Raw genomic sequence first — 55,306 nt, 5'->3', positions numbered from 1 at the left:
AGCGGGCGACGGGAGCCGACGCCGAGCAGGCGGCGGGCGGCCTCCTCATCGGCCAACAGCTCGGCGGTGTCGCCCCGGTGGGCGGTACGGCCGTCGGCCAGGACGGCGCAGGTGCCGGCCAGCCGTCGGACGAGGGCGAGGTTCTGCTCGACCAGGAGAACGGGCACGGCCTCGGCCGCTCGCGCCAGTACCTCGGCCACCTCCGCGACGATCTTCGGCGCCAGACCCTTGGTGGGCTCGTCGGCGATGATCAACCGGTTGCGGTTGAGCAGCGTCCGGCCTATCGCCACCATCTGCTGCTGGCCGCCGGAGAGCGTCCCGGCCAACTGGCCGGCCCGCTGCTTGAGTTCGGGGAAGAGCTCGTGGACGAGCGGATAGTTCGGCTCGTCCGCCTCGCCCCCGCCCCGGACGGCGCGCTCGGCGAGGCGGAGGTTCTCGGCGACCGTCAGGCCAGCGAAGATCCCCCGGTCCTCGGGCGCGTAGCCGATGCCATGACGGACCACCAGGTGCGTGGGAAGGGAGGCGAGTTCGACACCGGAGAAGCGGACGCTTCCGGTGCGCGGCACCAGGCCCATCACGGCCTTGACGGTGGTGGTCTTGCCAGCGCCGTTGCGGCCGAGGAGTGCGGTGACCCCGGCGGGGGCCACGTCGAGGTCGACACCGTGCAGGATGTGCAGCCCGCCGACGACCACCCGCAGATCGCGTACGGAGAGGAGAGGGACGGCAGGAGGCGTAGGCACGGCCGCAGAGGCAGAGGCAGAGGTGGAGGTGGAGACGGGCGAGGGGAGCGGAGAGGAGGTCACAGCGCCTCGCCCAGGTAGGCCTGTTGCACGGTCGGGTCGGCCATCACGGCCTCGGGGGTGTCCAGCGCGAGCAGCGTGCCGTGGTGCATCACCGCGAGGCGGTCGGCCAGCCCGAGCAGGACGTCCATGTGGTGCTCGACCATCAGGACGGTCCGGCCCAGGTCGCGGTGCACGGACCGGATCAGCTCGGTGAGGGCCGGTACCTCCTCGGCGCTGACCCCGGCCATCGGCTCGTCCAGCAGGATCAGCCGCGGATCGGAGACGAGGAGGACGGCCAGTTCCAGTTTGCGCTTCTCGCCGTGCGAGAGCGCGCCCGCCAAGGTGTCCGCACGGTGGGTGAGTTCGGTGCGGTGGAGGGTCTCGGCCAGCTGCTCCTGGTACCGGTCGGCACGGCGCCAGAGCCGGTACGAGGCGCGCGGTCCCGCCGCCGCCTGGGCGGCCAGTCGGACGTGGTCGGCGACCGTCATCCCCGGCCAGAGGGAGGAGGTCTGGAAGGTGCGGCCGAGGCCGCGGCGCGCCCGGGTGTGCACGGCCTCGACGGTGACGTCCACGCCGTCGAGGTGGAGGCTTCCGTGGCTCGCCGGGTAGATGCCGGAGATCAGGTTGAAGAGGGAGGTCTTGCCGGCGCCGTTGGGGCCGATGAAGGCGATGAACTCGCCTTCGCCGACCGAGAAGGAGACGTCCTCGACGATCGGCACCCCGCGGACGGACCAGCCGAGTCCGTCCAGCCGCAGCACCGGGGCAGGCGAGACCGTGGCCGAGGCCGGGAAACCGGCTGCGGAAGGAGTGGGGGCGGTGGGAGCGGGCATCGGGATCAGCCCGCCATCGGGGTGACCGGGGGCGCCACCTCGTCCGCGGTCAGGGCCTTCTCCACCGAGGGCTTGGCGGCGGCCCCGGTGCCGGTCAGCCGGGCCTGGAACATCGGCTGGAGGAGGGCGTGGTCCTCGGCACGCACCGTGGTACGCCCCTTCACCCCGTCGAAGCTCCAGCCCTCCAGCGCCTTGACCAGGGCCGACGTGTCGTCGGCGGAGCCGTGGTTGGCCTCGACGGCGTGCACGATCAGCTGGGCGGCGGTGAAGCCGTCGGGCGTGAAGATGTCGGTCTTCCCGCCGGCGGCGGTGACGGCTTCGTCCATGGCCTTCTCCACCGGGGTGCCGGCGGCTCCGTCGAAGTAGTGGTTCAGGAAGGAGATCTTCTCGGCCGCCGGGCCGAACAGCGGGTAGGAGGCGGCCAGGTCCAGGCCGGTGACGACCTTGGTGTCGGCGAACACGTCCTGCTGGTTGAGCGCCGTCCACAGGGCCGAGGAGGTGTCGCCGGCCCAGGCGACGAACAGCAGGTCGGGCTTGGCGGTCTTGGCCTGGGTGGCGAACGGGGTGAGGTCGGTGGCGCTCGGCGGGGCGAGCACCTGGTCGACCGTCGCACCCTGGGCTCCGAGCACGGCCTTGACGGCAGCCACGTTGGCCTGCCCGAAGGCGTTGTCCTGAGCGAGCACGGTGACCTTCTTGCCCTTGGCGTCACCGATGAACGAGGCCGCGGTGCGGATGTCCTGGAAGGACTGGCGGCCGGAACGGAAGGTGTACTTGTTCAAGCCGGTGACCTTGTCGGCGGCGGCCGGGCCGCTGATGAAGAGCACCTTGTTCTGGGCGGCGATCGGGCCGACCTGGAGGGCGACGCCCGAAGCGGTGGAACCGGCCAGGACCTTGTAGCCCTTGCCGATCAGGTCCTTGGCAGCCGACACCGCCTTGGCCGGGTCGCCCGCGTCGTCCTGCTCCTCGAACTCGACCTTGTGTCCGTCGACCGCGCCGGTGCCCTTGGTCGCGTAGTTCAGCCCCGCCTTGAAGCCCTCCAGGTACTGCTTGCCGTAGGCGGCCAGCGGTCCGGTCTTGGAGTACACCAGGCCGACCTTGACCGGGCTCTTCGCGCCACCGCCGTCCGCCGAGACCGTCCCGGCGGTGCCGGCCTTGGCGCAGCCCGCGGCGAGCAGGACGCACGCCGCGACGGCGGCGAGCTTCCGGGCCGGGCCGCCGGTCAGGGTCTCGCCCGGGCGGGCGCCGGAGGCGGGCCGAGTGGGGGCTGTCGAGCTGCGCATGGTGACCGACTCCTGAGGGTGCGGCGGGGTGGATGCCGGAACCGTAGGTGTGCGGTGGGACTGGCGACATGTGCCCGGGCGACGCATCGGCCCACCGTGATGTGGCTCCGGCCGACATACCACCCGGGCGGCGCCGTTCCCCGGACGTTCGGGTGTGGCCAGCCGACACGAGCTCGTACCCGCCCATGGCGGGAGCCGCCGTGGCTGCGGCGGCCCGCGTCCGGTGACGGTGGAGGGGCTCGGCAGCCGTCCGGCGGCGGCCGCCGGGTCTTCCCGCCGAGCCATCCCGCCGGGTCTTCCCACCGGGCCCGGCCCGGGCGTGCCCTCTCCCGTATCCCACTCCTCACGAGGTGATCCCTTGGACAAGGTCCTGGACTCCCCCGCCGACGCTGTCGGGGACATCCCCGACGGCGCGGTGCTGGCCGTCGGCGGCTTCGGCCTCTGCGGCATCCCGAGCACCCTGATCGGCGCCCTGGCGGACACCGGCACCACCGGCCTCCAGGTGGTCTCGAACAACTGCGGGGTGGACGACTGGGGGCTCGGCCTGCTGCTGCGCGCGGGCCGGATCGCCCGGATGACGTCCTCGTACGTCGGCGAGAACAAGGAGTTCGCCCGGCAGTACCTCTCCGGCGAGCTGGAGGTGGAACTCACCCCGCAGGGCACGCTGGCCGAGCGGCTGCGGGCCGGCGGCGCCGGCGTCCCCGCGTTCTACACCCCGGCCGGGGTCGGCACCCAGGTCGAGGAGGGCGGGCTGCCCTGGCGCTACGCGGCGGACGGCTCGGTGGCGCTGGCCTCACCGGCCAAGGAGGTCCGGGAGTTCGGCGGCCGCCGGTACCTGCTGGAGGAAGCCATCACGGCGGACTTCGCGCTGGTCCGGGCCGAGGTGGCGGACCGGCACGGGAACTGCGTGTTCCACGCCGCCGCCCGCAATTTCAACCCGCTCTGCGCGACGGCGGGCCGGATCACCCTGGTCGAGGCGGACCGGATCGTCGAGGCGGGCGAGCTCGCCCCGGACGCCGTGCACCTGCCCGGCGTGTACGTGGACCGGGTGGTGGCCGCCGATCCCACGGACCGCCGCATCGAGCGCCGGACCGTCCGCCCCGCACTCCAGGAGGCCTGAACCGATGCCCACCCCGACCAGCACCCCGGCCCCCGCGCCCACCTCGCAGACCGCCCACCGACCGCAGGCCTTCCACCACCCGCACCCCGTCCGCCGTCCGCAGCCCGACCTCGACCCGCGCAACGCCCTGGCCGCCCGGGCCGCCCGCGAACTGCGCGACGGCCAGTACGTGAACCTGGGCATCGGCCTGCCCACCCTGATTCCCGGTCATCTCCCGCCGGGCGTCGAGGTGGTGCTGCACTCGGAGAACGGCATCCTGGGCGTGGGCCCGTACCCGGTCGAGGGCACGGAGCACGCCGATCTGATCAACGCCGGGAAGGAGACGGTGACGGTCGCCCCCGGCGCCTCGTACTTCGACTCGGCCTTCTCCTTCGGCATGATCCGGGCCGGCCGGATCGACGTCTCGGTGCTCGGCGCCATGCAGGTCTCGGCGGACGGCGACCTCGCCAACTGGATGATCCCCGGCAAGATGGTCAAGGGCATGGGCGGCGCGATGGACCTCGTGCACGGGGCCCGCCGACTGATCGTGGTCATGGAGCACACCGCCCGGGACGGCTCCCCGAAGATCGTCGATGAGCTCTCACTTCCCGCCACCGGACGCGGAGTTGTCAACCGGATCGTGACCGATCTGGCCGTGATCGACGTGACGCCGGACGGGCTGCGGGTGGTGGAGACGGCCCCGGGCACGGGGTTCGCGGACGTCCAGGCCGCGACGGGCGCCGCCCTCCTTCCACGGCTCTGACCGGACCGGGTCGACCGGACCGGCCAGCACCAGCCGGAACGGACGCACCGGCCCCGCCCCGCGGCAGCGGCCGGACCTCCCGTCGGGGAGGTCCGGCCGTTCGCTTTGCCTCCGTGGCGCCACTACCGCCGCCCTGCCCGCCGAATTCGCCGCATTAGCACCACCGCGGTGCGGATTGGCCGGGAACCGTGGGATCTTCACGCTTGCGCGGTGATCATTTCCCAGACAGGTTGCGATCACGGTTGCCCTCCGGGAGAGTTGGGGGCGCCGTGGATCCCGCGTGCCCGGAGGGGAAGCCGGGAGCGCACCGGGATCCGCATTCGAAGTCCCCGGCAGGCGCGCAATGAATTCCGCTCGCAAACGCCCACCGGCGCGAGCAGGCGCATGACGCGAATGACGGCCCGAAAACCGCTTGGAAACAACGGCGGTCCACCGGGCGGTGTTTCACGGGGGCGGCTTTCGAGGCAAGAGGCAAGGCGAAGCAAGGCTCCGGGGGGAGCGGACCAGCCCCGCCGAACGCGGCCGGCCAGGCGCGCCGCGGAACGGCGGATCGCATACCCCCGGTCTGAACACGCACCAACGGGCCCGCCGCCACGGCCGGGCCCCGGCCGGGGGGAGCAGACGATGACCATGCCGTTCGCGCGACAGAAGGACGCCGGGACGGCCCGCGGGCGAGGCGCCGGACGGCGGCTCGACGACGACCTGGCCGCCGTTCCCGTACCCGAAGCCCCGTACGACTACGGTCACTTCAGCCGGCTGGCCGGCCCGGCACACGACCCGGACGAGGAGGACGACCTCGGCGGCGGCGTCTACCGGCCCGAGCCCGCCCACCACGGAGCCCCGCCGACACCGTGGCACGCGCACCAGGCCGCACAGGAAACCATGCACCAGGCCGCGCAAGAGGCCGCGCAAGAGGTCGACCCCACCGCCTCCTACCGCGTCCAGTACCGCAGCCTGCTGCGCCGCGAGCCGCACCGGATCCGCGCCGCCCTGCTGATGGTCGCGGCCCCACTGGTGGAGGTGGTGCTGCTGGTCTGGCTGCTGCTGCCGGAGCACTGGCCGGAGCGCCCCGGCGAGACGCACGCCCTGGTACTGCTGGGCGACAAGGTGATGATCGGGATCATCGCCGTGGTCGAGGTGTTCCGGCTGGTCAACGTCGTGTCCAACACCCACGCCACGCTCGTCGCCCGCGATCCGATACCGGTGACGCCGGAGTCCGGCACCCGGGTCGCGTTCGTCACCGCCTGCGTGCCGGGCAAGGAGCCGGCGGAGATGGTGCGGGCCACGCTGGTCGCGGCACGCGCCGTCCGGCACGACGGCCCGTACGACGTCTGGCTGTTGGACGAGGGAAACGATCCTGCGATGCGGGCGCTCTGCACCGAGCTGGGCGTCCGCCACTTCAGCCGCTTCGGCCGCCCGTACTGGAACCAGCCCAAGGGCCGGTTCCGCACCGGCACCAAGCACGGCAACTACAACGCCTGGTTGCAGGCGCACGGCGACGACTACGACTTCTGGGTCTCGGTGGACACCGACCACGTCCCGCTACCGGACTTCTGCGAGCGGATGCTCGGCTACTTCCGCGACCCCGACGTGGCATTCGTGGTCGGACCCCAGGTGTACGGGAACTACCGCAGCTCGGGATCGGCCGTCACCAAATTCTCCGAGAGCCAGCAGTACCTCTTCCACGCACTCATCCAGCGCGCCGGAAACCGTTACGGCGCGCCCATGTTCGTCGGCACCAACAACGCCGTCAGAATCCGTGCGCTCCAGTCGATCGGCGGGTTGTACGACTCCATCACGGAGGATATGGCGACCGGCCTGGAGTTCCACCGGAGCCGGAACGCCGAGACCGGTGAACGCTGGAAATCCGTGTACACCCCGGACGTGCTCGCGGTCGGCGAGGGCCCGTCCTCCTGGACCGACTTCTTCTCCCAGCAGCTGCGCTGGAGCCGCGGCACCTACGAGACCCTGCTCACCCAGTACTGGCGGGTGCTCTGGCGGCTGTCGCCCGGGCGGCTGCTCAACTACTCGCTGATGGTGGGCTTCTACCCGATGGCGGCGCTCACCTGGCTGCTCGGCGGCCTGTCCAGCGTGCTCTACCTGGTGTTCGGTGCCTCGGGGGTCCACGTGTCCTCCGAGATCTGGATGATGCTGTACAGCGACGCCGCCGCGCTCCAACTGCTGCTCTACACCTGGAACCGCAAGCACAACGTCAGCCCGCACGAGCCGGCCGGCTCCTCCGGGGTCGCGGGCATGCTGATGTCCGCGCTCTGCGGCCCGGTCTACGCGGCCTCGCTGGTGCAGGCGCTGCTGCGGCGGCGCAGCCGCTTCGTGGTGACGCCGAAGGGCCGTTCGGCCAGCGCGGACCGGGTGAGCACCTTCCGCTTCCACCTGTTCTGGACGCTGGTGTTCGGCGGCGCGATAGCGGCCTCCTTCTTCACCGGCTACGACCACGTCGCGATGCGCACCTGGGCCTGGATCGCCCTGGTCCTGACCGTGCTGCCGATCCTGGTGCTGGCCGGCGACGCTATCCGCCGCCGACGCGCCCGGCCCACGGCCACGCTCACCGTCACCGGCGGTCCGGCGGCGACCCCGAGGGTCGTCCTGGAGAAGCGCCGCCCCCGACACGCCCGCGATCCCCGGCGCGGCGCGGCCGCACCGACCGCGCCGCCGGGCGCCCCCGCAGTGCCCGACCGGGCGGAGCACACCACCACCCGCTGAAGCCGCCCGACCCGCCAGCACCCCCGAACCTCACGAGCTCCCGAACCTCACGAGGGGACCAACCACCGTGAAGATCCACAAGACCGGCCGGACCAAGCGCTTCGCCCTCGGCAGCACCGTCGCGCTGACCGTCGCCGGGATGAACGCGCCCGCCGTCCTCGGCTTCGCCGGCCAGCAGTACCACCAGTACGTGATCAACCGCCCCGACTACAAGGCGGAGTACGGCCACTGGCAGACCCTCACGCTCCCCGCCGAGTTCCGGGTCAACGCCGTCCACGCCACGCTGCTGCGCACCGGCAAGGTCCTCATCGTGGCCGGCTCCGGCAACGACGAGAAGCGCTTCGACGCGGGCAGCTTCCGCAGCCTGCTCTGGGACCCGGCCGCGAACACCTACAAGCTGATACCCACCCCGGCCGACATGTTCTGCGGCGGCCACGCCTCGCTGCCGGACGGCCGCGTCCTGGTGGCCGGCGGCACCCAGCGGTACGAGAAGCTGGCGGGCGTGGTGAAGAGGGCGGCCGGCGTCATGCGGGTGCGCAACGAGAGCCCCGAGCGCGCCAGGACGTTCCCCAAGGGCACCGTCTTCGTCGGCCCGAACGGGCGCGAGTACGCCTCCACCGTGCCGGTGACCGTCCCGGCCGCGGTGAAGACGGGCACCGGCAAGCAGACCGTCGTCACCGCCGGCGAGCAGCACGTGTTCGTCGAGGCGGTCGGCGAGGGCGCCGGCTACGTCACCGACTCCCCCGCCCAGTACCGGATCAAGGGCCTGGCCGGGGCCGACGCCCACAACCTGTACGGGCAGAGCGCGAAGCTGACCCTGGACAAGCAGGAGTACCAGGGCATCCGCTCCGCGTTCGAGTTCAACCCGGACACCGAGCTGTACGAGCAGGTCACCGACATGGCGTACGCCCGCTGGTACCCGACGCTCACCGGGCTGGGGGACGGACGGGTGGTCACCGTCTCGGGCCTGGACGACACCGGGGAGATCCTCAACGGCAACGACAACGAGATCTACGACCCGAAGAACAAGACCTGGTCCAAGGGCCCGGACCGCTACTTCCCGACCTACCCGTCGATCTTCCTGACCGCCTCCGGCAAGCTCTTCTACTCGGGCTCGAACGCCGGCTACGGCCCGGCCGACAAGGGCCGCGACCCCGGGGTGTGGGACCTGTCGAACAACGGCTTCCAGCCCGTCCCCGGCCTGCGCGACCCCGCCCTCACCGAGACCTCGTCCTCGGTGCTGCTGCCGCCCGCGCAGGCGCAGAAGGTGATGGTGCTCGGCGGCGGGGGCGTCGGCGAGTCGCCGCTGTCCACCGCCCGCACCGACATCGTCGACCTCTCCGCCGCCAAGCCCGCCTTCACCCCGGGCCCGGACCTGCCGGCCGGCGGCACCCGCTACCTGAACAGCGTGATCCTCCCGGACGACACCGTGTTCACCACCGGCGGCTCCAGCGGCTACCGGGGCCGGGGCGCCAGCGACCTGCTCAAGGCGCAGGTGTACCACCCGGACACCAACAGCTTCAGCACCGCCGCCGAGCCCGCCGTCGGCCGCAACTACCACTCCGAGGCGCTGCTGCTGCCGGACGGCCGGGTGGCCGTGCTCGGTTCCAACCCGCTGTTCGCGGACAAGGCCGAGACCACACCGGGCGGCTTCGAGCAGCGCATCGAGATCTACACCCCGCCGTACCTGTTCCACGGCGACCGCCCGCAGGTGGCCGCCGCGCCGGGGGCCGCGAAGCTCGGCACCACCGTGCGGATCGGCACCGCCCGGCCGGACGCGGTCGCCACCGCCAAGCTGATCCGGCCGAGTTCGGTCACCCACGTGACCGACGTCGAACAGCGGTCGGTGGCCCTGGACATCAGCGGTCGCACGGCCGACGGGGTCTCGCTCACGCTCCCCGCCAACCCCAACCTGTTGCCGCCCGGCTGGTACATGCTGTTCCTGACCGACGCCGCCGGCACCCCGTCGGTCGCGCGCTGGATCCAGGTGACCGGCTGAACGGCACCGGGTGCGCCACGGCCTGGTACGGACCCGCACTGGTGCGGACCGGCACTGATGCGGAGCGGCCCTCTCAGCGGGCGGCCTGCGCCAGGCCGAGCGCGTACGGCAGCCAGAACTCGCCCGCCCGGGGCTCGCCGCGCCCGCACTCGCCGTCCGACTCCCCCGGGTTCTTGATCCACAGGTAGGCGTCGACACCGTCCCGGCCGGTGTCGGCGGTCGGCCGCTCGCCGAGCGCACGGCCGGGCGGGTTGCACCAGGCGTCGCCGCCCAGCGGTCCGTTGCCGTTGCGGCTGGTGTCGATGACGAAGTGCTTCCCGCCCAGGGCGGCGGAGAGCTGGCCGCCGTAGGCCGTGTTGCGTCCGGTGTCGTAGAAGTTGGCGACGTTCACCGCGAAGCCGTCCGCCGCCGCGATCCCCGACTTGCGCAGCGCGGTGGAGAGTTCGGCCGGGTCCTGCGACCAGCCGGGATTGCCCGCGTCCAGGTAGACCCGCACCTGCGGACGCTTCTTCAGCTCCTGCACGGCGAAGGCCAGCAGGCCGTACCGCTCGGCGGCCAGGTCGCCCTTGATCCCGCAGTTGTCCAGGGTGTGCGCGACGGCGTCCGGCTCCAGCACCACCCAGGCCTTGCGGTCGCCGAGGGCCTCCGCGACACCGCTGATCCAGGCCCGGTAGGAGGCCGCGTCGGCGGCGCCGCCGGCCGAGTACAGGCCGCAGTCGCGGTGCGGGATGTTGTAGGCGACGAAGACCGCCGTCCGGTCCGCCTCGGCGGCCCGGCGGCTGACCTGTTCGGCGATCTCCTTGGCGCCCTGCTCGCCCAGCCACTGCGAGGAGGGCTGGGCGGCGATCCGCAGCAGCGTGTCGGCCTCCACCGGTCGACCTTGGCCGCGCAGGGCGGTCACCTGCCGGGCGGCGTTGGTCTGGTCGGAGACGTAGAAGGCCTGGCCGGGGAGCTGGGCGAGGCTCGCGGGGCCGGTGCCCGGGTTCGCGGCGGAGGCGGTGGGCGCGGCTGTGGGCGCGGCGGCGGGCCCGCCGGCCGCGGCACCGGCAGAGGCACCGCCGCCCGGGCCGCCGGGTGATCCCTTGGCCGACCCGGCGGTCGAACCGCTACAGCCCGCGGCCCCCGCCAACAGCACGACCAGGGCCGCCCCCACGGCCCGTCGGATTGCCACTACCCGTCCCACCCGGCGCACGTACCGCCCCTCCCCCAGAGCCGGTCCGGCGACCGGTCGGCACCAGCTAAGCACACCGGCCACCGCCCGCCCGCGACGGGCGGTGAACACCGGGTGGCCGTGAGCGGGCGGACGGGCGACCCCGCCCGCCCGGACCACCCCTCACCCAACCCCCGGGCGCTCAGCCCCGGGCGCTCAGCCCTGCTTCAGGTTGGGCACCTGCCAGTCGATCGGCTCGCCGCCGAAACCGTCCAGCGCCGTGTCGATCTGCGAGAACGGGCGGCTGCCGAAGAACAGCTTGGCCGACAGCGGCGACGGGTGCGCGCCCTGCACGACCACGTGCTTGGACGTGTCGATCAGCGGCAGCTTCTTCTTCGCGTAGTTGCCCCACAGCACGAAGACCACCGGCTCCTCGCGCTCGCTCACCGCCTTGATCACGGCGTCGGTGAACTTCTCCCAGCCCTTCGCCTTGTGCGAGTTGGCCTCGTGCGCGCGCACCGTGAGCACCGCGTTGAGCAGCAGGACGCCCTGCTCGGCCCAGTGCATCAGGTAGCCGTTGTCCGGGGCGGGGATGCCGAGGTCGGCGTCCAGCTCCTTGAAGATGTTGCGCAGCGAGGGCGGCGTCCTGGTGCCGGGCAGCACCGAGAAGCTCATGCCGTGGGCCTGGCCGTCGTCGTGGTACGGGTCCTGCCCGAGGACCAGCACCCGGACCTTCTCGTACGGCGTGGCCTCCAGCGCGGCGAACTCCTGGCCGCTCGGCGGGAACACCTGGTGCTGCGCACGCTCGGCCGCCACGAAGGCCGCCAGCTCGGCGAAGTACGGCTTCTCCGTCTCGGCGCCCAGCACCGGGCGCCAGGACTCGGGCAGCTCCAGCCCGCCGCCCTCGCCAGCCTCCACCACGCCCGCCTCGACCGTGTCCGTCACGACATCTACCTCCCACACCGCGGCTGTTGTGCCGCACGCCCTCTTTCACCCCGAACGCTACACAGCCCCACCGACAACTCACTCCGCCGAAGCCGCAGAAGCCGCCGGAGCCGCCGGAGCCGCCGAAGGCAGCGGGGCCCCAGCGGGAAGCGGGGACCCAACAGGCAGCGCGGACCCGGCAGGCGGCACCGGCGCGGGGTCCGCACCGACCGCCCGCACCACCCGGACGTGCTCCACCACGTTGAGCGCCACCAGCAGCACCGCCAGTGCCACCAGCACCGCCAACGCCGGCAGCCGCACCACCGCCGGCGCCAGTCCCAGCACCACCGCCGCCGCACCGACCCGGGTCGTCGCCACCTTGCGGAACATCATCCAGCGGGTGTACCCGAAGGTCAGCAGGTACAGCCCGCACCCGCCGTACAGCAGCGCCACCGACCCCGGGCCCAGCGTCTGCCACGGGTCCGCGACGGTCTCCCCGAAGCCGACCGCCACCCCGATCACCCCGGCGGCCAGCGCCAGGTGCCCGTACTGGAAGATCCGCCGGACGACGTCCCGCCGGGAGTCGGCGACCTCCACGGCGTACCGCATGGCGTCCGCCGCGTACACGAAGTACTGCCACCACAGCCCCGCCGAGATGGTGAACGCGGCGGCCACGGCCGCGAGTTCGGCCACGTCGAGCCGGGCGCCGGCTGCCGTCCCGCCGATCCCGACGATCGACTCGCCGAGCGCCACCAGCAGGAACAGCGCGAACCGCTCCGGCATGTGCGAGGGGTGGTACGCCACCGCCGCCAGCCGCCGCCGGAACACCAGCGGCGCGGCCAGGTCGCAGAGCGCGGCCGCCGTCCACAGGGCCAGCCGCGGCCCGGCCGGCAGCAGCCCGCCCACGACCAGCAGCGGCCCGCTGACCAGCACGCCGACGCCGTACGGGCCGCGCCAGACGCCCGGCAGGCGGATCAGCAGGAGCAGCAGCACCAGCCGGGCCAGCCAGTACGCGGCGCCGAGCAGCACGCCCCGCCCGCCGTACGCGCCCGGGACGGCGAGCGCCATGAACAGGCCGCCCAGCCCGACCGCCAGGATGCCGAGGCGGTCCCGCAGGTTGTCCACGTCCCGGATGTTGGCCTGCACGGTGGTGCCCACCCAGCACCAGTACACCGGCACGAACACCACCAGCGCCCGGACCAGCCCGGTGGCGTCGTGGTGGTGGTGCAGCAGCCCGGAGACCTGGGTGATCGCGAAGACGAAGACCAGGTCGAAGTAGAGCTCGGCCCAGGTGACCCGCTTCTCGTCGGCCTCCCCGCCAACGCCCCCGGCATCCCGCCGCCCCTCCGGCGGCCCCGCATCCCCCGTCGCGCTCATTGCGCCGGTGCCTCCCCACAGGTACGAACCACAGGTACGAAACGGGCCCCGCTCCGGCGACCGGCCGGAACGGGGCCCACGACAGCACCGCAGAGGCTAGACCAGCTCGACCAGGTCCGCGATCGACTTGACCACCCGGGTCGGCCGGTACGGGAAGCGCTCGACGTCGGCGGCGGCGGTCAGGCCGGTGAGCACCAGGATGGTCTCCATGCCGGCCTCCATGCCCGCGACGATGTCGGTGTCCATCCGGTCGCCGATCATCACGGCGGTCTCGGAGTGGGCCCCGGCGGTGTTCAGCGCCTCGCGCATCATCAGCGGGTTGGGCTTGCCGACGAAGTACGGCTCGACGCCGGTCGCCTTGGTGATCAGGGCCGCGACCGAGCCGGTGGCCGGCAGCACGCCCTCGGGGGACGGGCCGGTCTCGTCGGGGTTGGTGCAGATGAACCGGGCGCCCTGGTTGATCAGGCGGATCGCCTTGGTGAGCGCCTCGAAGCTGTAGGTGCGGGTCTCGCCGAGGACGACGTAGTCCGGGTTGTTGTCGGTCAGCACGTAACCGGCCTGGTACAGCGCGGTGGTGAGCCCCGCCTCGCCGATCACGTAGGCGGTGCCGCCCGGGCGCTGGCCCTTGAGGAATTTGGCGGTGGCCAGGGCGGAGGTCCAGATGCACTCCTCCGGCACCTCCAGGCCCATCCCGGCCAGGCGGGCGCTGAGGTCGCGCGGGGTGTAGATGGAGTTGTTGGTGAGGACCAGGAACGGCTTGCCGGACTCCCGCAGCCTGCGCAGGAACTCCTTCGCACCGGGAATCGGCGTGCCCTCGTGGATGAGGACGCCGTCCATGTCGGTCAGCCAGGACTCGATGGGCTTGCGGTCTGCCACGTAGGTGTCTCCTTGGTCTTGCAACGGTTCTGAACGATTTCGCACATCGCTCCGGACCGGACACCCTCGGCCGGCCGGGCGCCACTGGCTGCCCCAACACGCACCAGCCTAGAGCCTGCCTCCTCGGGCCGACCGGGGCGGCCCCGGACGGGAACGGCCACGGCACGCCGGCAGCAACGCATCCGCGTGCACCACTTCCGCCCAGGCACGGCCGCGGTGCGAACGGAGGCAGCCGGCCGGTGGGCGGGTTCCTCCGCGCAAACGCGCTACGCCGATGAGGGGACCACCGAGCAGTTCGTACCAGACCTTCCCGTGCGCTCCTGACCAGCGAAGTCGCACAGGAAGTCGGACAGTTCCGGTCCGGCTGTTCAGCACGTCGGCGCGATGGTCGAAGGGACAGGCGAGCCGCTCGGTGTTCTTGTTCTGGTGGGAGCCGGTTCGGCTCCCGTCACCGTGGCATCCGTGTTCGGCTGTGCTGCCGGGCACGTGAGCCCATCCTTCCCAGGACAGGGACCCATGAAGATCCATCGCATAGCCGTCGCAGCTCTTGCCATCGGCACCTTGCTGGCCGGAGGCACGGCTGCGGCCGGGGCCACCAACATCTCGACGAACACACCGAGTTCGGCGTCGACCGGCCAGGCCCACAGGGACGCCGTGGCCTGCGCGGCCGCCACCGTCTCCTCGTCGGTCGCCGCCGCCAACGCCTCCACCGCGGCAGCCGCGGCGCAGGCCGACGCCGCGTCGGCCGCCGCCGCCCTCAAGACCTTCATCGCGGCGACCCAAGCCGTGCCACCCAACGCCGCCGCCGAGGCCGCAGCCGCCGCCACCGCCAGCACCGCCGCCGTGAAGGCCTGCGCCGTTCCGCCGGTCCCCACCACCTGAGACGGACGCGCGGCATCGCTCGGCCGCCGGGCCAGGCCGTGGCGCGAAGCCTCCACGGCCTGGCCCGGTCTGCTCGCGCGGGCCGAGCCGGGCGCGCCCGCGCCCGCTGCTGCTGCTGCTGCTGCTGGCACGGCACCACGAACACGGGGGTCTCCATCAACCCGAAGGGAGCGTCATGCGACGCATCCGCACCATTCCGGTCCTCGCCGGTTCCGTCGTCCTGACCGCCGTGCTGGCCGCACTGGCCCCCACCTCCGCACAGGCGGCCGTGGCCTGCAACGAGACGGCGCTGGTCGCGGCGATCAACGCCGCCAACAGCGCCGGCGGGGGCAACGTCGTCCTCGCGACCGACTGCGTCTACACCATCGCCTCGTCGCACAGCAGTGACACCGACGGCGCGAACGCGCTGCCGGTCATCACCACCGCCATCACCCTGACCGGTGACAACGACACCATCACGCGCTCGACGACGGCCGGTACGGCCGGCTTCCGCATCGTCAAGGTGGCCGCGGGCGCCAGCCTCACCCTCAAGGGCAACGTCACCCTCAGCAACGGCTCCACCGTCACCGACGGCGGCGGCATCCTCAACTACGGCGCGGTGACCCTCACGGCCAGCGCCCTGACCGGCAACACCGCCCAGGGCAGGGGCGGCGGCCTGGCCAACGAGGACGTCGGCGCCCCCCAGAAGGGGGCGGTGGCGACCTTCACGAACAGCACCGTGGCCGGGAACAGCGCCACCGGCCAGGGCGGCGGGATCTACAACGGCCTACGCGGCTCGCTCACCACCACCAGCAGTTTCATCGACGCGGGCAACAGCTCCGGATCCCAGGGCGGCGGCATCGCCGCCATCGACTCCACCGCCACCACGCTGACCAGCACCCGGATCAGCGCCAACCATGCCGTCATGACGGCCGGCGGCATCTACCGGCAGAACGGCACCATGACACTCACCACGACACCGGTCAGTGGAAACACCCCCGACAACTGCGTCGGCAGCTCCCCCTCGGTACCCGGCTGCGTCGGCTGACCCGTCAACTGCCCTGAGACGCCTCGCCCCCATGCCGTCCGACGAGCGAGGACGCGAACCGACGTCCGCCCCGTCTCCCGGGCCCCGCCCCTGCGAAACCGGGAGCAACCGGGCGCCTCGTGATTGAGTGGGCGCATGAGCGCCTCGACCCCCTCGTCCTCTCCGGACCGCCCGTTCCGCGTCGGCCTGATCGGCTACGGCCTGGCCGGCTCCGCCTTCCACGCCCCGCTCATCGCCACCACGCCGGGGCTGCGGTTGGACGCCGTGGTCACCGCCAACCCCGAGCGCCGCGAGCAGTTGCGGCGCGAACACCCCGGTGCCCGCGCCGTCGACACCCCCGAGCAGTTGCTCGCCGACCCGGACGCGCTCGACCTCGTCGTCGTCGCCTCGCCCAACCGCACCCACGCGCCGCTCGCCCGCGCCGCCCTGCGCGCCGGGCTGGCCACCGTCGTCGACAAGCCGCTGGCCGGCACCGCCGCCGAGGCGCTGCAGCTGTGCCAGCTCGCCGAGGCCGGGGGCACCCTGCTCTCCGTGTTCCAGAACCGGCGCTGGGACGGCGACTTCCTGACCGCCGCCCGGCTGGTCCGGGGCGGCGCGCTCGGCCGGGTGCACCGCTTCGAGTCCCGCTTCGAGCGGTTCCGCCCGAAGCCCAAGCCCGGCTGGCGCGAGCTCGCCGACCCGGCGGAGGTCGGCGGCACGCTGTACGACCTGGGCAGCCACCTGGTGGACCAGGCGCTGACCCTGTTCGGCCCGGTGGAGACGGTGTACGCGGAGGTCGACGTGCGCCGGGACGGCGCGGTCGTCGACGACGACGCCTTCCTCGCCCTCACCCACGCCTCCGGCACCCGCTCGCACCTGTGGACCAGCGCCATCACCCCGCTGATCGGCCCCCGGCTGCGGGTGCTCGGCGACGCCGCCGGGTACGTCAAGCCCGGCATGGACCCGCAGGAGGCGGAGCTGCGGGCCGGGCACCGACCGGACGGCGCCCGCCCGTGGGGTGCCGACCAGCCCTCGCAGTACGGCACCCTCGGCACCGACGAGTCCTCGATCGCGCTGCCCACCGAACCGGGCGACTACCCCGCCTTCTACGCGGGCATCGCCGCCGCCCTGGCCTCCCCGGGCACCCCGCCCCCGGTCGACCCGCGCGACGCGGTGGCCACCCTGGCCGTCCTGGAGGCCGCCCGGGCCTCCGCCGCCACGGGCACCGCGGTCCGCCTGGGCTGAGCGGCTGCCGGGCCTGCCACCCCCTTCCATCCCCCGATTCCACTTCTAAGCTGCTTAGATGACCAGCCAGCGGGGCGGGGGCGGCAGGCCAGCGGCACGAAGAGCGCGAAGAGCACGGCTCCACCGGCGAGCGGCGGCCGTCACACCCCGATGACCTCCACCGCCGAACCCAGGCCCCGGAAGTCCGCGACGTTGCGGGTGTACAGCGGCAGGCCGTGGGCCGAGGCCACGGCCGCGATCATCAGGTCGATCCGGCGCGGGCGCGGCTGCCGCCCGGCGGCGATGGTGAGGGTCACCAGCGTGCCGTAGCGGGCGGCCGCCGCCGCGTCGAACGGCAGCGGGTCGAAGTCGGCCATCGCCGCGCCCAGCACCTCCAGCCGGGCCGCCCGGCTGACCGCGTCGCGGGCCATCGACACGCCTTGTTGCAGCTCCGCGAAGGTGATCGCGGTCAGCTCCGGCACGGCCGGCAGGTTCGCCGGGGAGAGCAGGGCCAGATCGATGTAGACACAGGTGTCGAGCACCCCGGCCGGCCGCCGCCGGACTGCCCGCCTGCGCTCAGCCACGCCGCCGCTCGAACGGGTCGTCGCCCTCGTCGCCCACCAACTCCTCCGGCCCGAAGTACTCCTCGGCCTCCTTGCGCATCTGCTGGTAGTCCACCCGCGGCAGCTTCACGTGCCGCGCCACCAGCTCCTCCGCCGTGAGCCGCCGCCGTCCGGACACCGGTCGCAGCTCCGCGACCTCGACCCCGTTCCTGGTGATGTGGAAGGTCTCCCCGGCCTCCACCGCGTCCATCACCGCGGCGGAGTTGTTCCGGAACTCCCGCTGGGTAATCGTCTTCATCCCTCCACGGTAGCCCCGTGTAGCACCTGCGGCTACGCCCCTGCACCGCCTCGCGAAGCACCTCGGCGCGCCGGGTGCGCCACGGGAATTCCGCGCCGGGCGGGAACTCGGCGGGCTCGGCGATCGTCCTGAACGTCTGAAGTCCGGCCCCGAGTCCGTGGGGCCAGAAGTCCGTGGGCCCGAAGCCCGAGGGCCGCGAAGTCCGTGCAGCCCCAGGTCCGTCACGCCGAAGGAGGAGCAGCGCATGACCGTCGTCGCGATGCTGCTCGGGCTGCTCCGGGTGCTGACCGGGGAGCTGGTGACCGAGGGCGGGACGGTCGCGTCGGTGGCGGCGGTCGCCGCCGTGGCGCTGCTGGCCGGTGCGGTCGCGGGCACGCTGGCGGGGGCGCGGCTGCTGGGGGCGCGGGCGCCGACGGCGGTGCGCAGCGGGGTGTTGCGGCGGCGCGCGTTCCGTACGGCCTTCCTGCCGCAGCGCGATCCCGATGCCCGGGGCAGGCGACGCCCGAGGGCGCCGGGTGCGGCCCCGGCGGCCGCGTAGCTTCGTCGTCTTCCGCCGTTCCACGCGGCCGTCCTCCGTCGACCACTCGTTTTCCGAGACCCCCGGAGGGCTCGCTCCACCATGTCCGTTCTCGCTGTTCTCGACCCGGCCGTCGCCGTCGCCCATGCCGCCGTCGCCGCGCTGGCCCAGGTACTGCCGACCGCGCTGGCGATCGTCCTGTTCACCGTCGCCGTCCGGCTGGCGTTGCATCCCTTCGCGCGCGCGGCGGCGCGGGGGGAGAAGTCGCGGGCGCGGCTGGCGCCGAAGGTCGCCGAGGTGAACCGGCGGTTCAAGGACCGCCCGGAGAAGCTGCGGGAGGCGCTCGCCGAGCTGTACCGGGAGGAGCGGGCCTCGCCGTTCGCGGGGTGCCTGCCGATGCTGGTGCAGATTCCGTTCTTCTCGGTGATGTACCGCCTGTTCACCACCCCGAACGGCCTGCTGGACCACACCCTGTTCGGTGTGCCGCTCGGCCTGCACGTCGGGAGCGCGCACGGTGCCGGGCAGTTGGCGGTGTTCGGCCTGCTGTACGCCGGGCTGGCGGCGGTCGGGTACGTCAACTTCCGCCGGGCCAGGCGGGCGGCGGCCGCGCAGCCGACCCCTCAGCCGGGGGCGGGGCTGCTGCCTTACCTGTCCTTCGGGTCGGTGCTGTTCGCGATGCTGGTGCCGGTGGCCGCCGCGCTCCACCTGGTGACGACGAGCACGTGGACGGCCGCGGAGCGGGCCTGGTTGCACCGGGGCGGCGCACCGGCGCCGGCGGCGGTGCTCGCGCTGTGAGCGCCGCCGCCGACCCCGCCGACCCCGGCGACCCCGCCGGTCCGTGTCAGAAGTGCCGCAGCAACTCGGAGAAGGCCGCCAGTCGCAGGGTCGCCTCGTCGGGGCCGAGGTCCTGGTGTTCCAGGACCCAGGTGTGCTCGTGCGGGATGAAGACCGTGCGCAGGCCGGCCTGGCGGGCCGGGGCGATGTCGGACTTGGGCGAGTTGCCGATCATCCAGGTCCGGTCGGGGTCGAGGCCGAGCTCGGCCCTGAGCCGCCGGTAGGTGTCCGCCGACTTCTCGGCCACGATGTGGACGCCGCGGAAGTGGTGGTCGATCGTGGAGGCCGTCACCTTGCGCTGCTGCTCGTCGAGGTCACCCTTGGTGAGCAGCAGCAGGTGGTGGCGGCCGGCAAGGTCGGCGAGGGTGTCGGCGACGCCGGGGATCAGCTCGATCTCGCGGCTGCCGAGCGGAGTGAGGAGGCCGTCGATCCGGGCTTCTTCGGCCGGGGTGGGGGTGCGGTCACCGTTCAGCCGCCGCAGGCAGTCGGCGAGGCTCTGCCGGAACACGGCGGCACCGTAGCCGAGGGCGGCGGAGTTGGCGGCTTCGATCTCGTCGAGGACGGTCCTGGCGCGCTCGCGGTCGGCCGGGGTGGCGACCCAGTCCAGGAAGCCGTCGATGACGCGCTCGAAGAGGACGTTGTTCTCCCAGAGCGTGTCGTCGGCGTCGAAGATGAGGGTCTGGTCGGTGTGCATCCGGGTGCGCTCCAACGGGGTTCGAAAGGTCAGGCGGGGGCGTCGAGCAGGCGGCCGACCCGGTCGAGCGTTTCGCGGAGGTTCTCCTCGGTGGTCCGCTGCCGGGCCTCGGCGATGGTGAGCCACTCCAGCGGGGCGGCGGGGTTCTCCGGCCGCGCCCGCTCCGGGGTGGCGGTGGCCAACAGGAAGCGCAGGTCGGCGTGTTCGTGGGCCGGTTCGACGGGCGAGGCCGGGACGGGCACGACGGCGAGGTGGACGAGGGCGGCGTCGGGCCACGGGGTGAGGTCGGTGAGTCCGGTCTCCTCCAGGCCTTCGCGCAGCGCGATGTCCAGCGGCAGGGTCTCCCCCGGGTCGCCGTGGCCGCCGACCTGGAGCCAGGCCTGCTGGCGCACGTGCCAGCGCAGGAGGACGCGCCGGGTCGGCGGGTGGACGATCAGCGCGGAGGCGGTGAAGTGCAGCGGCGTCCCGCGGTCCCAGGCGTCGGCGGCCCCGGTGAGGTGGCGGACGCGCTCGTGGTCGGCGGTCTCCGTCGGGCCCTGCGGCCGGTGCTCGGCCAGGAGTTCGGCCAGGCCCGGGCTGTGCGCCGCGCCGCCCGTGGTCACCATGATCAGCACTCCTCATTGCGCTCCGGACCACGTCAACCGGCTTGCGGGGGCGGGTGATCGGGGCCGGGGCTTCCGGTTCCGACGAACCCGCGAAGCCTAGCCCCGGGGCCCTCCGGCGGCCCACCGGTTTTCCTCCCGGGGCCGCCCGGCAGGCGGCTCCCCCGCCTCCGGACGGCGACGAGGGGCCGGTCGGGGCGGCGTCCGGGAGGCCGTAGCCTGTGGTGATCGTTTCGGGACAGGTGGAGGGATGTCGTCATGGTGGCTGCTCCGGCGCTCGCGGACTTGCGCGAGGTGTGCCAGCCGCAGGCCAAGCTGCAGAGCCGCAACGGTGAGCACTGGGCGGGACGGCTGTACATGCGCCGCATCTCGCTGCGCACGACCCGGCAGTTGGTACGCACCTCGGTGTCACCGAACACCCTCACCTGGGTGATGGTGGTCTGCGGGGTCGGCGGCGGGGCGGCCCTGCTGATCCCCGGCCTGACCGGCGCCGTGCTGGCGGCGGTGCTGTTCCAGCTGTTCCTGCTCTTCGACTGCGTCGACGGCGAAGTGGCGCGCTGGAAGCGCCAGTTCAGCATGGCCGGGGTCTACGTGGACCGGCTCGGCGCCTATCTGGCGGACGCGGCGCTGATGATCGGCGCGGGCGTGCGGGCGGCCCGGGGCGGGTCGGAGCTGTGGGTGTCGGTGGGCCTGGCGGCCGCGCTGGGCGTGGTGCTGCTCAAGGCCTCGACGGACCTGGTGGACGTGGCCCGGGCCCGCAGCGGACAGGCCCCGGCGGACGAGGAGTCCACCCAGCCGCGCTCGCAGGGCATCGCGACCGCGCGCCGGCTCGCCTCGGTGTTCAAGATCCACCGGGTGACGAACGGCATCGAGGCCTCCCTGGTGCTGCTGGCGGCGGCCGTGGTGGACGCGGTGCTCGGCAACCTGGACGCGACGCGGGCGACGGTCGCGGGGATCGCGGTGATCACCTGGGGCATGGTGGTGGCGCACCTGGCGTCGATCCTGTCCTCCTCGCGCCTGCGCTGACGGGCTGCGCCACCACGCGCGAGCGGCCGCCTACGCGCGGGCTTCGGCCCGCGCGTGGGGCTCGGCCCGCGCGTCGGCCTCAGCCTGTACGTCAGCTTCGGCCTGTGCGTCGGCTTCGGCCCGCGTGTGGGCGGCGAGGATGGTGTCGAGGAGGCCGGGGAAGCGCTGCTCCAGGTCGACGGCGCGCAGGGCGGAGAACTTGCGGTTGGCCTCCTCGCGCTGGCGGATCAGGCCGGACTCGCGCAGCACCTTGAAGTGGTGGCTGAGGGTGGAGGGGGCGACGTCCACCGGGAAGGTGCCGCAGGCCCGCTCGGGTTCGGCGCGCAGGATGCGCACGATAGTCATCCGGGTGGGGTCGGAGAGCGCGTGCAGGACGTCGAGCAGGTCGATCTCCTCGGTCGCGGGGTGGGCGAGCGCCGGTCGGCGCCGGGTGCTGCGGGGCATGATCCGACCTCCCTGATCTGCGGTTGATCCGCGCTTGATCCGCGCTTGATATGCGCTTGATCTGCAATGTTCGACAATCATCGAAACTGCGTGGTACCACTGCCTCACGTCAATTTCGCCGTTCGTCGAACATCGTAGTCGAGGGGGACCGACATGCGCGCACTGGTGATGACCGCACCCGGTGGGGCCGAGCACACGGAGATCCGGGAGGTCGAGGCCCCGAGCCCCGGCCCCGGCCAGGTGGCGGTCGACGTCGCCTACGCCGGGCTGAACTTCGTCGACGTGATGGGCCGCCGGGGCGACGCCGGCTACGTCACCGCCTGGCCGTACCGGCCGGGCAAGGAGGTGGCCGGCACCGTCCGGGCGGTCGGCGAGGGCGTCACCGGACTGGCGGTGGGCGACCGGGTGGCGGCCGCGCCCGTCGGCGGCGGCCTGGCCGAGGTGGTGCTCGCCGAGGCCGCGCTCACCGTGCCCGTCCCGGACGGGCTGGCGCTGCGCGAGGCCGCCGCCGCCCCGCTGGGCCTGGCCACCGCCGTGCTGCTGCTCACCGATGCCGGCCGGCTCACCGCCGGGGACACCGTCCTGGTGCACTCGGCCGGCGGCGGGATCGGCCATGCCGTCGCCCAACTGGTCCCGCTGATCGGGGGCGGCGGTCGGCTGATCGGCACGGTGGGCCGCCCGGAGAAGGCGGCGTCCGCCGTCGCCTCCGGCTACCACCACGCCTTCGCCCGCGACGAGGCGCTGCCCGAGGCCGTCCGGGCCGCGACCGGGGGCCGGGGCGTCGACCTCGTGCTGGACCCGCTGGGCACCGAGGCCCTGGAGCTCGACCTCGAACTCACCGCACCCGGCGGCCGGATCGTCCTCTTCGGCAACGCGGGCGGCGGCGCCGTCGCCGACCTGCCGCCGCTCGGCCGCCTGATGGCCGGGAACCTCACCGTCACCGGCTTCAGCCACCGCGCCCTGGCCGCCACCGCCCCCGAACGACTCGCCCGCGCCATCCGCACGGTCCTCGACCTGCTCGCCTCCGGTGACCTCACGCTGCCGGTCACCGAAGTCCCCGGCCTGGCCGCCGTCCCCGCCGCGCACGACGCGATGGCGGAGGGTCGGGCCACCGGCAAGTACGTGGTGCGCGTGGCCGGTTGAGCCCCGCTCGGGGCTGCGCCCCTTGCGCAGGAAGTCGGGCGGGCCGACTTCCTGCGCAGAGCACAGAGCGCGGAGCGTTGGAGGCCGGGCGGATCAGGGGTTGTAGAGGCCACCGGCCTCGCCGGGGTCGCCGGGACCGTTGTAGCCCTGAGGACGGCCCTGGTTGCGCGTCCCGGGCCTGTTGGTCTCGACGAAGCGGCAGGCCGCGAAGTGCACGTCGCCCATGCCGGGCCGCAGGATGTCGCTCAGCAGCACGTCGCCGTCGAAGACGATCGAGCGGCCCGCGAGTTGGGGGTCGGTCAGCGTGGCGACGTTGATGACGGTTGCGGCCGGCGTCCCCGGATCGAGTTCGACGTCGTACCCGCCGCCCACCGGGCTGGCGATCGCCGGGTTTCCCCGGATGGTGAGGCCGCTGGGGTAGGAGATGGTGTAGTTCTGCAGGCTCCGCCCGCCCACCACGGTGCGCGCGGCGCCACGCTCTTGCCCCTGTTCCACGCTGCCACCCCGGTTGGCGCCGTTCTCCACCTGCCCGCCCAGGTCATCGGGGAGGACCATCCCGTGCTGCGTGTAGAAGTGCACCCTCGTCCCCGCGGGCACCCGGAAGCTGCCGTTCGCGGCCTCCCAGGCGCCGTGACCGCTGAGGACGAGACCGTCCGTACGCGCGGGCGCGGTGTTGTCGGCCTCCCAGTCGTCGTCCGGGTTCTGGTGATTGATCATGGGCCGGTTCTGGTCGGACGCGCGCTGGATCCCGGTCGCGCGGAGCATCTGCACGACGGCCGCGTTGCCGTGGGTGCTCTGGAGGCCGAGCAGCGACTGGGCGGCGGCCTGCGCCCGGTTCGGGTTCCGGGTCGCCGGCTCCGAAGTACGGACCGGCGTGCGGGCCTTGCCGGCGGCGGCAGCCTTGGTCCTGTCGTGGGCGTGCATCGTCCCCCTCTCGACTCGAAAGCTCACTCTCCTGGATATCGGTGACGTCGACCCGGGCGCCAGGTCCGTACGGGCAGTGCCCGCTGCCTGAAGGCGCACCGCGCGGTGCCCTGCCGCGCCGAGACCTCGCGCGGAGGTCAGGCCGCGGGTATGCCCGCCGCGTAGAGGCCGGCCCGGCTGCCGCGGTAGGCGACGCCGCCGAAGGCCGTCAGCGAGAGCCCGGTGTACTCGGTGCCGAACTTGGCCGGATCGTCCTGCCATTGAAGCCGGCCGGTGGCGAGGTCGAGGGCGTGCAGCCGACCGTCGTTCAGCGCCACGTAGACCCGGCCGTCGGCGACGGCCATGGTGCTCATGCCCCGGCCCAGGCCGTCCGGCACCGAGGAGGTCCACCGGCTGCGGCCCGTACCCGCGTCCACGGCGACGACCCGGTCGTTGTCGAGGAGGCAGAGCGTCCCGTCGGCGACCGGGGCGGGCTGGACACCGGGGTGGCCGAGGTCGTCACGCTGCCAGAGCACCCGGCCGGTCGCCGCGTCCAGGGCGGAGACGGTCGAGGCCGAGACGGTCGAGGCGGCGCCGGCGGAAGCCGACAGGTAGAGGACGCCCTCGTGGACCACGGGCCGGTCGACGAGCTTGCCGACGGCGGGTTGCTCCCAGCGCCGCTCACAGGTCTTCGCGTCGAGGGCGGAGATCCCACCGGCGGGGGCGGCGAGGTACACGGTGCCGCCCGCGACCGCCGGTACGCAGGCGGCCTCCAGCGGACTGCTCCACCGGGCTTCGCCGGTGGCCGCGTCGTAGGAGTGGACGCGGCCGTCGTAGCTCGCGAACACGTCCCCGCCGACGATGGGGCCGTCCGTCCATCCGGACAGGTAGCCCCCCGGCGCGGGCACGGCCCACCGGACGGCCCCGGACGCGGCGTCCAGGGCGTGGACGTGGGAGTCGGTGGTCACGCAGACCAGTCCGTCACCTGCGGCGATCGGCCAGCCGAAGTTACTGTCGGCGGGGTTGCGCGAGGCGACCTCGGCACTCCAGCGCGGGGTGCCGGTCCGCAGGTCGAGGGCCCTGACCGTGCCGTCGAAGTCCGCGACGTAGAGGTCGGGCTGCGGGGTGGCCGACAGGGCGACCCGGCTGCCGGTACCGGTCCGGCTCCAGACGCGGTGGCCGGTGTCGGCGTCCCGCCGCGCCCACCAGCCGACGCCCCCCACGGTGACGGCGGCCGCCGCCACGCCGGCGACGCCCAACAGCATGCGCCTGCGGCTGACGTGGGGGCGGACGGGATCGGTCTGCGATTCGTTCGAGGTCACACCGAAGGTGACCGTCTGCACCTGCCACCGGTTCCACCGCGCGAGCGAGCTTCACAGAAGGCGCCGAAAAGGACGGCCAGGATGCGGCCGGGATTCTGAAGGCCCCGCGCAGGAAGTCGGCCCGGCCGACTTCCTGCGCGGGGGCTCAGGTCAGGTGCCTGGGGGTTCGCGGCTGGGTCATCCGATCAGGTTGCCGGGCTCGTCGAGCCACACGTGCTGTTCGCCGGTCGGCGTCATCGTGATGCCGAAGCGGGTGAGGTCCGGTTCGCCGTCGGCGAGCCATCGTCGGCGGGCGCGGACGATCTCGTCCCACAGGCGGCGGGGCCCGGCCTGCTGGACTGCGTCGGCGGCGCCCCAGTCGTGGTGGCGGACGGACGCCCAGGAGCCGGCGCCGTCGGAGAGTCGCATGCGATAGGTGCCGCCGGGGTCCGTGTCGTCCCAGGTGTGTTGATACCGAACGCCGGGCACCCGGAGGCCGGTGGCGAACGCCACGTCCACGTTCTCCAGCGCCAGCTCCGGGTCGATCGGCGACGAACCCCGGTGGATCGGCCGGTCGGTCGGTTCGGTCACCGGGTGGGGGCGCTGGCTGCGAACCCACATGAAGCTCACGTTGTCCACGAACCTGCCGTGGGAGGGCGCCCCCGGGTCACCGACCACCACGCGCAGGAGTCCCGCGTTGGCGTAGGGCGTGCCCCAGGGGGTGACGATCACGCCGCCGGGGCGGGTCTGTGCGAGCCAGGCACGCGGCAGTCGGCGAACCGCCGCCGTGGAATGGACGCGATCGTAAGGCGCCCGGAGGGACTGGCCTTCGAGGCCGTCGCCGGTCGAGCAACTGGGGTGGAAGCCCGCTGCGGCGAGTCGTCGGGCCGCTGCGGCAGCGACCGCTCGATCGACCTCGACGGTGGTCACGTGGGCGTCGCCGAGCCTGGCGGAGAGGAGCGCGCTCGTCCATCCGGTGCCGGTGCCGATGTCGAGCACGGTGTTCCCGTCGACCACGTCCAGGTGCCGGAGCATCCTCGCGACGAGGGACGGCATGGAGGCCGAGGAGGTGGCGATGCCCGGCCCGGTATCGAGGCCGTCATCGATCTGGGTGACCACCACCTCGTCGGCGTTCACCAGCGCCCACCAGGTGTCCGGGTGGTCGGCCCGGGTGATCCGGCCGTAGCCGGTCGGGCTGTCGCCGTCCGGCGCCCAGACGGAGTCCGGGACGAAGGAAGAGCGCGGGGCACGCTCGAACGCGCCCCGCCACCCCTCGCCCAGCGCCCCCGCCGATTCCAGCCGGGTCAGCAACTGTGCGTATTCGTCCATCAGTTGGCGCTCACTTCTTCGGCGGCTTCACGGGCTTGGTCCACTGACCGTCGGACTCCTTCGGGGACTGCTTCTTGTCCCCGTCCTCGCCACCCTTGCCGTCTCCGTGCTCGCCCATTCCGGCTCCTCTCGATCGGTGCCGGTCACTCGGGTGCCGGCAAGGTCCTGTCCGACACGGTAGAGGCCCAACCATGCCGGTGTGAGCCGCATTTCTCCGCATTTCTCCTATGCGCGGCGAGGCTTCCGCAGGTTTCTCAGGTGGCTGCCAGTGCCAGCGTCGAGCGCGCGCGGGCGATCAGCCGGTGTGCCGTAGGGCCGTACACCGCAGCATCGTGCAGCTTTCCCCAGACCTTCCGGTACAGCGCGATGTCGGCGGGTTCGTCGAGCCGCAGCTCGGCGTTCCACGTCTCGACGATCGCGAGCCTGTCGTCGTAGATCCAGAAACCGTGCTTGGGAATGACTGCCACCGGAGCCCCGAGCGGAACGATTCCCACCTCAACCGTGCCGAGCCCCAGCAGGCCGCCCAGTCGGTCGAGTTGGGCAGCCAGGATGTCGGGCGGACAGATCTGCACGTACAGTGCGGCCTCGGACATGATGAAGCGGAAGCGCTTCCCTCGCTGGTAGAGGGACTCCTGACGCTTCAGCCGGGCACATACTCCTTCCTCGATGTCACGTGGCCCGTCATCCAGATCGGTTGCGTGAGTCAGGACGTGGCGGGCGTATTCCGCGATCTGGAAAATGTCCGGGATGATGGCAGGTTCGTAGCCGATGGTCACCGCCGTCCCCCGGCCGTGCCTGACTCCGGCTTCCTCGCGCACCCGGTGCCCGCCGGCCAGCACCCGCTTCCATCCCCGATAGCGGGACTCCAGGCCTTGCAGCCTGCCTTTCAACTCGACAGCGGCCTCCGGACGCCCCAACGCTTCGGCCCACGCCTGAAGATCCGCGGGAGTGGCCGTCTGCTTGCCGTTCTCCAGCTTCGAAATCTTCGACGCCGACCAGCCCAGTCGTCCGGCGAGGTCGCGGCCGTTCACGCCAGCCTCGGTGCGCAACTCCCGTAGCCGAACACCGAGGGACAGCCGGGCCTGCTGAAAATCGGTACTCACCACCCGGAGGCTACCTGCCGACTGAACTCGCACATCGGAACCGCGAAGTGCCTTGCGGTATAGCAGGCTTGGCATGAGGAAAGCACTGCGCGGGTGTCCTCGCGGCCCTGGAGGTGACGGGCGCGGGTTTCACAGAGGGCGCCGAGGAGGGAGGCCAGGAGGTTGAAGGTCAGGAGGCCTAGCATCGGCGGCGGTCCCGCTCGCGCTTGTACTCGCGGAGGAGGGCGAGGAGGTTGATGAGGGTGCTGGCCGGGATGTTGCCGAGGGAGACGAGGGCGCGGCCGTCGAGGTTGGTCTCGCCGGGCTGGGCGGAGGGCCAGAGGAGTCCGAACTCGCGGCCCTCGATCCGGAGTTCGACGATGAGTCCGGTGATCTGGCGGGCCGTGAGGTGGCGCAGCGCCGGATCGGCCGGGTGGATGGGGTGGTGGGCGATCACGCGACACCGTCCAGCTCGAACCAAACGATTTTGCCCAGCTTCAGGGGGTCGACGCCCCAGCGGTGGGTGAGGCCGGCGACCAGCTGGAGGCCCCGGCCGGACTCGGCGAGCGGGCAGGGCGTTCGCTGCTCGGGGAGGGTGGCGGAGCGGTCCGCGACGGTGACGCGGAGGGTGTTGGAGAGGAAGTGGATGAGGACGACGGGGGAGGTCGTCTCGCCGTGACGCCAGGCGTTGACGATCAGTTCGACGAGGGCGAGCTCGGCGTCCGCGATGGCGGAGGGCGACCAGCCGACGCGGGTCATGCCGTCGCGGAGGGTGTCGCGAGCGAGGGTGAGGGAGGGGGAGTTGAGGTTACGCACAGGGATCTCCCGGAGAGGTGAAGGGGAAATGCCGAGCGGGACAATGACGCCCATCTCGGTGATCGGTGCGTCACCGACTGTAGGGCATCGGTGGTACATGTCCGGGTACTTCTACCCCAACCTTCACTCGATCGATGGATTGCTGGACCCTTCCCGGGATCGCGATGGATGCTTGAGGGCATGCCACCACGAACCACCCCGTCAGCCAGGCAGGAACGAGTAGGCACCGAGCTGCGGAAGATGCGCGACTGCGCGGGCCGCACAACTGCCGAAGCCGCCGCGTTGTTCGGATTCGCCCGACCGAAGATCACTCAGATCGAGAAGGGGCAGTACCCGATCAGCGCCGAGCGGGTACGCATGCTCGCTTGCGACTATGAGGAGAGCGATCGCGCCTTCGTGGAAGCGCTCGCGGCCATGGCCGAGGAACGCCACAAGGGTTGGTGGGAGGACTACCGAGGGTCCGTGCCGCCTGGCTTCCTCAACATCGCCGAGATGGAGTACTTCTCCAGGGGACTGCTCACGTACCAGATCTCGCACGTCCCCGGCGCTATGCAGACGGAGGAATACGGGAGAGCCATCTTCAAGGATGTCCACCCGACGCTCTCACCCCGTCACGTGGAAGCCCGCGTTGAGCATCGAGTTCAGCGTTCGGCGTTCCTGATGAGAGACGGAGCCGCGCCGTACTCCGCGTTGGTCCACGAGGCCGCTCTGCGCATGCTGTTCGGCGGCCGTGACGCCGCAAAGCGACAGATGGACCAGCTACTTGAGTACTCGGAACTTCCCCACGTGACGCTTCGGGTGATCACCTTCAGCACCAATGGCTTCATGGGTGCAGGTCAAGGAATCATCCACGCGAGCGGGCCAGTGCCCCGCCTGGACACAGTTCAGCTCGACACTGCCAACGGCCCGATGTTCCTTCACGAGCAGAAGTTGATGGAGAACTATCGCCACATCATCGACAGGATGACAGAGCGATCGCTCACCGAAAGCCAGTCTCGTGACGCCATCAGGCTTATCAAGAAGGAGATCTAGAGCCATGGAAATACTCGACTGGCAGCGCCCAGAGGCTTGCGGTGAGGGCGCAAGCTGCCCGGAGGTGGCCGTCACCTCCGACGCCGTCTACGTCCGCAGCACTCTTCTACCCGACGCCATCGCCCAACTCACCCCCACCGAATGGCGCGACCTTCTCTCCGCCATCCGCGCCGGAGAGTTCGACGTCTGATCCACCGCAACGGGCGGGCCGTTCGACGAACGGCCCGCCCTGGCCGTCCCCTTGAGACTCTTCCGCCCCTGCTGACCCAGCCGTCCGATAACCCCATATTCACAAGACGGCCTGATCCTGCCGCTCCCCAACCACCCCCGAACCGACGCCGGTTTGCCGCCGAGGAGGGCCGGGGTAGTGCCGAGGAGTTCGCACTCCCACGGACTCCAAGTCCGGTGCGGGCACTGATGCTTAGACATTGCGAAGGGATCGATATCCATGAACAGGACCCTCCGGAACGCCCTCGTGGCAGTCGCGACCGCCGGCGCCCTCGCCGCTGCCGCCGCCGCTCCCGCCATGGCCGCAGGCACCGCGCCGGCCCAGCCGACGGCCCGGGTGCAGGCCCAGCTCAGCAACCCGAAGACGGTCAAGGCCGACGACTTCAACAAGGCCCGCGACATCCTGATCAAGGCGGGCAGCAAGACGGCCGAGAAGACCCACCCGTCCCACGGCGTCAAGGACGTCCCCGTCTCCTACGGCACGAGCCTGCTCGCCGAGGCCCGCGACGAATTCCGCGCGACGGACAAGAACCTGCCCGAGAAGGACAAGCAGTCCGGCATGTCCCACGCCCACTACAAGGCCGTCCACGACGCGGCCAAGAAGATGGGCATCGACACCTGGTAGCCCCGCCGGTAGGCCCTCGCGCGGCCTCCCCGCCGCGCGAGGGCCTACCGCCCCCCTCGGCTCTACCGGCCTACCCGGGCGTCGGGTCCTGCCTGCTCGGCCGGCCGTCCGGGTCGACAGTGAACACCGCGGTCTCGGTCCCCTCCACCCCGGTCACAGCGATCCGGTCCGGCCCGGACCAGTCGATCCTGCCGAACTCGCCGCCACGGATGTCCCATTCGCCCAGTTCCCAGTGGCGGGCGGACCAACCGCTGCCGGTCAACAGCTCGACCCGGTAGATCGGGTCGATCGAGAAGGCGACGTCGGTCACGGTCAGCACGCGGTCCGGGTGCTCCGGGTGGCTCTTCCGGCTGACGGGCTGCCCGTCGCGGTCGAGCAGCAACGACAGGAGCACGGCCACCCCAGCGAGGAAGACGAGCGACACCAGGGCGGCCGCACAGCCGACCTGCGACCACCAGGTGCGGAACTCGAACTGGATCACCAGCGAGACCACGGCCAGCACGACGGTGGCGCCGAGCAGCGGCAGCGGATGGTTGAGCCAGCGCTCGACCTCCACCAGCCCGCCTGAGAAAGAGGCCTGATAGCCCGGCAGATAGACCAGGAACGCCGCCAGCGCCAGACCTCTGAGCCACCACACGATCCGCTTGCGACGTGCCGCCGTCATGCGCCCCTCCCCAGGGTGAGCCTTTGCCCGGACTTTACTACCGGATGTCCGGCGGTTGGGGCTCCGGTCGGCTCCGGCCCAGGCCCTGGGCGTCCACCACCACCGGCCGCGACTCGGTACCGGCCAAGACTCGGCACTGGCCACGACGCCGGGAGGCCCGGGCGGACATCGCTGTCCTCCCGGGCCTCCCGCTACCGGCCGCACCCCCGTCACCGCCGGTAGAAGACGCTCCTCGACCAGAAGTAGCCGATCAGCGTCAGCCCGGTGCACCACGCCAGCGCACTCCAGGCGCTGTTGCCGATCGGGGTGCCCATCAGCAGCCCCCGCAGGGTCTCGATGATCGGCGTGAACGGCTGGTACTCGGCGAACCACCGCAGGGCGGTCGGCATCGAGTCGGGCGGGACGATCGCGCTGCCGATGAAGGGCAGGAACTGTATCGGCATCGGCAGGTTGCTGGCGCTCTCCACCGTCTTGGCGACCAGCCCGATGCCCGCCGATATCCAGGTCAGCGCGACGGTGACGAACAGCAGCAGTCCGACGGCCGCCAGCCATTCCACCAGCCCGGCGTTGGGCCGGAAGCCCATCGCGAGCGCCGCGCCGACCACCAGGACCAGGCCGAGCATGGTCTGTATCACGCTGCCGACCACGTGCCCGGCCAGGAAGGCCGAGCGTGAGATCGCCATCGTGCGGAAGCGGTTGACGATGCCTTCCGTCATGTCGACGCAGACCCCGATCGCCGTGACCAGCGACCCCGAGGCGGCCGCCATCAGCAGGATGCCGGGCGTCACGTAGTCGATGTAGCTGCCGCCGCCGATGCCCGCGCCGAGCGCGCCGCCGAAGGCGTAGTTGAACAGCAGCAGCATCATCACCGGCATGATCACGACCGCGAAGGTCAGCGACGGATACCTCAGCGCGTGCTTGAGGTTGCGCCGCAGCATGGTCAGCGAGTCACTGACCGCGTAGCTCACCGAAGCGCTCATCGGGCGCCCTCCCCGGTCAGTGTGAGGAACACGTCGTCCAGATCGGCCGTCTCCACGACCAGCGACTCGGCCTGGACCGAGGCGTTGTCGAGCGCGTCCAGCACCGCCTTCACGGTGACCACGGAGTTGTCCCCCGGGATGTCCAGTCGCAGCGCCTCGGTGTCGACCGCGGCGTAGTCGAACAGCCCGGCGGCAGCACCCAGTTGGGCGGCATCCGCGAACTGGAGCCGGATCCGCCCACCGGGGACGATCCGCTTCAGCTCGTCCGCCGTGCCCTCGGCGACGATCCGCCCGCCGTCCAGGACGGCGATCCGGTCGGCGAGTTCGTCGGCCTCCTCCAGGTACTGGGTGGTGAGGAAGATCGTCACCCCGTGGTCGGCGACCAGCCCCCGGATGATCTCCCACATCGTCCGCCGGCTGCGCGGGTCCAGCCCGGTGGTCGGCTCGTCGAGGAAGATCACCTGCGGATCGCCGACCAGCGTCATCGCCAGGTCGAGCTTGCGCCGCATGCCGCCGGAGAAGGTGACGACCGGCTTGCGCGCGGCCTCCGTGAGGTCGAACCGCCGCAGCAGATCCTCGGCCCGCCTCCGCCCCTCCCGACGGGGGAGGTGGTTGAGGTCCGCCATCAGCAGCAGGTTCTCCTCGGCGGTGAGTAGGTTGTCCACCGCCGAGAACTGGCCGGTGACACCGATCGCCGCCCGCACCCCGGAGGCCTGCTCGACCACGTCGTGCCCGGCCACCCGGGCCACCCCGCCGTCGGCCGGGATCAGGGTGGAAAGGATCTGCACGGTGGTGGTCTTGCCGGCGCCGTTCGGCCCGAGCAGGGCGAACACGCTGCCCGCCGGGATCTCCAGGTCGATGCCGTTCAGCACGGCCTTGTCGCCGTAGGACTTGGTCAGTCCGACTGCCGAGATCGCCGCCATCACGCCCTCCGGATCACGACGTCGCCGAGCTGGGTGCGGCCGCGGACCTCGACGGTCTCCCGGGCGTCGCCCGGGCCCTGCGCCGCGCCGAGGGCGTTGCGCACGGTGCCGACCTTGCTGTGCACGTCGAGCCAGGCCGCCGTGCCCTCCGCGATGCCGACCTCCAAGTCCCCCAGGGAGGTCTGCATGGTGACCTGGCCGCGCACCACCCGGCCGATCCGGATCGGGCCGTGCGCCGTCTTGGCGTCCACCCCCGCGTGGGCGGTGCCGACCTCGATCCGGCCGAAGGAGGAGCTCGCCTTGAGCGCCCCGTGGACCTCGCGGACCTCCGTGTCGCCGTTGCTGTTCTTGACCGTCAGCGCGCCCCCGACCGTGCCGACCGCGACCCGGCCGAGCCCGGAGACCTCCGCGTCCCCGTCGACCGAGTCGACCCGGACCTCCCCGTGGTCGGTCTTGAGCCGCGCGCTCGCGGCCTGCTCGACCTGGATCCGGCCGAGCGAGGTCTTCAGCCGGCAGTCGCCGAGCGGGCCTTCGGCGACGAAGGTGGCCATCGGGGCGTCGGCGTTGATCTCCGAGCCCGCCGGCAGCTCGATCAGGATGTCGATCGAGCCGATCCGGCCGAACGGCGAGCGCTTCTTCGGGCCCTTGAGGGTGAACCGGCCGCCGGCGTAGTCGACCTGGGTCTGCTGGGCGGCCTTGACGTCGGCCTCCTCGGCGGGGTTGGCGGGCTTGACCTCGACCACGGTGTCGGTGCGCTTGCTCGCGCTGATCCGCACCGAGCCGATCTCGAATTCGAGGGTGACCGAGATCGGTCTGTCGGTCTCGTACGTAGGCATGGCTGTCCCGTCCTCTTGACTCTGATGGGTGTTCCCGCTGGTCGGAGCGGGGGTGACGTCGTTGCGGGTGGAGCGCGGATGGAGCGGGTCTAGCGGGCGGAGCGGGCGGAGCGGGCGGAGCGGGCGGAAGCGTCAGTGGACCCAGCCGGTGAAGCCCTGGCCGCCGCCGCGGCGCGGGCGAGCCGTCGGCTGGGGGGCCTGCGGCGCGGCCGGGCGGGCGGGCGGCTCGCCGGCCTCCAGCACGCCGGCGACGGCCCGGACCAGCCAGGCGTTGAGGGAGAGGCCCTCCTGCCCGGCGGCCTCCTCGGCCCGGGCCTTGAGGTGGGCGGGCAGGCGCAGGTTGATCCGGGCCGTGCCCGTCTCGTCCGACTCCGGCACCACGGGCGGCGCCACTGGCACCACCGATGCCGCCATCGGCGCCATCGGTGGCGCCACGGGCGGCACATCACCGTGGAAGGTGTCGGCGCCGGGCGGTACGGTGACCACGAACTCGGGATCGAGCCCGCGCAACCGCACGTCCACCGAGCCGGGGGCGAGCTCGCGGGTCACTTCGCCCATCGCGGCCGAGAGCGCGTTGAGCAGGGTGAGCCGCACGGCGGAATCCAGCGGCAGCGTCAGCCGCTCGGCCAGCGCGCGGGCTTCGTCCCCGCCCGTGCCCGCGGCCACCGCGAGCTCGTTCCGAAGGTTTTCGACGTACGGCGTGAGGTCCATGGCCTCAGCATGGCACAGCAGTGGCGCCATGTCGAGCCACTAGTGGTGCCACTTTGGCGCCACCTCCGAGTGGGCACAGAGAACCGCCCCGCCGACAGCTGCCGACGGGGCGGTTCAGGGGCACTTCGCGGGGCGTCCACCAGGGCGGACGCCGGGGATCAGGCCTTCCAGCCCGCCAGGTACGCGTCGATCTCGCCGGCCAGCCGCGCCTTGCCCGCCACGTCCAGGAAGGACGCCTCGACCGCGTTGCGCGCCAGCGCCGCCACCCCGGACTCGTCCAGGCCCAGCAGCCGCGCCGCGACGGCGTACTCGGTGTTGAGGTCGGTGCCGAACATCGGCGGGTCGTCGCTGTTGATCGTGACCAGCAGCCCGGCGTCCACCATCCGCTTGATCGGGTGCTCCTCGATCCGCTCCACCGCCCGGGTGGCGATGTTGGAGGTCGGGCAGACCTCCAGCGGGATCCGGTGCTCACCCAGGTGGTCCAGCAGCGCCGGGTCCTTCACCGACTGCGTGCCGTGCCCGATGCGCTCGGCGCCGAGCACCCGGATCGCGTCCCAGACCGTCTCCGGCCCGGTGGTCTCGCCCGCGTGCGGGACGCTGCGCAGGCCGGCCGCCCGCGCCCGGTCGAAGTAGGGCTTGAACTGCGGGCGCGGCACACCGATCTCCGGGCCGCCGAGGCCGAAGCTGACCAGGCCCTCGGGGGCCAGGTCGACGGCGAGCCGGGCGGTCTCCTCGGCGGCCTCCAGACCGGCCTCGCCGGGGATGTCGAAGCACCAGCGCAGTACGACCCCGAGCTCCTTCTCGGCGCGCAGCCGGGCGTCCTCGATCGCCTCCATGAAGGCGACGTCCGGGATGCCCCGCTTGACCGAGGAGTACGGGGTGATGGTCAGTTCGGCGTACCGGATGTTCTGGCGCGCCATGTCCTCGGCCACGCCGTAGGTGAGCGCGCGGACGTCCTCGGCGTCGCGGATCAGGTCCACGACGCTCAGGTAGACGTCGATGAAGTGCGCGAAGTCGGTGAAGGTGAAGTACTCGGCGAGCGCCGCCGGGTCGACCGGCACCTTCGACCGGCCGCGGTGGCGGGCCGCCAGCTCGGCGACGACGCGCGGCGAGGCCGAACCCACGTGGTGGACGTGCAGCTCCGCCTTGGGCATCCCGGCGATGAACGCCTCGATGCCCCCCTGGCCACTGGGGTTTCCGATCCGACTTCCGTCCGGCTGGACCACGGTGGTTCCCTACTTCCTCTACGCGCGTACCGACAGGTGCTGGCAAGGATAGGCCGCCCCGGGGTCAGCCTCCGAGGGCGGTCGCGACGGTGTGGATGAGCAGCCCGGCCATGGCGCCGACCACGGTGCCGTTGATCCGGATGAACTGCAGGTCGCGGCCCACGTTGGCCTCGATCTTGCGGGAGGCGTCGTCGGCGTCCCAGCCCGCCACCGTCTCGGAGATCAGCGAGGTGATCTCGGCGCGGTAGGTGTCGACCAGGTACTGGGCGGCGTCCTGGAGCCAGCCGTCCACCTTGGCCTGGAGCTTGGCGTCGGTGGCCAGGCGTGCGCCGAAGCTGCCCACGCCCTCGCGGATGCGCCGGCGCAGTTCGCTGTCCTCGTCTCCGGCCGCGTTCACCACCAGGGTGCGGACGGCCGCCCAGGTGGAGGCGATCAGGTCCTGCACCTCGGGCCGGGCCAGCAGTTCCACCTTGGCCCGCTCCACCCGGGCGATGGTCTCCGGGTCGGTCTGCAGTTCGGTCGCGAAGTCGGCGAGGAAGTTGTCGATGGCACCGCGGGCCGGGTGGTCCGGGTCGTCCCGGATGTCGGTGACGAACCGCATCAGCTCCTTGTATACCCGCTCACCGACCTGGTGGTCGAGGAACTTGGGCGTCCAGCCCGGGGTCTTCTGGGTGACCCGCTGGACCACCTCCTCGTGGTTGGCGGTCAGCCAGCCGTGCGCCCGGACGGCCACCAGGTCGACCACGCCGTGGTGCCCGCCGTCCGCGACCACCTTGCCCAGCATCCGGCCCATCGGCTCGGCCACCGAGGTGGCCGCCGCCCGCCTGGTCACCGCCTCGGCGACGACCGCCTGCACGTCGTCGTCCCGGAGCACCGCGAGCACCCCGCGCAGCGCCGCCGAGGCCTCCTTGGTGACCCGCTCGGCGCTGCCCGGCGCGGCCAGCCACTCCCCCAGCCGCCGGGCGATGCCCAGCGCCGCGAGGCGCCCGCGCACCACGTGGCCGGAGAGGAAGTTGTCGCCGACGAAGTCGCCGAGCGAGCGCCCGAAGGCGTCCTTCTTGGTCGGGATGATCGCGGTGTGCGGGATCGGCAGGCCGAACGGGCGGCGGAACAGCGCCGTCACCGCGAACCAGTCGGCCAGCGCGCCGACCATGCCCGCCTCGGCGGCCGCCGCCACGTACCCGGCCCAGGCGCCGGCGCCGGCCGCCTTGGCCCAGGTGGCGAGGGCGAAGACCAGGCTCGCGAAGGCCAGCAGGCCGGTCGCGATGGTCTTCATCCGGCGGACGCCATGTCTCTTCTGCTCGTCGGCGGCGGTGAACCGGACCCCGGGGCCCGTACCGCTGAAGGCTTCGTCACTCACCCCGCCAGTCTGCCCGCTGCCCGGCGCGGGCGAGGGCGCGCCCCGCGATCACGCGCCTGGTTGCGCGCCCGGGCACGCCTCGCGCGCAGCCGGGCGCACGCCCCGTACCCTCCCCCTCACGCCGTGTGCGGTCCACCGTGCCCGCCGACGCGGCACCCCGCACGCCCGTCAGAGCCTGAAACGCACCCCCTCAGGCTCCGCCCAGCACGATCACGCCCCGCCCAGCACGATCCGCCGCACCCCCTCGACCGCCCACGCCGCCGGATCCGTGCACCGCCGCCCGTCCAGCAGCACCCGCACCCCCGGCAGGTCCTCCGGCGCCAGCTCCCGGTACTCCGGGTGGTCCGCCTGGAGCACCGCCGCCACCACCGGCTCCCCGTCGTACGGGGGCAACCCGAGCGCCGCCAGTTCCCCGCCCCGGTACAGCGGATCGCTGACGTACGGCCGCGCCCCCGCCGCCCGAACCGCCTCGACCAGCGGGAACACCCCGGAGTACGCCGTCTCCTTGACCCCGCCCCGGTACGCCGCCCCGAGCACCAGCACGCCCTGCCCGGCGATCCCGCCCGCCAGCGCGCCGTCCAGCACCCCGACCGCGTACCCGGGCATCTCCAGGTTGGCCTCCCGGGCGGCCCGCACGACCGTCGCGCCCGGGTCGTTCCACAGGTACAGCCGCGGGTACACCGGGATGCAGTGCCCGCCGACCGCGATGCCGGGCCGGTGCAGGTGGCTGTACGGCTGCGAGTTGCACGCGTCGGCGATCTCCGCGAAGTCCACCCCGACCCGGTCGGCGTACCGGGCGAACTGGTTGGCCAGCGCGATGTTGACGTCCCGGTAGGTGGTCTCGGCGAGCTTGGCGAACTCCGCCGCCTCCACCGAGGCCAACTCCCAGACGCCGTTGGGCCGGGGCAGGTCGGGGCGCGCGTCGAAGTCCAGCGCGGCCCGGTAGAACTCGGCGCCGCACCGGGTCGAGGCCGCGTCCACGCCGCCGACCAGCTTGGGGTAGCGCCGCAGGTCGGCGAAGACCCGCCCGGTGCGGACCCGCTCCGGGCTGAACACCAGCGCGAAGTCCGCCCCGGCGGCCAGCCCGGAGCCGGCCGCCAGCCGGGGCGCCCAGCGGCCCCGGGTGACGCCGACCGGCAGGGTGGTCTCGTAGCTGACCAGGGTGCCCCGGCGCAGCCCGGCGGCGACGGCGTCGGTGGCCGCGTCGAGCAGGCCGAAGTCCGGGGTGCCGTCGGCGGCGGTGACCAGCGGGACGACCAGCACCACGGCCTCGGCGGCGGCGACGGCGGCCGTGGTGTCGGTGGTGGCCCGCAGCCGCCCCTCGGCGACCACCTGCTTCAGGGCCTCGTCCAAACCCGCCTCCCGGGGGAACGGCGGCACGCCCTGGTTGACGCTGCGGACGACCCCGGGAGCGATGTCCGCCCCCGTCACCCGGTGACCCTTCAGCGCGAACTGCACGGCCAGCGGCAGGCCCAGCTTGCCCAGCCCGACCACGCACACGTCCATCGCCCGGTTCATCCCCGCGTCCCGTTCATCCTCGTGTCCCATTCCTCCGGGGCCCCCGGCCTCCGGCGGCCCCGGCCTCCGGGGCCGCCGCTCACCCCCGGCCCCCGTTCACCGTGTTGGCGAGCCGGCGCCACACCGGGTAGCGCCGCAGCCCGCGCCGCAGCTGGGCCGGCACGGCGCCACGCCACAGCTGCTGGGCCAGGTTGAGCGGCGGGACCTCCGACGGCAGCCGCACCGGCTCCTCGCCCAGCAGGAACAGCTCGTCCGGCAGCCCCAGCCGGGCGTCCCGGAACGCCGGGTAGCCCGCGTAGTGCCGCCGCCCGTCGACGACCACCGGCGGATCGCCGTGCGCGGCCTCGTACCGGATCAGGTCCCGCAGCGCCTCCGGCCGGACGGCGGCGGCGAGTTCGAGCCGCAGCCGCTCGGCGACGGGCAGCCGGGGGTAGACCGCGCGGGCGTCGAAGCGCTCGATCAGCCGGCCGACCTCGGCGCAGACCTGCTCCTGGACGGCGTCGTCGAGCAGCAGGAAGTCGTCCTGGAGCAGCCGCGGCACGTCCCAGGCGAAGCTGCGGGCCCGGATCGCGTCCAACTCCCCGCCGGGCGAGGCCAGATCGGCGGCGACCTGCTGCAACGCCGCGATCCCGCGCAGCCGGTCCAACACCCCGGCCCGCTGGGTGACGTTGCCCAAGTCCTCGCGCAGCACCAGGAAGTAGCAGTCGTAGTCGGCGAGGACGGACACCCGGCCCGCCCGCAGGCAGGCCTCCAGGGTGAACGGCTGGTCCGAGAAGACCTTCAACTCCTCGTCGCGGCGCAGCCCGTGGCGCCGGACGAGGTCCATCCGGAACAGCTTGGTGTCGGACAGCGCCCAGGCCAGCGCCGAGTCGGTGAAACCGACGGACTCGGCGTTGGCGTGGAAGATCCCCTGCGGCACCAGCCGCCCGTTCACCCCGACCTGCTTGGGCACCAGCACGTCCGAACCCCAGGCGTCGGCCGCCGCGACCAGCCGCTCCAGCGCCTCGGCGCCGAGCCAGTCGTCCGCGCCGAGGAACAGCACGTAGCGGCCGCGGGCCAGCGCCAGGCCCCGGTTCGTGGGGGCCGCCGGGCCGCCCGAGTTGGGCTGGTGCACCACCCGGAACAGCCCGGGGTGGCGGGCGGCGTAGTCGTCCAGGACGGCCTCGCCGCCGTCCGTGGAGCCGTCGTCGACGACCACCACCTCCAGCCGCCCGGGTGCCAGGGTCTGCCCGACCAGCGAGTCCAGGCAGGCGGTGAGGTAGGGCATGGTGTTGTAGACCGCGACCACCACGGTCACATCGGGTCCGGTCATCGAGAAGCGCTGCCCTCCGGTGTGCTGTTCGCCGAGCGATGCAACGTCAACTCGACTGCCCGCCGGGGAGTCACGTGCCCTCCCCGGACGGGTGACAGCGCCCGAACGGACGTTTCAGGGCGTCCAAGGCGTCCAAGGCGTCCAGGCCGTCCCGGGGGCTCAGCCGATCGCCGCCTCCGTGTACATCCGCGCGATCACGTCCTCGATCGCCGGCTCGCGCACCGACAGGTCCACCAGCGGATAGCGCGCGGCCACCGCCGCCACGATCGGCGCGGCGCTCTGCTGCGCCGGGAAGGCCAGCCACTGCCGGGGCCCCTCGACCTTCACCACCCGGGCCCCGTCCACCTCGATCTCGGGCCGGGCCTCGGCCAGGTCGACCACCAGGGTGCGCTCGCTGCGCCCGGTGGCGTGCAGGCCGTCCAGCCCGCCGTCGTAGACGACCCGGCCGTGGTCGATCACCATCACCCGGCCGCAGAGCTGCTCGATGTCGGTCAGGTCGTGCGTGGTGAGCAGCACGGTGGTGCCCCGGTCCCGGTTCACCTCGCGCAGGAACTCGCGCACCTTCCCCTTGCTGACCACGTCCAGGCCGATGGTCGGCTCGTCCAGGTAGAGCACCTGCGGGTCGTGCAGCAGCGCCGCCGCGAGGTCGCCGCGCATCCGCTGGCCGAGCGAGAGCTGGCGGACGGGGGTGTCCAGCAGTCCTTCCAGGTCGAGCAGTTCGACGCAGCGGCCGAGGTTCTCGCGATATCGGCGGTCGGGGATGCGGTAGATCCGGCGGGCGAGTTCGAAGGAGTCGCGGAGCGGGAGGTCCCACCAGAGCGTGGTGCGCTGGCCGAAGACGACGCCGATCCGGCGGGCCAGCGCGACGCGTTCGCGGGCCGGGTCCACTCCGGCGACGCGCAGCCGCCCGCCGCTGGGCACGAGGATGCCGGTGAGCATCTTGATGGTGGTCGACTTGCCGGCGCCGTTGGGGCCGATGTAGCCGACGCACTCGCCGGCCTCGACGGTGAAGCTCAGCCCGTCCACCGCGCGCACCTCGCGCCTGACCCGGCTGAAGCGGCCGGTGCGGACCCGCACGGTGAAGGTGCGGCGGACGTCCTCGAGTTCGATCAGTGCCATGGGGGTTCCTTGCGTAGGAGGGGGGTTCGGCTACCGGTGCCCCGGTAGCTTCAGCTGCCGGTGCCGCGGTAGGCGCGCAGCCCGGCCCGCCAGGCGAGCCCGGCGGCGGCGACGCAGAGCGCGGCGGCGAGCGGGGAGGCGTACTGGAAGGCGGTGGGCAGGCCGAGCGGGTCGGGCCGGCCGAGGACGTGCAGGGCGGGCAGCCAGTTGACGAAGGCCAGCGGGACGCCGAAGACCACGCCGGCCACCAGTTCCTTGGCGAAGATGGTCGGCGGGTAGTGCAGCAGGGTCGCGCCGCCGTAGGTGAAGGAGTTCTGGATCTCCTTGGACTCGCCCCACCAGAACTGCACGGTCGCGCCGCCGACGTAGATCGCACCGAAGATGACGCTGCCGCAGACCAGCAGGGCGGGCACCAGCAGCACGCGGTCCCAGGTCCAGTGGACGTCCAGGGTGGCCAGTGACCAGGCGAGCACCGCCAGGGCCTGGACGGGGCGGCCGAGCCGGCGCAGCGAGAAGCGTTCGGCGCACAGTTGGGCGAGCGCGGGCGCCGGCCGGATCAGCATGGTGTCCAGCGATCCGTTGACGATCCGCACGCCGAGGCCCTCGACCGAGCCGACCAGCAGGTTGGCCACGCCGAGGGCGAAGGTCGCGGTGCCGTAGAGGAAGGCGATCTCCGGCAGTCGCCAGCCGCCCAGTTGGTCGGTGTGCCGGAACATCAGCACCAGGACGACGAAGTCCAGCGAGTGCGTGGCCAGGCTGGCCACCAGGTTCAGGGTGAAGGAGGCCCGGTAGGCCATCATCGAGCGCATCCACATCCGGGCGCACAGCCACCAGGAGCGGACCGCCCACGCGGTGCGGGGCACGATCGGCTCAGCCACCCTGCACCACCACCTTGCGGGTCGCCAGCCACTGGGCGCCCCGGCCCGCGGCGAGCAGGGCGGCGGCCCAGGCGAGCTGGAAGCCGAGCGCACCGAGCAGGCCGGCGCCGGTCGAGCGCTCCAGGAAGACGTCGGTCGGCACCTTCACCAGCGCCGCCCAGGGCAGCACCGCGGCGACGTCGCCGAGCAGGCCGGGGAAGAGCACGATCGGCAGCAGCATCCCGGAGAAGAACATCGAGACCACCAGCATCACCGAGCGCACCCCGTCCGAGTCGTGCAGCCAGAAGCCGGTGATCGAGACCAGGAAGCGCAGCCCGAAGCTGACCACCAGCGCGAGCAGCACCGAGAGCAGGAAGACCGCCCAGGTCAGCGGCTGCTCGGGCATCCGGGTGCGGAACACCAACGCGCCGACCAGCAGCGGCACGGTGCCGCGGACCAGCAGTTGGAAGGCGGCCCGGCCGAGGTCGGTGGCCAGCCACCAGCCCTGGAAGTCGACCGGGCGGTAGAGGTCGACGGCGATGTCCCCGCTGCGGAAGCGGTCCTGGAGGTCGTCCTGGAAGCCGCCGCCCCACACCGCGACGGTGGCCAGCAGGGCCTGGCTGACCCAGATGTAGGTGACGGCCTGGCTCTGGTCGTAGCCGCCGAGGCTGGGGCGGGCCTGCCAGAGGGCGAGGAAGGAGGAGGCCAGGATGATGCCGAAGACGGTGTTGGTGAAGGTGCCGGCCACGGTGGCGGCCCGGTAGGTGGAGTAGCGGCGGAAGGCGCCGCGGGCGACGGCCGCGTAGAGCCCGAGGACGGGGAGCGGCCCGGTGGGATCAGGAGGGCGTGCGGTCCGCGTCTCCGGGGGCGCGAGATTCAGCATATTGTCTCCTTGTCGACAAATACGGGCAGGTGGATACCCGCCGACGTCCGCGCACACCCCAGCGGCTCCGACCGGCCGCACCCGGGGGTACCGGGCCGAACGCGCGGAGCTGACGGAACTGGGTGCGCTATGCGAGTGCGCCACGTGAGGCGCTACCTGGTTTGCACCTTTCACCGTAGCGCCGAGGACCAGCCGCCGCACCCGGTTTCCCCGAGCACGCCAACCCCCCGACCACCCCCTGATCGGCCATCAAATAGCACATAATCGCGGCATGACCTTGAGCACCCGACGCCAGGCCAAACGAGCCGCCCGCCGCGCGGCCCGCCGAGCCCTCCCCCGCTGGCGCCGGCTCCTGCCCACCTGGCGCATCACGCTCGGCGCCCTCACCACCGCGCTCCTGCTCACCGTCGGCGCCTTCGCCGTGCTCTACGTCATCGTCCCGGTGCCCGACCCCAACGCCCACGCCGTCGCCCAGAACAACATCTACCTCTACGCCGACGACACCACCGAGATCGCCCGCACCGGCGCCGTCAACCGCACCGACGTCACCATCGACCAGATCCCCCCGCAGACCCAGCACGCCGTCGTCTCCGCCGAGGACCGCACCTTCTACCGCAACCGCGGCATCGACCTCAAAGGCATGCTCCGGGCCGGCTGGAACACCCTCACCGGCAAGGGCACGCAGGGCGGCTCCACCATCACCCAGCAGTACGTCAAGAACTACTACCTGACGCAGGACAAGACCATCGAACGCAAGGGCCGCGAACTCTTCATCGCCCTCAAGGTCGACCAACAGCGCGACAAGCCCGAGATCCTCGCCGGCTACCTCAACAGCAGCTACTTCGGCCGCGGCGCCTACGGCATCCAGAGCGCCGCCCACGCCTACTACGGCGTCGACGTCTCCGCCCTCACCCTCGCCCAGGGCGCCTACCTCGCCTCCCTCCTCCAGGCCCCCAGCAGCTACGACGTCAAGACCGCCACCCCCGCCAACCGCGAGAAGGCCATCGCCCGCTGGCACTACACCCTCGACGGCATGGTCCAACTCGGCTTCCTCACCGACGCAGAACGCACCGCCACCACCTTCCCCGAACCGATCGACCCCCAGCCCGCCACCGGCCTCTCCGGCCAGGCCGGCTACCTCGTCGGCGTCGCCGACGACTACCTCGTCTCCGCCGGCATCATCGACACCGCCACCCTCAAGGCCGGCGGCTGGCGCATCACCACCACCTTCGACAAGCCCAAGCAGGACGCCTTCCACAAGGCCGTGCAGGACGAACTCACCGACGAACTCGACCCCCGGCGCCGCCCCGCCACCGACACCGACGTCCGGGTCGCCGGCGCCTCCGTCGAAACCGCCACCGGCCGCGTCGTCGCCGTCTACGGCGGCCCCGACTACGCCAAACAGCCCTACAACGACGCCCTGCGCCAGGACAACCAGATCGGCTCCACCTTCAAACCCGTCGACCTCGCCGCCGGCCTCATCGCCCAGCACACCCTCGACGGCCGGCAGATCACCCCCGACACCCGCTACGACGGCACCAGCGAACGCCCCGTCACCGGCGGCCCCACCCCCTACGCGCCGCCCAACGAGGACGACGTCGACTACGGCAACATCACCCTGCGCTACGCCATGGTGAAGTCCGTCAACTCCGTGTACGCGCAGGAGGGCGTCGACGCCGGCCTCGCCCGCGTCCGCGACACCGCCGTCAAACTCGGCATCCCCGACAGCGTCCGCGGCATGGACCCGGCCAACACCTCGATGACCCTCGGCACCGCCACCCCCAGCGCCCTCGACCTGGCCGGCGCCTACGCCACCCTCGCCAACCACGGCCAGGCGAACGCCCCGTGGTCCGTCCTCAAGCTCGCACGCGTCCACACCGGCGGCGCCGTCGACGCCCCCAAGATGCCCGACCACACCCCCGTCGACGCCATCGACCGGCCCTACGCCGACACCGTCACCGACGTCCTGCGCGACGTCATCGGCCCCCGCGGCACCGGCGCCGCCGCCCTCGACCTCGGCCGCCCCGCCGCCGGCAAGACCGGCACCACCGACTCCAACCTGTCCGCCTGGTTCGCCGGCTACACCCCCGAACTCGCCACCACCGTCGGCCTGTTCCGCGAGAACCCGAAGACCCACGCCAAGGAACCACTGGCCGGCACCGCCGGACTCGCCCGGATCAACGGCGGCACCTTCCCCACCCGGATCTGGACCGCCTACATGAGCGCCGCCCTCGACGGCACCGCCACCCAGCAGTTCGACCTCCAGACCGGCCGCGACACCCCCGCCCCCGGCTTCAGCCCCAGCAGCAGCGCCACCACCACCCCCAGCCCCACCTCCACCGCCCCCACCACCGGCGGCGGCACCAGCGAGGAACCCCCCAGCAGCACCCCCGTGCCCGACACCCCCACCCACGCCCCCAGCGCGCCCGCCCCGCAGCCCACCACCACCCAGGAACAGCCCAGCCCGCAGGCACCCCAGCCCACCGCCACCCAGGAGCAGTCCAGCCCCACCCCCCGACCCACCCAGACCCGGCCCACCCACCCGACCACGCCACCCAGCACCACCGGCGCCGCCACCAACCCGGCGACGAGCGCGACACCACCGGCCCAGCGAGCCACCCCTCCCGCCCAGTGAGCACCCCCCGAGCGGTGAACCACCCCCCGAGCGGTGAACCAGCCCGCCGGCCGGTGAACTACCCCGCCACCAACTCCCGCTCCAACGGCGACCGGAACCGCGGCGTCACCCGCACCTCCCCCAACCAGCCCGCCAGACGCGCCGCCTCCGCCGCGATCGCCCCCTCGGCCTCCGCCCCCACATCACCGAACAGCCGCCACACCACCTCACCGTCCGGCCGCTGCGCCCAGCCGCCCACCACCCGGCCGCACCACCACACCGTCGGCCCGGCGTTGCCCGCCCGGTCGAACAGCGCCGGCACGTCCTCCGGCCGCAGGTACCAGTCCCGCCCCCGCCAGCCCATCACCGTCGGATCCAGCCCCGGCAGCAGCGCCGCCCACGGCTCCGGCTCCGCCACCGGCCCGGCGTCCCCCGGCAGCACCAGCGCCGCCGCCCCGCCCGCCAGCTCCACGTCCTCGGCGCCCACGTCCGCCAGCGCCCGGCGGGTGTCCCCCAGCGTCCAGCCCGTCCACCACTTCACGTCCTCGACGGTCGCCGGGCCGTACCCGGCCAGCCAGCGCCGCACCACCTCCGCCTTCGCCTCCCGCACCGGCGCCTCCGGCCACTGCGGCACCGGCGCCCACGGATAGACGTTGCTCAGCCACGACCCGCGCGGGCGGCCCCGCCGCACGTGCCCGTCCGCGGCCAGCAGCCGCAGCAGCCGACTGCCCACGCTCTGCCGGTTCTCGTACGGCTTGCCCGCCGACATCAGCATCGTCTCGCGCAACTCCGGCACGTCGTCGCCGAGTTCCTTCGTCGTCGCCTCGCCGCGCCGGGCCACGGCGGCCAGCACCGCGCGCTCCGCCCCGGCCAGCCGCGCCTCGTCCCAGCCGTCCGCGTGGTCCCGCAGGTGCTTGAGCAGCGTCGCGCGCTCCCTCGCCGCGATCGCCCGCGCCGTCGACGAACTCACGTGCGGCGCGAAGCCCTCCGTCACCGCGAACAGCGTCCGCCGCATCGACAGCAGCTTCACCAGCGTGACGTCCTCGTACAGCGCCCGGTCCACCTCCGCCACCGACGGCTCCACCAGCCGCGCGCACGCCGACAGGTACACCGTCGCCGGGTCCGACGCGTGCAGCCCCACCAGCGCGTCCGCCACCTGCTCCACCCGCGCCACCCGCACCGACGGCGCCAGCAACTGCCGCCGCCCCACCCGGGCCCGCCGCTCACCCTCGCCGATCACCGGCACACGCCTCGTCATGCCCGGACCCTAGCCCCCACCACCGACAGACCCGGACGCAAGGAGCCGGCCGGGGCACCGCCCCGACCGGCTCACGCCACGTCCGTGCTCAGAGGTTCAGAGGTAGAGCCCGGTCGAGCCCTCCGTGTCGCCGAAGCGGGTCGCCGCCACCGCGTGCAGGTCACGCTCGCGCAGCAGCACGTAGGTGGCGCCACGGACCTCGACCTCCAGCTTGTCCTCCGGGTCGTACAGCACCCGGTCGCCCGGCTCCACCGAGCGGACGCTCTGGCCCACCGCGACGGCCTCCGCCCAGGTGCAGCGCTTGGACAGCTCCGCGGTCGCGGGGATCAGGATGCCGCCGGTCGAGCGGCGCTCGCCCTCGCTGCCCTCGATCCGCACCAGCACGCGGTCGTGCAGCATCCGGATCGGCAGCTTCTCGCCCAGCCGGTCGTGCCGCGCCGCCTCGTACTCGGGTGCGGCGGAGGAGGCCTGCGGGGTCGGTTCGTCGTTCGTACTCACGATCCCGAAGGTACCGCCCCCGGGCGCGCGGCGTGACGCTGGCCCGGCATGCGGGAAGCCGCGGCGCCCGCGGGGCCGGACACGCACCCGGGCCCGGGCACACCCCCAGAGCCGGGCGCACCTCCCGGGCCCGGGCACACCGAAGGCCGGACGCCTCCCGCGCCCGGCCCTCACCCCGTGCCCGTTCAGCCCTTGCGGCGCTTCCGGGCGGAAGCCACCAGCAGCAGCACGCCCACGCCGACCAGCGCGGCCGGGACGATCCGCTCCGTGCGCGGCTGCCCCTTCTCGTCCACGAACTGCGCCCGCACCTTCTCCACCACGCCGTTGGCGGCCACGTACGCCCGGCCGGCCTTCTCCTCGACGGCGGCCACGGCCTTCGCCTTCACCTGGGCGCTGATCGTGCTCGGGTGGACGCGCACGGCCAGCTCGTCCAGGGTGGCCGCCAGCTGGGTGCGGGTCCGGGAGATGTCCGCCTCGATCTGGGCGGTCGTCCGCGCCGACTTGTCCTTCGTGCTCGCCTCGCCCACTCGGGCCACCCCATTCACTTGCTGATGTTGTCCTGTGCGACTGACCCAGTCTGTCAGTTGCCGAGCAGGGCCGCGCGACCCCACCCACCATCGGGGGTAAGTTTGCCGTGCTATGACCGCCCGCCCCAGCAACAGGAGATTTACCCGTGAGTGAGCGTCTCCAGCCCGGCGACACCGCGCCCGCCTTCAGCCTGTCCGACGCCGACGGCAACCAGGTGTCCCTCGCCGACCACCTGGGCCGCAAGGTCATCGTCTACTTCTACCCGGCCGCGCTCACCCCCGGCTGCACCAAGCAGGCCTGCGACTTCACCGACAACCTGGAGGTCCTCGCCGGCGCCGGCTACGACGTCATCGGCGTCTCCCCGGACAAGCCGGAGAAGCTCGGCAAGTTCCGCGAGGCCGAGAACCTCAAGGTCACCCTGGTGTCCGACCCGGACCACCAGGTGCTGGAGGCCTACGGCGCCTACGGCGAGAAGCAGAACTACGGCCGCACCTACGTCGGCGTGATCCGCTCCACCGTGATCGTGGACGAGCAGGGCAAGGTCGAGCGCGCGCTGTACAACGTGAAGGCCACCGGGCACGTCGCCAAGCTGCTGCGCGACCTCAAGGTCGAGACGGCCTGACGCTCGAAGGCCTGGCGCTCGACGGCCCGACACCTCGCTCGCCCGGCACCTCGCTCGCCCGGCACCTCGCTGAACGAAGCGGTGGCGGCACACCCCCCGACCGGGTGCACCGCCACCGCCGTCTCTCACCTCAGGGCGCCGTCAGCAGGCCCCGAGGTCGCTCCAGACACCCCACGAGCCGCTGGCCGCGGGGTCGTCGCCCTTGGTCCACCACTTGTTCTGGTAGTAGTGGCCCTTCCACGACACCTTGGTGGTGGCCGCGTAGGTGGTGCCCGCGTCCCAGCTCGGGGCGGCCGTGCAGGCCCCCGTCGTCGGGGTGGCGGTCGCGGTGGCCGTCGCGGTCGGCGAGGCCGTGGCGGTGGGCGAGGCGGTCGCCGTCGGGGAGGCGGTCGCGGTCGGCGAAGCGGTGGCGGTCGCGGTAGGCGTCGGGGTCGGGGTCGGGGTCGGCGTGCCGCCGTCCACCGTGCCCCGGGTCAGGTCGCCCTTGAGCCCGTACAGCGTGCCGTTCACGTTGACCGTCCAGTTCGACGGGGTCGAGACCGGCAGGTAGTAGACGAAGTCCAGGTCCACCGAGGCGCCCGGCGCCAGCGACTGCCAGCCCGGCAGCTTGACCGACACCCGGTTGTAGGTGCCCTTCAGACCTCCTACGTTGCCCGGACCGGGGTTGTCCTGCCGGATGACCTGGAGGCCGAAGCCGGACTGGTCCTTGGCGTTGCCCGGAGCCGAGTTGCTGTAGTCGAACTGGAACTCGGTGCCGCCCGGCAGGGTCGTCGTCGAGTTGTTGACGATGTGGATCTTCGGGTTGATCGGGTAGTTCGAGTCACCCAGCGCGAAGTTGGTGAACGACACGTCGATCGGCAGGGTCTGCTGCGGCAGCGGGACCGTCGAACGGGTCGCGCCGTACGGCGTGGCCGCCTTGAACTTGTCGTACATCAGCGAGGTCAGCGTCGAACCCGGCACGTACTCGCCCTTGCCGCCGTTGGCGCTCGCGTCCCACTTGTAGTCGCCCGCGAGCTCCCAGATCATCGCGCCGCCGGCGCCCTGGTTGACGATGTAGTCCGCCTTGGCACCCACCGACTGCTCGTCCTCGGTGGAGAGGAACACCTTCTTGGCGTCGTTCCACAGCCACGGCGCCACCAGGCTGCTGCTGTAGTTGCGGGCGTAGGTGCCCTGCAGCGCGGTGTCCTTCACGCCGTACTTGGCCAGGTAGTCGGGCAGGATGCCCTTCTCCAGGTTCTTCGCGTGCCACATCGGGTTCGACCCGGCCGGGGACTCCTTGCCCGCGTCGTCCTTGTCGTTCCAGATGTTGTCGATGCCGACCGCGCCGTCACCGCAGGAGGTCAGGCCGGAGCCGACCGGGCAGGTGGTCGCCGCCGCGGTGCCCCACAGGCCGTTGGTGCCGCCCGTGACGTTCTTGAAGCCCCGGGTGTAGTACGGCAGGCCGACGTTGATCCGGCCGCCCGGCATCGCACCGCGGAAGTAGTGGTACGACCAGTCGGCGTTCAGGTAGCCGATGCCGCCGTACTGGCCGGTGCCGTACACGTTGGCCGCCGCCAGCTCGCCGTCCTTGCCGTCGTCGAACAGCGAGGCGTTCGGGCCGACGTACTTGTTCCAGGCGCCGTGCAGGTCGTACGACATGATGTTGACGTAGTCCAGGTACTGCGCCACCTGGAAGGTCTCCATGCCGCGCAGCAGGTAGCCGGACGACGGGGCCGCGACCGACAGCAGGTAGTGCCTGCCGTCGGCGGCGCCGGCCCGGTCCAGGTTCTCGCGCAGCGTCTTCATCAGCGCCGCGTAGCCCTTCGCCAGCGAGCCGCGCTTGGAGTTGGCGAGCTGCCAGTCCAGCGGGTTGCCGGCGTCCTTCATCGAGGTCGGGTACTCGTAGTCGACGTCGACGCCGTTGAAACCGTACTTGCGGATGAAGTCGACGGACGAGGCGGCGAAGGTGTCGATGCCGGCCTGGTTGACGCTGCCGTCCGGGTTGACGGTCATCGAGTAGAAGCCGCCGGAGTTGACGCGCTTGCCGTCGTCCCCGAAGTAGCCGCCGGTCTCGGTCCAACCGCCCACCGAGATCAGGGTCTTGACGTTCGGGTACTGCTTCTTGAACTTCGTCAGCAGATTGAAGTGGCCCTTGTAGGGCAGCGTCGGGTCCAGCTCGGCGCCGGGCACGCCCGGGAAGGAGATCCCGGTGGCCTCGTTGGTCGGGCCGTCGGTGCCGACGGAGAGCTTGTTGTCACCGCCGACGTGGCCGAACGCGTAGTTGAGGTGGGTGACCTTGTCCCAGGGGATGTCGTTCACCAGGTAGGGCTGGTCGCCGTTCTTGCCGGTGCGCCAGCCGGTGAAGTAGCCGATGATGCGGCGCTGGTGGTCCGCGCCCATCTTCTCGCGGCCGCCGGTGTCGTAGACCGAGCAGTACGGGACGTCCACCCCGGGCGTCTGGTACAGGCCGTCGGGGCGACAGGCCCCGTTGTCGACGGTCGCGGACGCCTGCGAGGGCACCGCGCCCAGCGTCGACAGCAGCAGACCGGCCAGACCGGCCGCCGCCAGCGCGACCGCGCCCGCCCGGGCAGCAGGGCTCTTGCGGCGGAGTGCGGCGGTGGGACGCCGCTCCGCCGTGTTTCGGATCAACACTCGGTCCTCCGGGAGAGAGTGTCGGCGCGTGCCTGTGGGGGAGCACGCACGTGGGGGATTGCAATTGGCGCCGAAGCTATGTGGTCTGAACCACATAGGTCAATAGGTCTGTACCAATTGGTAATCAAACCCCCAACCCCGCCGGTCACCCCACCGACGACAACAAGTCACCCCCTGGCCGAAACCCCGTCACCCCGCGACCGAACGCCCCCCGCCGAACCCGCCGCCGACCCCCTCGACACCACCGCCCGCCCGCGTCCGGGACGGTGCCGCACCGGAAAGGACGGTGCCCCGGCACGGGCGAAGCCCTAGACTAGAGGCCATGCGGCCTTGGCGGAATCGGCAGACGCCCGGGTTTTAGGTGCCCGTGGGAGAAATCCCGTGAGGGTTCAAGTCCCTCAGGCCGCACTAGCCTTAGATTCGAAGGCCCGCCCCGGAATGATCCGGGGCGGGCCTTCGGCGCTCTCCGACCGGCCGTCAGCCCAGGAGGTCCTTGACGACCGGGGCGAGGCCGCGGAAGGCCAGGCCGCGGTGGCTGATGGCGTTCTTCTCGGCAGGGGTGAGTTCGGCGCAGGTGCGGGTCTCGCCGAGGGGCTGGAGGATCGGGTCGTAGCCGAAGCCGCCGTCGCCGGAGGGGGCGGTGCGCAGGGTGCCGAGGAGGCGGCCCTCGACGACACGCTCGGTGCCGTCGGGGAGGGCGAGGGCGGCGGCGCAGAAGAAGTGGGCGCCGCGGTGCGGGTCGGAGATGTCGGAGAGCTGGGCGAGCAGCAGGTCGAGGTTGGCGCGGTCGTCGCCGTGCTTGCCGGCCCAGCGGGCGGAGAAGATGCCGGGGGCGCCGTTCAGGACGTCGACACAGAGGCCGGAGTCGTCGGCGACGGCGGGCAGGCCGGTGGCGCGGGCGAGGGCGTGGGCCTTGAGGAGCGCGTTCTCGGCGAAGGTGACGCCGGTCTCCGGGACGTCCGGGATCTCGGGGTAGGCGTCGGCGCCGACGAGTTCGACGTCCAGGCCGGCCTCGCCGAGGATGGCGCGGAGTTCGGCGACCTTGTGCTGGTTACGGGTGGCGAGGATCAATCGGGTGGACATATCGCCCACCCTATCGGCAGCCGTCCCGGCGTCAGCCGGTGCAGACCGAGGTGAGGTTGCCGGCCGCGTCGCCGAGCGGCTTGAGGTCGGGGACCTCCTTCTTGTCGACGGCCTGCTGGACCTTGTCGGCCTGCTTCTGCAGGTCGGCGACAGCCTTGGCGACATCGGTGTTCTTGGAGTTCTTGCCGACCTGGTTGAGGTCGGTCCTGAGCTTCTCCAGCGCCTTCCCGGCAGCCGCCGAGTCGTTGCTCGCGTTGCCGTAGGCGCTGGTGACGTCGGCGAGGTCGCCGGTGATCCTGACCGCCGTGTTGCCGCAGTCGATCGCCTTCTGGGCTGCGGAGCAACTGACCATGCTGAGCGGGAGGATGGCGATCAGGCCGGCCACGGCGAGGGCGGCGGGGCGGGCGATGCTGGACGGCATCCGGTCCTCCTGTGGGGCGCGCGGGTTCCGTGGGACGGGACGCGCGCCGGGGGGTGCGCGGTTCCCGCAGCAGGGGTGCTGCGGGAACCGTACGGGCTTCGGGCCCGGCGTGTACAGCGGCCCGTACGGCTGCGGGTACATCCGGGTCCACGGCGCCGTGGGCCGAACCGGTTCAGGCCTCCAGGGCCTTGCGCTGGATCTCGTCGAGCTCGGCGCAGCCCAGGGTGCCGAGGTCGAGCAGGCGGTCGAGCAGGGCTCGGTCGAAGGGGGCGCCCTCGGCGGTCCCCTGGACCTCGACGAAGCGGCCGTCGGAGGTGCAGACGATGTTCATGTCGGTCTCGGCGCGGACGTCCTCCTCGTACTGGAGGTCGAGCATCGGGACGCCGTCGATGATGCCGACGCTGACGGCGCTGACGCCGCCGGTGATGGGCTGGCCCTTGGCGCGCAGGAGCTTGCGGTCGCGGGCCCAGGCGACCGCGTCGGCGAGGGCGACGTAGGCGCCGGTGATGGCGGCGGTGCGGGTGCCGCCGTCGGCCTGGAGGACGTCGCAGTCGAGGACGATGGTGTTCTCGGCGAGGGCGCGGTGGTCGACGACGGCGCGCAGCGAGCGGCCGATGAGCCGGCTGATCTCGTGGGTGCGGCCGCCGATGCGGCCCTTGACGGCCTCGCGGTCGCCGCGGGTGTTGGTGGCGCGCGGGAGCATGGAGTACTCGGCGGTGACCCAGCCTTCGCCGCTGCCCTTGCGCCAGCGGGGGACGCCCTCGGTGACGCTGGCGGTGCACAGCACCTTGGTGTCGCCGTAGGAGATGAGGACGGATCCTTCGGCGTGCTTGCTCCAGCCCCGTTCGATGGTGATGGGGCGGAGCTGGTCGGGGGTGCGGCCGTCGATGCGTGACATAGGCACTGAGCGTAGTCGCTCGGAGCGGGTGTTCCGGGTGCGCCTCGGCCCGCCGGGGTGCGGCTGGGCGCCGTCCCCGGGTGCGCCTCGGCCCGCCGTTCCCGGGTGGGGCGGCGGGCCGGGGGTGGGGTGAGCCCGGTGGCTCAGCTCACATCATGTCCTCGATGTCAGCGGCGATCGGGTCGGCGTCGGTGCCGATGACGACCTGGATGGCGGTGCCCATCTTGACGACGCCGTGGGCGCCGGCGGCCTTGAGGGCGGCCTCGTTGACCAGGGAGGCGTCCTTGACCTCGGTGCGAAGGCGGGTGATGCAGCCCTCGACCTCTTCGATGTTGTCGATGCCGCCCAGACCGGCGACGATCTTCTCAGCCTTGCTGGCCATCTGATTTCTCCCTCTGTCTCGGCCCGCCGGCCGCTCTGCCGGGTGCCGTCCTGCGCTGTACTGGGGTGTCCGCCGACCGGTGGCCGGCGTGGTCGGTACCGGTGCTGACGCGGGTTCAGCCGCGGTCGCGCCGCCGGGCAGCGCGACCAGCATCACCTGCTCCGGTCCGATCTGCCACGTTAGTCCACTTTTGGCCCATTCCGGCGCGCACGGTCCCGACCGCCACCAGAGGATGACGAGCAGCGGGCTCGTGCCCGGAGTGCGGCCTGCGTCCCAAAGTGGTCTACACCAATATATGTGTACTCCGATGAACGCAGAAAGGACCCCGGGTGTTCCGGATCCCCGCCCGGGGGTCCCGCCGGGGGCCACCGGCCGGCAACTGCTCTCGGAGGGCGAAGGATGAGTTCGGCAGGCGCCACGGCCCCGCAGCGCGTGTGGTGGCACACCTTCTACGGCGGCCTCCAGAAGATGGGCCGCTCCCTGCAGCTCCCGGTGGCGGTGCTCCCCGCGGCCGGCATCCTCAACCGGCTCGGCCAGCCCGACGTCTTCGGCAAGGACGGCCTCGGCTGGACCGACGTCGCCAAGGTCTTCGCCTCGGCCGGCGGCGCCCTGCTGGACTCCTCGTTCGGCCTGCCGATGCTGTTCTGCGTCGGTGTGGCGATCGGCATGGCGAAGAAGGCGGACGGTTCCACCGCGCTGGCCGCCGTGGTGGGCTTCCTCGTCTACTACAAGGTCCTGCACGCGTTCCCGGAGAACTGCAAGAACGGGACGGTCCTGGTCACCGACGCCTGGACCGGCCAGTGCGTGGACTACAGCTCGGCCAAGGCGGCGGCCGCGACGTACCAGAACCCGGGCGTCCTGGGCGGCATCCTGATCGGCCTGATGTCGGCCTGGCTCTGGGTCCGCTTCCACCGCACCAGGCTGGTCGACTGGCTGGGCTTCTTCAACGGCCGCCGCCTGGTGCCGATGATCACCGCGGTGGTGGGCCTGGCCACCGCCTGCGTGGCGCTCTGGGTCTGGCCGCCGATCGGCCGCGGGCTCAACGACTTCAGCCAGACCCTGGCCGACCTGGGCGCGGGCGGCGCCGGCATCTTCGGCCTGTTCAACCGCGCGCTGCTGCTGATCGGCATGCACCAGCTGCTGAACACATTCGTCTGGTTCCAGTTCGGCGAGTTCATCAAGCCGGACGGCACCATCGCGCACGGCGACATCCCGCGCTTCCTCGCGGGCGACCCGACGGCCGGCCAGTTCCAGTCCGGATTCTTCCCGATCATGATGTTCGCACTGCCCGCCGCCGCACTGGCGATCGCGCACTCGGCGAAACCGCACCGCCGCAAGGAGATCTACGGCCTGATGCTCTCGGTCGGCCTGACCTCCTTCGTGACGGGCGTCACCGAACCGCTCGAGTACTCCTTCGCCTACGTCGCCCCGGCCCTGTACGGCGTGCACGCGCTGCTGACCGGCGCCTCGATGGCCGTCACCTGGGGGCTCGGGGTGCACGACGGCTTCAGCTTCTCGGCCGGCCTGATCGACTACGTCATCAACTGGGGGCTGGCCACCAAGCCGTGGCTGATCATCCCGATCGGGCTCTGCTTCGCCGCCGTGTACTACGCGCTCTTCCGGTTCATCATC

The 55,306-nt window shown here is 72.3% G+C and carries 55 protein-coding genes and 1 tRNA gene (2 of these 56 cut by a window edge); 18 read left to right on the top strand and 38 right to left on the bottom strand.

What is annotated here, in order from left to right; genetic code table 11:
• The 3 genes in view from ACIO9K_RS20410 to ACIO9K_RS20400 are tightly spaced (at most 59 nt apart) and all read right to left on the bottom strand, a layout consistent with a single transcriptional unit that may run on beyond the window.
• Nucleotides 1–740 carry the 5' portion of an ABC transporter ATP-binding protein gene (locus ACIO9K_RS20410; RefSeq protein ID WP_363620003.1) on the bottom strand. It extends 67 nt beyond the left edge of the window, so only the first 740 of its 807 coding nucleotides appear in the window; it begins with the start codon at nt 738–740; its stop codon lies off the left edge, out of view.
• Between the two features lie 59 nt (nt 741–799).
• Nucleotides 800–1,612: an ABC transporter ATP-binding protein gene (locus ACIO9K_RS20405; protein WP_363620005.1), complete on the bottom strand. Its 813-nt coding sequence runs from the start codon at nt 1,610–1,612 to the stop codon at nt 800–802.
• 5 nt (nt 1,613–1,617) lie between these two features.
• Entirely contained in the window at nt 1,618–2,892 is a 1,275-nt protein-coding gene (locus ACIO9K_RS20400; protein WP_363620007.1) for a substrate-binding domain-containing protein, read from the bottom strand.
• 358 nt (nt 2,893–3,250) lie between these two features.
• Between ACIO9K_RS20400 and ACIO9K_RS20395 the strand changes: the two genes are divergently transcribed.
• From ACIO9K_RS20395 to ACIO9K_RS20380, 4 genes are all read left to right on the top strand, one after another.
• On the top strand, nt 3,251–4,012 hold the full coding sequence (locus tag ACIO9K_RS20395) for a CoA transferase subunit A (RefSeq protein WP_400331608.1): 762 nt from the start codon (nt 3,251–3,253) through the stop codon (nt 4,010–4,012).
• A 4-nt stretch (nt 4,013–4,016) separates the two neighbouring features.
• Nucleotides 4,017–4,754: a 3-oxoacid CoA-transferase subunit B gene (locus ACIO9K_RS20390; protein WP_400331605.1), complete on the top strand. Its 738-nt coding sequence runs from the start codon at nt 4,017–4,019 to the stop codon at nt 4,752–4,754.
• A 624-nt stretch (nt 4,755–5,378) separates the two neighbouring features.
• Nucleotides 5,379–7,475, top strand: a complete 2,097-nt coding sequence (locus tag ACIO9K_RS20385; protein WP_400331602.1) for a glycosyltransferase family 2 protein — start codon at nt 5,379–5,381, stop codon at nt 7,473–7,475.
• Nucleotides 7,476–7,542: 67 nt separating this feature from the next.
• Complete coding sequence (locus ACIO9K_RS20380) at nt 7,543–9,474, top strand: galactose oxidase-like domain-containing protein (RefSeq protein WP_400331599.1); 1,932 nt, start codon at nt 7,543–7,545, stop codon at nt 9,472–9,474.
• Between the two features lie 73 nt (nt 9,475–9,547).
• On the opposite strand, the gene ACIO9K_RS20375 is transcribed toward ACIO9K_RS20380, so the two are convergent.
• The 4 genes from ACIO9K_RS20375 to ACIO9K_RS20360 form a co-directional block, all read right to left on the bottom strand.
• Nucleotides 9,548–10,645, bottom strand: coding sequence for a glycoside hydrolase family 6 protein (locus ACIO9K_RS20375; protein ID WP_400331596.1), 1,098 nt, complete (start codon nt 10,643–10,645; stop codon nt 9,548–9,550).
• Between the two features lie 195 nt (nt 10,646–10,840).
• Complete coding sequence (locus ACIO9K_RS20370; protein WP_244293451.1) at nt 10,841–11,569, bottom strand: uracil-DNA glycosylase; 729 nt, start codon at nt 11,567–11,569, stop codon at nt 10,841–10,843.
• Nucleotides 11,570–11,647: 78 nt separating this feature from the next.
• Nucleotides 11,648–12,925 carry a low temperature requirement protein A gene (locus ACIO9K_RS20365; RefSeq protein WP_400331593.1) on the bottom strand — a complete coding sequence of 426 codons (1,278 nt, stop codon included), beginning with the start codon at nt 12,923–12,925 and terminating at the stop codon, nt 11,648–11,650.
• 96 nt (nt 12,926–13,021) lie between these two features.
• Entirely contained in the window at nt 13,022–13,801 is a 780-nt protein-coding gene (locus tag ACIO9K_RS20360) for an HAD-IIA family hydrolase (RefSeq protein WP_063349252.1), read from the bottom strand.
• A 516-nt stretch (nt 13,802–14,317) separates the two neighbouring features.
• On the opposite strand from ACIO9K_RS20360, the gene ACIO9K_RS20355 reads away from it, so the two are divergent.
• From ACIO9K_RS20355 to ACIO9K_RS20345, 3 genes are all read left to right on the top strand, one after another.
• Nucleotides 14,318–14,683, top strand: a complete 366-nt coding sequence (locus ACIO9K_RS20355; protein ID WP_400331590.1) for a hypothetical protein — start codon at nt 14,318–14,320, stop codon at nt 14,681–14,683.
• 175 nt (nt 14,684–14,858) lie between these two features.
• Nucleotides 14,859–15,710, top strand: coding sequence for a hypothetical protein (locus ACIO9K_RS20350; RefSeq protein ID WP_363620018.1), 852 nt, complete (start codon nt 14,859–14,861; stop codon nt 15,708–15,710).
• A 135-nt stretch (nt 15,711–15,845) separates the two neighbouring features.
• Nucleotides 15,846–16,934, top strand: coding sequence for a Gfo/Idh/MocA family oxidoreductase (locus ACIO9K_RS20345; RefSeq protein WP_400331587.1), 1,089 nt, complete (start codon nt 15,846–15,848; stop codon nt 16,932–16,934).
• A 140-nt stretch (nt 16,935–17,074) separates the two neighbouring features.
• Here the strand turns inward: ACIO9K_RS20345 and ACIO9K_RS20340 are convergent, their stop codons facing one another.
• A complete protein-coding gene (locus ACIO9K_RS20340; protein WP_400331584.1) occupies nt 17,075–17,497 on the bottom strand; it encodes a type II toxin-antitoxin system VapC family toxin in 423 nt (140 codons plus the stop codon).
• Nucleotides 17,490–17,774 carry a type II toxin-antitoxin system Phd/YefM family antitoxin gene (locus tag ACIO9K_RS20335; RefSeq protein ID WP_063349249.1) on the bottom strand — a complete coding sequence of 95 codons (285 nt, stop codon included), beginning with the start codon at nt 17,772–17,774 and terminating at the stop codon, nt 17,490–17,492. Before ACIO9K_RS20335 ends, ACIO9K_RS20340 begins: the two co-directional genes overlap by 8 nt.
• Before the next feature lie 244 nt (nt 17,775–18,018).
• Between ACIO9K_RS20335 and ACIO9K_RS20330 the strand changes: the two genes are divergently transcribed.
• A complete protein-coding gene (locus ACIO9K_RS20330) occupies nt 18,019–18,312 on the top strand; it encodes a DUF6412 domain-containing protein (protein WP_063349248.1) in 294 nt (97 codons plus the stop codon).
• A gap of 81 nt (nt 18,313–18,393) precedes the next feature.
• Nucleotides 18,394–19,086, top strand: a complete 693-nt coding sequence (locus ACIO9K_RS20325; RefSeq protein WP_363620021.1) for a YidC/Oxa1 family membrane protein insertase — start codon at nt 18,394–18,396, stop codon at nt 19,084–19,086.
• Between the two features lie 46 nt (nt 19,087–19,132).
• Here ACIO9K_RS20325 and ACIO9K_RS20320 read toward each other — a convergent pair whose 3' ends face one another.
• Nucleotides 19,133–19,819 (bottom strand): HAD family hydrolase, encoded by a 687-nt coding sequence (locus tag ACIO9K_RS20320; RefSeq protein ID WP_400331579.1) that lies wholly within the window; start codon nt 19,817–19,819, stop codon nt 19,133–19,135.
• Nucleotides 19,820–19,848: 29 nt separating this feature from the next.
• Nucleotides 19,849–20,424, bottom strand: a complete 576-nt coding sequence (locus tag ACIO9K_RS20315) for an NUDIX hydrolase (protein ID WP_400331576.1) — start codon at nt 20,422–20,424, stop codon at nt 19,849–19,851.
• Between the two features lie 255 nt (nt 20,425–20,679).
• Between ACIO9K_RS20315 and ACIO9K_RS20310 the strand changes: the two genes are divergently transcribed.
• A complete protein-coding gene (locus ACIO9K_RS20310; protein ID WP_400331573.1) occupies nt 20,680–21,447 on the top strand; it encodes a CDP-alcohol phosphatidyltransferase family protein in 768 nt (255 codons plus the stop codon).
• A 30-nt stretch (nt 21,448–21,477) separates the two neighbouring features.
• Here ACIO9K_RS20310 and ACIO9K_RS20305 read toward each other — a convergent pair whose 3' ends face one another.
• Nucleotides 21,478–21,891, bottom strand: coding sequence for an ArsR/SmtB family transcription factor (locus ACIO9K_RS20305; RefSeq protein WP_400331570.1), 414 nt, complete (start codon nt 21,889–21,891; stop codon nt 21,478–21,480).
• A 153-nt stretch (nt 21,892–22,044) separates the two neighbouring features.
• On the opposite strand from ACIO9K_RS20305, the gene ACIO9K_RS20300 reads away from it, so the two are divergent.
• On the top strand, nt 22,045–23,034 hold the full coding sequence (locus tag ACIO9K_RS20300; protein WP_400331567.1) for a zinc-binding alcohol dehydrogenase family protein: 990 nt from the start codon (nt 22,045–22,047) through the stop codon (nt 23,032–23,034).
• Between the two features lie 93 nt (nt 23,035–23,127).
• Here the strand turns inward: ACIO9K_RS20300 and ACIO9K_RS20295 are convergent, their stop codons facing one another.
• From ACIO9K_RS20295 to ACIO9K_RS20270, 6 genes are all read right to left on the bottom strand, one after another.
• A complete protein-coding gene (locus ACIO9K_RS20295; protein WP_363620030.1) occupies nt 23,128–23,958 on the bottom strand; it encodes a putative adhesin in 831 nt (276 codons plus the stop codon).
• 137 nt (nt 23,959–24,095) lie between these two features.
• Nucleotides 24,096–25,259, bottom strand: coding sequence for a PQQ-binding-like beta-propeller repeat protein (locus tag ACIO9K_RS20290; protein WP_400331564.1), 1,164 nt, complete (start codon nt 25,257–25,259; stop codon nt 24,096–24,098).
• 177 nt (nt 25,260–25,436) lie between these two features.
• Nucleotides 25,437–26,567, bottom strand: a complete 1,131-nt coding sequence (locus ACIO9K_RS20285; RefSeq protein WP_400331561.1) for a methyltransferase domain-containing protein — start codon at nt 26,565–26,567, stop codon at nt 25,437–25,439.
• Between the two features lie 254 nt (nt 26,568–26,821).
• On the bottom strand, nt 26,822–27,670 hold the full coding sequence (locus tag ACIO9K_RS20280; protein WP_400331558.1) for a helix-turn-helix domain-containing protein: 849 nt from the start codon (nt 27,668–27,670) through the stop codon (nt 26,822–26,824).
• Nucleotides 27,671–27,848: 178 nt separating this feature from the next.
• Nucleotides 27,849–28,106, bottom strand: coding sequence for a hypothetical protein (locus ACIO9K_RS20275; protein ID WP_400331555.1), 258 nt, complete (start codon nt 28,104–28,106; stop codon nt 27,849–27,851).
• A complete protein-coding gene (locus ACIO9K_RS20270; RefSeq protein ID WP_400331552.1) occupies nt 28,103–28,465 on the bottom strand; it encodes an ATP-binding protein in 363 nt (120 codons plus the stop codon). Before ACIO9K_RS20270 ends, ACIO9K_RS20275 begins: the two co-directional genes overlap by 4 nt.
• A 180-nt stretch (nt 28,466–28,645) precedes the next feature.
• On the opposite strand from ACIO9K_RS20270, the gene ACIO9K_RS20265 reads away from it, so the two are divergent.
• From ACIO9K_RS20265 to ACIO9K_RS20255, 3 genes are all read left to right on the top strand, one after another.
• Nucleotides 28,646–29,497, top strand: a complete 852-nt coding sequence (locus ACIO9K_RS20265) for a helix-turn-helix domain-containing protein (protein ID WP_400331549.1) — start codon at nt 28,646–28,648, stop codon at nt 29,495–29,497.
• Nucleotides 29,498–29,501: 4 nt separating this feature from the next.
• Entirely contained in the window at nt 29,502–29,687 is a 186-nt protein-coding gene (locus ACIO9K_RS20260; protein WP_400331546.1) for a DUF397 domain-containing protein, read from the top strand.
• Nucleotides 29,688–29,945: 258 nt separating this feature from the next.
• Entirely contained in the window at nt 29,946–30,350 is a 405-nt protein-coding gene (locus tag ACIO9K_RS20255; RefSeq protein WP_363620039.1) for a hypothetical protein, read from the top strand.
• Nucleotides 30,351–30,420: 70 nt separating this feature from the next.
• On the opposite strand, the gene ACIO9K_RS20250 is transcribed toward ACIO9K_RS20255, so the two are convergent.
• The 12 genes from ACIO9K_RS20250 to ACIO9K_RS20195 form a co-directional block, all read right to left on the bottom strand.
• Nucleotides 30,421–31,014, bottom strand: coding sequence for a hypothetical protein (locus ACIO9K_RS20250; RefSeq protein WP_363620040.1), 594 nt, complete (start codon nt 31,012–31,014; stop codon nt 30,421–30,423).
• Nucleotides 31,015–31,223: 209 nt separating this feature from the next.
• Nucleotides 31,224–31,994, bottom strand: a complete 771-nt coding sequence (locus ACIO9K_RS20245) for an ABC transporter permease (protein ID WP_363583716.1) — start codon at nt 31,992–31,994, stop codon at nt 31,224–31,226.
• Nucleotides 31,991–32,917 carry an ATP-binding cassette domain-containing protein gene (locus ACIO9K_RS20240; protein ID WP_400331541.1) on the bottom strand — a complete coding sequence of 309 codons (927 nt, stop codon included), beginning with the start codon at nt 32,915–32,917 and terminating at the stop codon, nt 31,991–31,993. Before ACIO9K_RS20240 ends, ACIO9K_RS20245 begins: the two co-directional genes overlap by 4 nt.
• Nucleotides 32,917–33,753: a DUF4097 family beta strand repeat-containing protein gene (locus tag ACIO9K_RS20235; RefSeq protein ID WP_363583720.1), complete on the bottom strand. Its 837-nt coding sequence runs from the start codon at nt 33,751–33,753 to the stop codon at nt 32,917–32,919. The genes ACIO9K_RS20240 and ACIO9K_RS20235 overlap by 1 nt, the downstream gene beginning before the upstream one ends.
• 132 nt (nt 33,754–33,885) lie before the next feature.
• Nucleotides 33,886–34,464 (bottom strand): toxin-antitoxin system HicB family antitoxin, encoded by a 579-nt coding sequence (locus tag ACIO9K_RS20230; protein WP_400331539.1) that lies wholly within the window; start codon nt 34,462–34,464, stop codon nt 33,886–33,888.
• Nucleotides 34,465–34,622: 158 nt separating this feature from the next.
• Nucleotides 34,623–35,639: an adenosine deaminase gene (locus tag ACIO9K_RS20225; protein WP_363620169.1), complete on the bottom strand. Its 1,017-nt coding sequence runs from the start codon at nt 35,637–35,639 to the stop codon at nt 34,623–34,625.
• A gap of 115 nt (nt 35,640–35,754) precedes the next feature.
• Nucleotides 35,755–37,050: a DUF445 domain-containing protein gene (locus tag ACIO9K_RS20220; RefSeq protein ID WP_363620046.1), complete on the bottom strand. Its 1,296-nt coding sequence runs from the start codon at nt 37,048–37,050 to the stop codon at nt 35,755–35,757.
• Nucleotides 37,051–37,260: 210 nt separating this feature from the next.
• Nucleotides 37,261–38,556, bottom strand: coding sequence for a nucleotide sugar dehydrogenase (locus tag ACIO9K_RS20215; protein ID WP_400331749.1), 1,296 nt, complete (start codon nt 38,554–38,556; stop codon nt 37,261–37,263).
• Nucleotides 38,557–38,647: 91 nt separating this feature from the next.
• On the bottom strand, nt 38,648–39,880 hold the full coding sequence (locus ACIO9K_RS20210; RefSeq protein WP_400331537.1) for a glycosyltransferase family 2 protein: 1,233 nt from the start codon (nt 39,878–39,880) through the stop codon (nt 38,648–38,650).
• Between the two features lie 159 nt (nt 39,881–40,039).
• The gene (locus ACIO9K_RS20205; RefSeq protein ID WP_363620049.1) at nt 40,040–40,999 is read right to left on the bottom strand and encodes an ATP-binding cassette domain-containing protein; all 960 of its coding nucleotides are present in this window, start codon (nt 40,997–40,999) and stop codon (nt 40,040–40,042) included.
• Nucleotides 41,000–41,049: 50 nt separating this feature from the next.
• Nucleotides 41,050–41,877: an ABC-2 family transporter protein gene (locus tag ACIO9K_RS20200; protein WP_363620051.1), complete on the bottom strand. Its 828-nt coding sequence runs from the start codon at nt 41,875–41,877 to the stop codon at nt 41,050–41,052.
• Nucleotides 41,870–42,739: an ABC-2 family transporter protein gene (locus ACIO9K_RS20195; protein WP_363620053.1), complete on the bottom strand. Its 870-nt coding sequence runs from the start codon at nt 42,737–42,739 to the stop codon at nt 41,870–41,872. Before ACIO9K_RS20195 ends, ACIO9K_RS20200 begins: the two co-directional genes overlap by 8 nt.
• A gap of 271 nt (nt 42,740–43,010) precedes the next feature.
• Here ACIO9K_RS20195 and ACIO9K_RS20190 point away from each other — a divergent pair, with 271 nt between their 5' ends.
• On the top strand, nt 43,011–45,374 hold the full coding sequence (locus ACIO9K_RS20190; protein WP_400331532.1) for a transglycosylase domain-containing protein: 2,364 nt from the start codon (nt 43,011–43,013) through the stop codon (nt 45,372–45,374).
• Nucleotides 45,375–45,432: 58 nt separating this feature from the next.
• On the opposite strand, the gene ACIO9K_RS20185 is transcribed toward ACIO9K_RS20190, so the two are convergent.
• The 3 genes from ACIO9K_RS20185 to ACIO9K_RS20175 form a co-directional block, all read right to left on the bottom strand.
• Nucleotides 45,433–46,611: a winged helix DNA-binding domain-containing protein gene (locus tag ACIO9K_RS20185; protein WP_363620057.1), complete on the bottom strand. Its 1,179-nt coding sequence runs from the start codon at nt 46,609–46,611 to the stop codon at nt 45,433–45,435.
• 96 nt (nt 46,612–46,707) lie between these two features.
• Nucleotides 46,708–47,010 (bottom strand): co-chaperone GroES, encoded by a 303-nt coding sequence (locus tag ACIO9K_RS20180; RefSeq protein ID WP_079136310.1) that lies wholly within the window; start codon nt 47,008–47,010, stop codon nt 46,708–46,710.
• A gap of 284 nt (nt 47,011–47,294) precedes the next feature.
• Entirely contained in the window at nt 47,295–47,636 is a 342-nt protein-coding gene (locus tag ACIO9K_RS20175) for a DUF3618 domain-containing protein (protein WP_063349226.1), read from the bottom strand.
• A 146-nt stretch (nt 47,637–47,782) separates the two neighbouring features.
• Here ACIO9K_RS20175 and bcp point away from each other — a divergent pair, with 146 nt between their 5' ends.
• On the top strand, nt 47,783–48,259 hold the full coding sequence (gene bcp / locus ACIO9K_RS20170; RefSeq protein ID WP_063349225.1) for a thioredoxin-dependent thiol peroxidase: 477 nt from the start codon (nt 47,783–47,785) through the stop codon (nt 48,257–48,259).
• A 141-nt stretch (nt 48,260–48,400) separates the two neighbouring features.
• Here the strand turns inward: bcp and ACIO9K_RS20165 are convergent, their stop codons facing one another.
• The gene (locus tag ACIO9K_RS20165) at nt 48,401–50,884 is read right to left on the bottom strand and encodes a chitinase C-terminal domain-containing protein (RefSeq protein ID WP_400331746.1); all 2,484 of its coding nucleotides are present in this window, start codon (nt 50,882–50,884) and stop codon (nt 48,401–48,403) included.
• Between the two features lie 330 nt (nt 50,885–51,214).
• Here ACIO9K_RS20165 and ACIO9K_RS20160 point away from each other — a divergent pair.
• Nucleotides 51,215–51,298, top strand: a tRNA-Leu gene (locus ACIO9K_RS20160).
• Nucleotides 51,299–51,367: 69 nt separating this feature from the next.
• On the opposite strand, the gene rdgB is transcribed toward ACIO9K_RS20160, so the two are convergent.
• From rdgB to ACIO9K_RS20140, 4 genes are all read right to left on the bottom strand, one after another.
• Nucleotides 51,368–51,973: an RdgB/HAM1 family non-canonical purine NTP pyrophosphatase gene (gene rdgB, locus ACIO9K_RS20155; RefSeq protein WP_350881208.1), complete on the bottom strand. Its 606-nt coding sequence runs from the start codon at nt 51,971–51,973 to the stop codon at nt 51,368–51,370.
• A gap of 31 nt (nt 51,974–52,004) precedes the next feature.
• The gene (locus ACIO9K_RS20150) at nt 52,005–52,394 is read right to left on the bottom strand and encodes a hypothetical protein (RefSeq protein ID WP_363620061.1); all 390 of its coding nucleotides are present in this window, start codon (nt 52,392–52,394) and stop codon (nt 52,005–52,007) included.
• A 172-nt stretch (nt 52,395–52,566) separates the two neighbouring features.
• Complete coding sequence (rph, locus tag ACIO9K_RS20145; protein WP_350881205.1) at nt 52,567–53,292, bottom strand: ribonuclease PH; 726 nt, start codon at nt 53,290–53,292, stop codon at nt 52,567–52,569.
• Nucleotides 53,293–53,440: 148 nt separating this feature from the next.
• Nucleotides 53,441–53,674, bottom strand: coding sequence for a glucose PTS transporter subunit EIIB (locus ACIO9K_RS20140; RefSeq protein ID WP_063349220.1), 234 nt, complete (start codon nt 53,672–53,674; stop codon nt 53,441–53,443).
• Between the two features lie 399 nt (nt 53,675–54,073).
• Here ACIO9K_RS20140 and ACIO9K_RS20135 point away from each other — a divergent pair, with 399 nt between their 5' ends.
• Nucleotides 54,074–55,306, top strand: partial view of a PTS transporter subunit EIIC gene (locus tag ACIO9K_RS20135; RefSeq protein ID WP_400331526.1) — the 5' portion only. The gene runs 69 nt beyond the window's last position; 1,233 of the gene's 1,302 nt are visible here — the first part of the coding sequence; the start codon lies at nt 54,074–54,076; its stop codon lies off the right edge, out of view.

The sequence above is a fragment of the Kitasatospora sp. NPDC087271 genome (assembly GCF_044744605.1).
In the GTDB taxonomy this organism is placed as follows: Bacteria; Actinomycetota; Actinomycetes; order Streptomycetales; family Streptomycetaceae; genus Kitasatospora.
Note: the sequence above shows the minus strand (reverse complement) of the source record. Positions and strands in the feature narration are given on the sequence as shown.

Coding starts and splice junctions, on each gene's coding strand:
- rdgB (WP_350881208.1), bottom strand. CDS start 51,973: ATGTCCACCCGATTGATCCTCGCCACCCGTAACCAGCACAAGGTCGCC.
- ACIO9K_RS20405 (WP_363620005.1), bottom strand. CDS start 1,612: ATGCCCGCTCCCACCGCCCCCACTCCTTCCGCAGCCGGTTTCCCGGCC.
- ACIO9K_RS20400 (WP_363620007.1), bottom strand. CDS start 2,892: ATGCGCAGCTCGACAGCCCCCACTCGGCCCGCCTCCGGCGCCCGCCCG.
- ACIO9K_RS20240 (WP_400331541.1), bottom strand. CDS start 32,917: ATGGCGGCGATCTCGGCAGTCGGACTGACCAAGTCCTACGGCGACAAG.
- ACIO9K_RS20305 (WP_400331570.1), bottom strand. CDS start 21,891: ATGCCCCGCAGCACCCGGCGCCGACCGGCGCTCGCCCACCCCGCGACC.
- ACIO9K_RS20320 (WP_400331579.1), bottom strand. CDS start 19,819: ATGCACACCGACCAGACCCTCATCTTCGACGCCGACGACACGCTCTGG.
- ACIO9K_RS20295 (WP_363620030.1), bottom strand. CDS start 23,958: ATGCACGCCCACGACAGGACCAAGGCTGCCGCCGCCGGCAAGGCCCGC.
- ACIO9K_RS20285 (WP_400331561.1), bottom strand. CDS start 26,567: ATGGACGAATACGCACAGTTGCTGACCCGGCTGGAATCGGCGGGGGCG.
- ACIO9K_RS20255 (WP_363620039.1), top strand. CDS start 29,946: ATGAACAGGACCCTCCGGAACGCCCTCGTGGCAGTCGCGACCGCCGGC.
- ACIO9K_RS20190 (WP_400331532.1), top strand. CDS start 43,011: ATGACCTTGAGCACCCGACGCCAGGCCAAACGAGCCGCCCGCCGCGCG.
- ACIO9K_RS20195 (WP_363620053.1), bottom strand. CDS start 42,739: ATGCTGAATCTCGCGCCCCCGGAGACGCGGACCGCACGCCCTCCTGAT.
- ACIO9K_RS20355 (WP_400331590.1), top strand. CDS start 14,318: ATGAAGATCCATCGCATAGCCGTCGCAGCTCTTGCCATCGGCACCTTG.
- ACIO9K_RS20140 (WP_063349220.1), bottom strand. CDS start 53,674: ATGGCCAGCAAGGCTGAGAAGATCGTCGCCGGTCTGGGCGGCATCGAC.
- ACIO9K_RS20235 (WP_363583720.1), bottom strand. CDS start 33,753: ATGCCTACGTACGAGACCGACAGACCGATCTCGGTCACCCTCGAATTC.
- ACIO9K_RS20350 (WP_363620018.1), top strand. CDS start 14,859: ATGCGACGCATCCGCACCATTCCGGTCCTCGCCGGTTCCGTCGTCCTG.
- rph (WP_350881205.1), bottom strand. CDS start 53,292: ATGTCACGCATCGACGGCCGCACCCCCGACCAGCTCCGCCCCATCACC.
- ACIO9K_RS20215 (WP_400331749.1), bottom strand. CDS start 38,556: ATGGACGTGTGCGTGGTCGGGCTGGGCAAGCTGGGCCTGCCGCTGGCC.
- ACIO9K_RS20345 (WP_400331587.1), top strand. CDS start 15,846: ATGAGCGCCTCGACCCCCTCGTCCTCTCCGGACCGCCCGTTCCGCGTC.
- ACIO9K_RS20260 (WP_400331546.1), top strand. CDS start 29,502: ATGGAAATACTCGACTGGCAGCGCCCAGAGGCTTGCGGTGAGGGCGCA.
- ACIO9K_RS20185 (WP_363620057.1), bottom strand. CDS start 46,611: ATGACGAGGCGTGTGCCGGTGATCGGCGAGGGTGAGCGGCGGGCCCGG.
- ACIO9K_RS20210 (WP_400331537.1), bottom strand. CDS start 39,880: ATGACCGGACCCGATGTGACCGTGGTGGTCGCGGTCTACAACACCATG.
- ACIO9K_RS20250 (WP_363620040.1), bottom strand. CDS start 31,014: ATGACGGCGGCACGTCGCAAGCGGATCGTGTGGTGGCTCAGAGGTCTG.
- ACIO9K_RS20335 (WP_063349249.1), bottom strand. CDS start 17,774: ATGAAGACGATTACCCAGCGGGAGTTCCGGAACAACTCCGCCGCGGTG.
- ACIO9K_RS20205 (WP_363620049.1), bottom strand. CDS start 40,999: ATGGCACTGATCGAACTCGAGGACGTCCGCCGCACCTTCACCGTGCGG.
- ACIO9K_RS20330 (WP_063349248.1), top strand. CDS start 18,019: ATGACCGTCGTCGCGATGCTGCTCGGGCTGCTCCGGGTGCTGACCGGG.
- ACIO9K_RS20300 (WP_400331567.1), top strand. CDS start 22,045: ATGCGCGCACTGGTGATGACCGCACCCGGTGGGGCCGAGCACACGGAG.
- ACIO9K_RS20385 (WP_400331602.1), top strand. CDS start 5,379: ATGACCATGCCGTTCGCGCGACAGAAGGACGCCGGGACGGCCCGCGGG.
- ACIO9K_RS20180 (WP_079136310.1), bottom strand. CDS start 47,010: ATGCTGCACGACCGCGTGCTGGTGCGGATCGAGGGCAGCGAGGGCGAG.
- ACIO9K_RS20325 (WP_363620021.1), top strand. CDS start 18,394: ATGTCCGTTCTCGCTGTTCTCGACCCGGCCGTCGCCGTCGCCCATGCC.
- ACIO9K_RS20365 (WP_400331593.1), bottom strand. CDS start 12,925: ATGAGCGCGACGGGGGATGCGGGGCCGCCGGAGGGGCGGCGGGATGCC.
- ACIO9K_RS20390 (WP_400331605.1), top strand. CDS start 4,017: ATGCCCACCCCGACCAGCACCCCGGCCCCCGCGCCCACCTCGCAGACC.
- ACIO9K_RS20265 (WP_400331549.1), top strand. CDS start 28,646: ATGCCACCACGAACCACCCCGTCAGCCAGGCAGGAACGAGTAGGCACC.
- ACIO9K_RS20230 (WP_400331539.1), bottom strand. CDS start 34,464: ATGGACCTCACGCCGTACGTCGAAAACCTTCGGAACGAGCTCGCGGTG.
- ACIO9K_RS20245 (WP_363583716.1), bottom strand. CDS start 31,994: ATGAGCGCTTCGGTGAGCTACGCGGTCAGTGACTCGCTGACCATGCTG.
- ACIO9K_RS20150 (WP_363620061.1), bottom strand. CDS start 52,394: ATGCCGTCCAGCATCGCCCGCCCCGCCGCCCTCGCCGTGGCCGGCCTG.
- ACIO9K_RS20315 (WP_400331576.1), bottom strand. CDS start 20,424: ATGGTGACCACGGGCGGCGCGGCGCACAGCCCGGGCCTGGCCGAACTC.
- ACIO9K_RS20310 (WP_400331573.1), top strand. CDS start 20,680: ATGGTGGCTGCTCCGGCGCTCGCGGACTTGCGCGAGGTGTGCCAGCCG.